Origin of the sequence: Brevibacterium siliguriense (assembly GCF_900105315.1) — a bacterium.
In the GTDB taxonomy this organism is placed as follows: domain Bacteria; phylum Actinomycetota; class Actinomycetes; order Actinomycetales; family Brevibacteriaceae; genus Brevibacterium; species Brevibacterium siliguriense.
This window is the reverse complement of the sequence record NZ_LT629766.1, coordinates 3,903,647-3,961,317: the sequence shown is the minus strand read 5'-3', so window position 1 is coordinate 3,961,317 and position 57,671 is coordinate 3,903,647. Positions and strand designations below refer to the sequence as shown.

The 57,671-nt window shown below is 63.5% G+C and carries 50 protein-coding genes and 1 pseudogene (2 of these 51 running past the window's edge); 39 read left to right on the top strand and 12 right to left on the bottom strand.

What is annotated here, in order from left to right:
- Nucleotides 1–779: the 5' portion of an AraC family transcriptional regulator gene (locus BLU88_RS17775; protein ID WP_092016863.1), read on the bottom strand. It extends 1 nt beyond the left edge of the window; 779 of the gene's 780 nt are visible here — the first part of the coding sequence; the start codon lies at nt 777–779; the stop codon is cut by the window's left edge — 2 of its three bases fall inside, at nt 1–2.
- A gap of 7 nt (nt 780–786) precedes the next feature.
- Between BLU88_RS17775 and BLU88_RS17770 the strand changes: the two genes are divergently transcribed.
- Nucleotides 787–1,335, top strand: a complete 549-nt coding sequence (locus BLU88_RS17770; RefSeq protein ID WP_231939494.1) for a DUF2000 family protein — start codon at nt 787–789, stop codon at nt 1,333–1,335.
- A 44-nt stretch (nt 1,336–1,379) separates the two neighbouring features.
- Here the strand turns inward: BLU88_RS17770 and BLU88_RS17765 are convergent, their stop codons facing one another.
- Nucleotides 1,380–1,730, bottom strand: a complete 351-nt coding sequence (locus BLU88_RS17765) for an ArsR/SmtB family transcription factor (RefSeq protein ID WP_407922838.1) — start codon at nt 1,728–1,730, stop codon at nt 1,380–1,382.
- A 120-nt stretch (nt 1,731–1,850) separates the two neighbouring features.
- Here BLU88_RS17765 and arsB point away from each other — a divergent pair, with 120 nt between their 5' ends.
- The 3 genes from arsB to BLU88_RS17750 are packed head-to-tail and all read left to right on the top strand — an operon-like array spanning nt 1,851 to nt 4,817.
- Nucleotides 1,851–2,948: an ACR3 family arsenite efflux transporter gene (gene arsB / locus BLU88_RS17760; RefSeq protein ID WP_092016859.1), complete on the top strand. Its 1,098-nt coding sequence runs from the start codon at nt 1,851–1,853 to the stop codon at nt 2,946–2,948.
- Nucleotides 2,945–3,427, top strand: a complete 483-nt coding sequence (locus tag BLU88_RS17755) for an arsenate reductase ArsC (RefSeq protein ID WP_092016857.1) — start codon at nt 2,945–2,947, stop codon at nt 3,425–3,427. The genes arsB and BLU88_RS17755 overlap by 4 nt, the downstream gene beginning before the upstream one ends.
- Complete coding sequence (locus BLU88_RS17750) at nt 3,420–4,817, top strand: NAD(P)-binding domain-containing protein (protein WP_092016855.1); 1,398 nt, start codon at nt 3,420–3,422, stop codon at nt 4,815–4,817. Before BLU88_RS17755 ends, BLU88_RS17750 begins: the two co-directional genes overlap by 8 nt.
- Before the next feature lie 74 nt (nt 4,818–4,891).
- Here BLU88_RS17750 and BLU88_RS17745 read toward each other — a convergent pair whose 3' ends face one another.
- Nucleotides 4,892–5,545 carry a histidine phosphatase family protein gene (locus BLU88_RS17745; RefSeq protein WP_092016853.1) on the bottom strand — a complete coding sequence of 218 codons (654 nt, stop codon included), beginning with the start codon at nt 5,543–5,545 and terminating at the stop codon, nt 4,892–4,894.
- A 230-nt stretch (nt 5,546–5,775) separates the two neighbouring features.
- On the opposite strand from BLU88_RS17745, the gene dctP reads away from it, so the two are divergent.
- The 4 genes from dctP to BLU88_RS17725 are packed head-to-tail and all read left to right on the top strand — an operon-like array spanning nt 5,776 to nt 9,033.
- Nucleotides 5,776–6,843 carry a TRAP transporter substrate-binding protein DctP gene (gene dctP, locus BLU88_RS17740; RefSeq protein ID WP_092016852.1) on the top strand — a complete coding sequence of 356 codons (1,068 nt, stop codon included), beginning with the start codon at nt 5,776–5,778 and terminating at the stop codon, nt 6,841–6,843.
- A gap of 39 nt (nt 6,844–6,882) precedes the next feature.
- Nucleotides 6,883–7,446, top strand: coding sequence for a TRAP transporter small permease (locus BLU88_RS17735; RefSeq protein ID WP_092016850.1), 564 nt, complete (start codon nt 6,883–6,885; stop codon nt 7,444–7,446).
- Complete coding sequence (locus tag BLU88_RS17730; protein WP_092016848.1) at nt 7,443–8,735, top strand: TRAP transporter large permease; 1,293 nt, start codon at nt 7,443–7,445, stop codon at nt 8,733–8,735. The genes BLU88_RS17735 and BLU88_RS17730 overlap by 4 nt, the downstream gene beginning before the upstream one ends.
- Before the next feature lie 40 nt (nt 8,736–8,775).
- Nucleotides 8,776–9,033 carry a hypothetical protein gene (locus BLU88_RS17725; RefSeq protein WP_092016846.1) on the top strand — a complete coding sequence of 86 codons (258 nt, stop codon included), beginning with the start codon at nt 8,776–8,778 and terminating at the stop codon, nt 9,031–9,033.
- A gap of 259 nt (nt 9,034–9,292) precedes the next feature.
- On the opposite strand, the gene BLU88_RS17720 is transcribed toward BLU88_RS17725, so the two are convergent.
- The 5 genes from BLU88_RS17720 to BLU88_RS17700 all read right to left on the bottom strand — a co-directional run bounded on the left by BLU88_RS17720 (nt 9,293) and on the right by BLU88_RS17700 (nt 14,634).
- Nucleotides 9,293–10,009: an SDR family NAD(P)-dependent oxidoreductase gene (locus tag BLU88_RS17720; protein WP_092016844.1), complete on the bottom strand. Its 717-nt coding sequence runs from the start codon at nt 10,007–10,009 to the stop codon at nt 9,293–9,295.
- A complete protein-coding gene (locus BLU88_RS17715; RefSeq protein ID WP_092016842.1) occupies nt 10,009–10,905 on the bottom strand; it encodes an alpha/beta fold hydrolase in 897 nt (298 codons plus the stop codon). The genes BLU88_RS17720 and BLU88_RS17715 overlap by 1 nt, the downstream gene beginning before the upstream one ends.
- Nucleotides 10,906–10,987: 82 nt before the next feature.
- Entirely contained in the window at nt 10,988–12,901 is a 1,914-nt protein-coding gene (locus tag BLU88_RS17710) for a flavin-containing monooxygenase (RefSeq protein ID WP_157689200.1), read from the bottom strand.
- A gap of 55 nt (nt 12,902–12,956) precedes the next feature.
- Nucleotides 12,957–13,781 (bottom strand): alpha/beta fold hydrolase, encoded by an 825-nt coding sequence (locus BLU88_RS17705; RefSeq protein ID WP_167356920.1) that lies wholly within the window; start codon nt 13,779–13,781, stop codon nt 12,957–12,959.
- Nucleotides 13,768–14,634 (bottom strand): ABC transporter ATP-binding protein, encoded by an 867-nt coding sequence (locus BLU88_RS17700; RefSeq protein WP_092016835.1) that lies wholly within the window; start codon nt 14,632–14,634, stop codon nt 13,768–13,770. The genes BLU88_RS17705 and BLU88_RS17700 overlap by 14 nt, the downstream gene beginning before the upstream one ends.
- Before the next feature lie 357 nt (nt 14,635–14,991).
- Between BLU88_RS17700 and BLU88_RS17695 the strand changes: the two genes are divergently transcribed.
- The 15 genes and pseudogenes from BLU88_RS17695 (at nt 14,992) to BLU88_RS17625 (ending at nt 32,027) form a co-directional block, all read left to right on the top strand.
- The gene (locus tag BLU88_RS17695) at nt 14,992–15,840 is read left to right on the top strand and encodes an SDR family NAD(P)-dependent oxidoreductase (protein WP_092016833.1); all 849 of its coding nucleotides are present in this window, start codon (nt 14,992–14,994) and stop codon (nt 15,838–15,840) included.
- Nucleotides 15,833–16,768, top strand: a complete 936-nt coding sequence (locus BLU88_RS17690) for an ABC transporter permease (RefSeq protein ID WP_157689196.1) — start codon at nt 15,833–15,835, stop codon at nt 16,766–16,768. The genes BLU88_RS17695 and BLU88_RS17690 overlap by 8 nt, the downstream gene beginning before the upstream one ends.
- A complete protein-coding gene (locus tag BLU88_RS17685; RefSeq protein ID WP_092016829.1) occupies nt 16,765–17,022 on the top strand; it encodes a hypothetical protein in 258 nt (85 codons plus the stop codon). The genes BLU88_RS17690 and BLU88_RS17685 overlap by 4 nt, the downstream gene beginning before the upstream one ends.
- Nucleotides 17,023–17,034: 12 nt before the next feature.
- Nucleotides 17,035–17,571: pseudogene (locus tag BLU88_RS17680) on the top strand (SDR family NAD(P)-dependent oxidoreductase); the annotation flags it as partial.
- Between the two features lie 117 nt (nt 17,572–17,688).
- Nucleotides 17,689–18,594, top strand: coding sequence for a LysR family transcriptional regulator (locus tag BLU88_RS17675; protein ID WP_092016825.1), 906 nt, complete (start codon nt 17,689–17,691; stop codon nt 18,592–18,594).
- A gap of 315 nt (nt 18,595–18,909) precedes the next feature.
- Entirely contained in the window at nt 18,910–21,165 is a 2,256-nt protein-coding gene (locus BLU88_RS17670) for an acetate--CoA ligase family protein (protein WP_092016823.1), read from the top strand.
- A gap of 108 nt (nt 21,166–21,273) precedes the next feature.
- A complete protein-coding gene (locus BLU88_RS17665) occupies nt 21,274–22,833 on the top strand; it encodes an acyl-CoA carboxylase subunit beta (protein WP_092016821.1) in 1,560 nt (519 codons plus the stop codon).
- A gap of 31 nt (nt 22,834–22,864) precedes the next feature.
- A complete protein-coding gene (locus BLU88_RS17660) occupies nt 22,865–24,265 on the top strand; it encodes an acetyl-CoA carboxylase biotin carboxylase subunit (protein ID WP_092016819.1) in 1,401 nt (466 codons plus the stop codon).
- A 1-nt stretch (nt 24,266) separates the two neighbouring features.
- A complete protein-coding gene (locus BLU88_RS17655; RefSeq protein WP_092016817.1) occupies nt 24,267–24,488 on the top strand; it encodes a biotin/lipoyl-binding carrier protein in 222 nt (73 codons plus the stop codon).
- 2 nt (nt 24,489–24,490) lie between these two features.
- On the top strand, nt 24,491–25,585 hold the full coding sequence (locus tag BLU88_RS17650; protein WP_092016815.1) for an NADPH:quinone oxidoreductase family protein: 1,095 nt from the start codon (nt 24,491–24,493) through the stop codon (nt 25,583–25,585).
- 40 nt (nt 25,586–25,625) lie between these two features.
- Nucleotides 25,626–26,738 carry an ABC transporter substrate-binding protein gene (locus BLU88_RS17645; RefSeq protein ID WP_157689194.1) on the top strand — a complete coding sequence of 371 codons (1,113 nt, stop codon included), beginning with the start codon at nt 25,626–25,628 and terminating at the stop codon, nt 26,736–26,738.
- Nucleotides 26,739–27,049: 311 nt separating this feature from the next.
- Nucleotides 27,050–28,114: a phosphotransferase family protein gene (locus BLU88_RS17640; protein ID WP_231939493.1), complete on the top strand. Its 1,065-nt coding sequence runs from the start codon at nt 27,050–27,052 to the stop codon at nt 28,112–28,114.
- Nucleotides 28,115–29,347, top strand: a complete 1,233-nt coding sequence (locus BLU88_RS17635; RefSeq protein ID WP_092016811.1) for an acyl-CoA dehydrogenase family protein — start codon at nt 28,115–28,117, stop codon at nt 29,345–29,347.
- A gap of 418 nt (nt 29,348–29,765) precedes the next feature.
- The gene (locus tag BLU88_RS17630) at nt 29,766–30,779 is read left to right on the top strand and encodes a PDR/VanB family oxidoreductase (protein WP_092016809.1); all 1,014 of its coding nucleotides are present in this window, start codon (nt 29,766–29,768) and stop codon (nt 30,777–30,779) included.
- A gap of 15 nt (nt 30,780–30,794) precedes the next feature.
- Entirely contained in the window at nt 30,795–32,027 is a 1,233-nt protein-coding gene (locus BLU88_RS17625; RefSeq protein ID WP_092016807.1) for a cytochrome P450, read from the top strand.
- Between the two features lie 195 nt (nt 32,028–32,222).
- Here BLU88_RS17625 and BLU88_RS17620 read toward each other — a convergent pair whose 3' ends face one another.
- Nucleotides 32,223–33,941 (bottom strand): PucR family transcriptional regulator, encoded by a 1,719-nt coding sequence (locus BLU88_RS17620; protein WP_092016805.1) that lies wholly within the window; start codon nt 33,939–33,941, stop codon nt 32,223–32,225.
- 249 nt (nt 33,942–34,190) lie between these two features.
- Between BLU88_RS17620 and BLU88_RS17615 the strand changes: the two genes are divergently transcribed.
- From BLU88_RS17615 to speB, 5 genes are all read left to right on the top strand, one after another.
- Complete coding sequence (locus tag BLU88_RS17615) at nt 34,191–34,394, top strand: archaellin/type IV pilin N-terminal domain-containing protein (protein WP_092016803.1); 204 nt, start codon at nt 34,191–34,193, stop codon at nt 34,392–34,394.
- Nucleotides 34,395–34,466: 72 nt separating this feature from the next.
- Nucleotides 34,467–35,903 carry a purine-cytosine permease family protein gene (locus tag BLU88_RS17610; RefSeq protein WP_092016801.1) on the top strand — a complete coding sequence of 479 codons (1,437 nt, stop codon included), beginning with the start codon at nt 34,467–34,469 and terminating at the stop codon, nt 35,901–35,903.
- A 107-nt stretch (nt 35,904–36,010) separates the two neighbouring features.
- Nucleotides 36,011–37,030, top strand: coding sequence for an alcohol dehydrogenase catalytic domain-containing protein (locus BLU88_RS17605; protein ID WP_092016799.1), 1,020 nt, complete (start codon nt 36,011–36,013; stop codon nt 37,028–37,030).
- Nucleotides 37,031–37,225: 195 nt separating this feature from the next.
- Nucleotides 37,226–38,770 carry an aldehyde dehydrogenase family protein gene (locus BLU88_RS17600; RefSeq protein WP_092016797.1) on the top strand — a complete coding sequence of 515 codons (1,545 nt, stop codon included), beginning with the start codon at nt 37,226–37,228 and terminating at the stop codon, nt 38,768–38,770.
- A 38-nt stretch (nt 38,771–38,808) separates the two neighbouring features.
- The gene (gene speB, locus BLU88_RS17595) at nt 38,809–39,756 is read left to right on the top strand and encodes an agmatinase (RefSeq protein WP_092016795.1); all 948 of its coding nucleotides are present in this window, start codon (nt 38,809–38,811) and stop codon (nt 39,754–39,756) included.
- A 254-nt stretch (nt 39,757–40,010) separates the two neighbouring features.
- Here the strand turns inward: speB and BLU88_RS17590 are convergent, their stop codons facing one another.
- Complete coding sequence (locus BLU88_RS17590) at nt 40,011–42,446, bottom strand: hypothetical protein (RefSeq protein ID WP_092016793.1); 2,436 nt, start codon at nt 42,444–42,446, stop codon at nt 40,011–40,013.
- Nucleotides 42,447–43,147: 701 nt separating this feature from the next.
- On the opposite strand from BLU88_RS17590, the gene BLU88_RS17585 reads away from it, so the two are divergent.
- Nucleotides 43,148–44,353, top strand: a complete 1,206-nt coding sequence (locus tag BLU88_RS17585; protein ID WP_092016791.1) for an NAD(P)-dependent malic enzyme — start codon at nt 43,148–43,150, stop codon at nt 44,351–44,353.
- 281 nt (nt 44,354–44,634) lie between these two features.
- Here the strand turns inward: BLU88_RS17585 and BLU88_RS17580 are convergent, their stop codons facing one another.
- Nucleotides 44,635–45,795, bottom strand: a complete 1,161-nt coding sequence (locus tag BLU88_RS17580) for an SPFH domain-containing protein (protein WP_231939492.1) — start codon at nt 45,793–45,795, stop codon at nt 44,635–44,637.
- Nucleotides 45,796–45,996: 201 nt separating this feature from the next.
- On the opposite strand from BLU88_RS17580, the gene BLU88_RS17575 reads away from it, so the two are divergent.
- From BLU88_RS17575 to BLU88_RS17555, 5 genes are all read left to right on the top strand, one after another.
- Nucleotides 45,997–46,695 carry a FadR/GntR family transcriptional regulator gene (locus tag BLU88_RS17575; protein ID WP_092017639.1) on the top strand — a complete coding sequence of 233 codons (699 nt, stop codon included), beginning with the start codon at nt 45,997–45,999 and terminating at the stop codon, nt 46,693–46,695.
- 55 nt (nt 46,696–46,750) lie between these two features.
- Nucleotides 46,751–47,533: a glucosamine-6-phosphate deaminase gene (nagB, locus tag BLU88_RS17570; RefSeq protein ID WP_092016789.1), complete on the top strand. Its 783-nt coding sequence runs from the start codon at nt 46,751–46,753 to the stop codon at nt 47,531–47,533.
- A 202-nt stretch (nt 47,534–47,735) separates the two neighbouring features.
- Nucleotides 47,736–48,656, top strand: a complete 921-nt coding sequence (locus BLU88_RS17565; protein ID WP_092016787.1) for an alpha/beta fold hydrolase — start codon at nt 47,736–47,738, stop codon at nt 48,654–48,656.
- A 103-nt stretch (nt 48,657–48,759) separates the two neighbouring features.
- A complete protein-coding gene (locus BLU88_RS17560; RefSeq protein ID WP_157689192.1) occupies nt 48,760–49,884 on the top strand; it encodes a M20/M25/M40 family metallo-hydrolase in 1,125 nt (374 codons plus the stop codon).
- Nucleotides 49,881–51,938, top strand: coding sequence for a prolyl oligopeptidase family serine peptidase (locus BLU88_RS17555; RefSeq protein ID WP_092016785.1), 2,058 nt, complete (start codon nt 49,881–49,883; stop codon nt 51,936–51,938). Before BLU88_RS17560 ends, BLU88_RS17555 begins: the two co-directional genes overlap by 4 nt.
- Here BLU88_RS17555 and BLU88_RS17550 read toward each other — a convergent pair.
- On the bottom strand, nt 51,862–52,641 hold the full coding sequence (locus tag BLU88_RS17550; RefSeq protein ID WP_092017637.1) for a TetR/AcrR family transcriptional regulator: 780 nt from the start codon (nt 52,639–52,641) through the stop codon (nt 51,862–51,864). The genes BLU88_RS17555 and BLU88_RS17550 overlap by 77 nt on opposite strands.
- 230 nt (nt 52,642–52,871) lie before the next feature.
- On the opposite strand from BLU88_RS17550, the gene BLU88_RS17545 reads away from it, so the two are divergent.
- The 5 genes in view from BLU88_RS17545 to BLU88_RS17525 are tightly spaced (at most 12 nt apart) and all read left to right on the top strand, a layout consistent with a single transcriptional unit that may run on beyond the window.
- Nucleotides 52,872–54,614 (top strand): ABC transporter family substrate-binding protein, encoded by a 1,743-nt coding sequence (locus tag BLU88_RS17545; protein WP_092016783.1) that lies wholly within the window; start codon nt 52,872–52,874, stop codon nt 54,612–54,614.
- Nucleotides 54,611–55,579, top strand: a complete 969-nt coding sequence (locus tag BLU88_RS17540; RefSeq protein WP_092016781.1) for an ABC transporter permease — start codon at nt 54,611–54,613, stop codon at nt 55,577–55,579. Before BLU88_RS17545 ends, BLU88_RS17540 begins: the two co-directional genes overlap by 4 nt.
- Nucleotides 55,576–56,472, top strand: a complete 897-nt coding sequence (locus BLU88_RS17535; protein WP_092016778.1) for an ABC transporter permease — start codon at nt 55,576–55,578, stop codon at nt 56,470–56,472. The genes BLU88_RS17540 and BLU88_RS17535 overlap by 4 nt, the downstream gene beginning before the upstream one ends.
- A 12-nt stretch (nt 56,473–56,484) precedes the next feature.
- A complete protein-coding gene (locus BLU88_RS17530) occupies nt 56,485–57,519 on the top strand; it encodes an ABC transporter ATP-binding protein (protein WP_092016776.1) in 1,035 nt (344 codons plus the stop codon).
- Nucleotides 57,519–57,671: the 5' end (the start) of an ABC transporter ATP-binding protein gene (locus tag BLU88_RS17525; protein WP_231939491.1), read on the top strand. Its footprint extends 819 nt past the window's final position; 153 of the gene's 972 nt are visible here — the first part of the coding sequence; the start codon lies at nt 57,519–57,521; the stop codon falls past the right edge of the window. The genes BLU88_RS17530 and BLU88_RS17525 overlap by 1 nt, the downstream gene beginning before the upstream one ends.

The window sequence follows — 57,671 nt, the reverse complement described above, 5'->3', positions numbered from 1 at the left end:
TACCGTCTGGAGAATATGGCGGGTGTCGTGCCCAAGGTCGACCGGAAATGGCGGGTGAGATGGGCCTGATCGTGAAACCCTGACTCTGCAGCCGCCTCGGCGGGAGAGCGACCGGTCAAGAGCAGCCTGCGGGCGCGGTCGACCCGGCGGCCGATGACATACCGGTGGGGTGCGATCCCGAACGTCGTGGTGAACACCCGCACCAGGTGGCTGCGGTGTGCACCGAGCTCGGCGGCCGCCTCGGCGATGGTGAAGGACTCGAGCAGACGATCATCGAGCATTTCGCGCAGACGTCGGGCAAGCGGCGCATCGGGCGCGGTCTCGGTGGCGGGGACGAGTCGGGAATTCGCGATCTCCCGCAGGGCCAGCACTCCGCATTCGGCAGCGAAGGCATCGGCAGGATCGGCGAGGGCGGCGTGGATGTCGGTAACGGTGCTCAGCGCATCGGCGCCGAGCAGGGTGGGCGAATCGGTCACAGCGTTGATGGTGGCAGGTGGCAGCCAGCCAGGATCGAGGTAGAGCACGCGTTTGCGAAAGCCCTGCTCAGGCAGCGCGGAACGGCCGTCGTGGGGCACCTGCGGCGGCAGCAGAGTCACGGCTGCGGGAGTGGCAAGGTGGTCGTGACGGTCGAGATCATAGGTCACGGCGCCGTCGTCGATGAGCAGCACCGTCCACGAATCGTGGGTGTGCGCGGGGTAGGCGTGATGGTCGAAACGCGCATGCAGAACTTCCTGCACCTGCGGGACTGCCGGGTGCCACGCGCGGATGACATCGACCATGCAACAAATGTACAAGACCGCGGTGTGGGGGATCGGTGACGCTGGATCCATGCACGAGAACACGAATTCCACAGATCAGACCGAAGGTCAGCCCACCCCCGCCGAGGCGACCGCCGAGAACCTAACCACCGACCCCACCGCTCCGGTCCGGTTCGACACCAAGGTCGTCGTCATCCTTCGCGACGACCTGCAGCCGTGGCAGGAACTCAACGTCACCGCCTTCCTCATGTCCGGAATCGCCACGAGCGATGAGGGCCTGGTCGGGGAGAACTACCGGGACGCCGACGGCAACGACTACCTGCCGATGCTGCGCCAGCCGGTCATGGTGATGACGGCGGATGCGGATAAGGTGCGGTCGATCCGGACGAAGGCGATGGGGCGCGGATTGGCGACGGCGATCTATACCGAGGAACTGTTCTCCACCGGTCACGACGCAGCCAACAGGGCTGCCGTCGCGGGTGTCCCGGCCGAGGAACTCAACCTCGTCGGGGTGGCGCTGCGCGGTGCGAAGAACGGTGTCGACCGGGTGGTGAAGGGCGCACGGATGCACGCGTGAAGTGCGGGTAGGTGGGGCGGGCTCCCTGCTTTGCCGTTGAGCCCTCACTCCGGGGAGAGAAATGCGGACAGTCGGTTCAATGTGTCCGCCTCGAGCGAGTAGTACGACCAGATTCCGCGCTTCTCACGGTGAAGGACCCCGGCATCGACGAGGATCTTCAGGTGGTGGGAGACGGTCGGCTGGCCGAGGCCGACGGGTTCTGTGAGATCGCAGACGCAGGCTTCCTGCTGCTCGTGCGCGGCGACGAGGGAGACCAGGCGTAACCGAGTCGGATCGGCCACTGCCTTGAAGATGCGCGCGAAATCCTGAGCGTCATCGAGGCTTAACGGCGAGACGGTCAGCGACGGGCGGCAGTCGTCCGTCTGTGTCGGAGAGGGCGCTGGATGTGTGGTCACTCTTCCATTATGCCCATACATTGACACCTGTCGATGTATTGTGATCCTATCGTATCGATGAACTTCAATGCGTCAGCAGCTGGCTGCGGCGTCTATACGATTCGGACCTCAAGGGGGACCATGCATTCCACGGCGCCTGCCGACGCCGATTCGCCGGTGGCGGCGAAGATGTCGACGCTGGACCGATTCCTGCCGCTGTGGATCATCGGTGCCATGGCCCTGGGCCTGGTGTTGGGCAGGCTTGTACCTGGCGTTGCCGAGACTCTGGACTCGGTCAAGGTCGCCGACGTATCCCTGCCGACCGCCATCGGCCTCCTGGTGATGATGTTTCCGGTGCTCGCCAAGGTCCGGTACAACGAGACCGGACACGTGCTGAGCGACAAGAAGCTCATGGTCACGGCTCTGGTCATCAACTGGCTGGCGGCTCCGGCGTTCATGTTCGCGCTCGCCTGGCTCTTCCTTCCCGACCTGCCCGAATACCGCACCGGATTGATCATCGTCGGTCTGGCCAGGTGCATCGCCATGGTTCTCATCTGGAATGACCTGGCGTGTGGCGACCGCGAGGCCGCCGTCGTACTCGTGGCCATCAACTCCGTGTTCCAGGTTCTCGCTTTCGGACTCCTCGGCTGGTTCTACCTCCAGTGGCTGCCGAGCCTGCTGGGGCTGCCGACGACCAGCAGCGAATTCTCCTTCTGGGCGATCACCCTCAGCGTCCTCGTCTTCCTCGGAATTCCGCTTCTCGCCGGGTTCCTCACACGCACGGTGGGGGAGAAGACGAAGGGACGTCAGTGGTACGAAGATCGATTCCTCCCCAGAGTCGGGCCGTGGGCGCTGTACGGGCTGCTCTTCACCATCGTCGTGCTCTTCGCCTTCCAGGGTGATGAGATCACCTCTGACCCGGGCAATGTCGCCCGCATCGCCGTGCCTCTGCTCGTCTACTTCGTCGTCGTCTTCGCTGTCGGGATGGTCGTCGGCAAGGCACTGAACCTCGGTTATGGGAAGACGACGACCTTGGCTTTCACCGCTGCCGGAAACAACTTCGAACTCGCTATCGCAGTGGCGATCGGGACGTATGGCGTCGCCTCGGGGCAGGCGCTCGCCGGAGTCGTCGGTCCGCTCATCGAGGTGCCCATCCTCGTTGCGCTGGTCTACGTCGCACTCTGGGCGCGACCCCGTTTCTTCCCGTCCGTTACTGACCAAGGGATGAGTCGAGCATGAGTCCCACGCCAACGCCTAAGCCGAGTGTCCTCTTCGTCTGTGTGCACAACGCCGGCAGATCCCAAATGGCGGCCGGATTCCTCCGCGAGTTGGCCGGCGAGCGCATCGAAGTCCGATCCGCTGGCAGCGCTCCGGCCGATGCGCTCAATCCGGTTGCCATCGATGCGATGAGCGAGGTCGGCATCGACATCTCCCGAAACAGCCCGACTCTCCTTGATGCAGACACGGTGCGCACCTCCGATGCCGTGGTCACCATGGGCTGCGGCGACACCTGCCCGATCTTTCCGGGCACACGGTACGAGGTCTGGGATTTGGATGATCCCGCAGGTCAGGGCCTGGAATCGGTGCGCCGCATTCGGGATGAGATCCGGACCAGGGTCGAAGCGCTGATCGCCGACCTCGCTTCCGACACGGGGACGAAACCGACACCTTCGAAGACCACGTCAAACCGCATCGCCGAGGCGGCTCCCAATGACTGATTTCGCGCTCGCAGATCTGCCGGTAGCCGTGATCGGTTCCGGACCTGTCGGCCTCGCAGCTGCTGCCCAGCTCGTTCGACGCGGGATCCGACCGCTCGTCCTCGAGGCTGGATCCACCGTTGCGGCGGCAGTGGCCGAGTGGGGACATATCGGGTTGTTCTCTCCATGGAAATACAACATCGACGAAGCGGCCCGCATCCTGCTGGCACCCACCGGTTGGCAGGAACCAATAGGAGAGTACCTGCCGACAGGTGACGAACTCATCCGGGACTACCTCAGTCCGCTGGCCGAGACCGCTGAACTCCGGGACGCCATCCGCACAGATACGCGGGTTGTGGCGGTGAGCCGAGTAGGGATGGATCGGACAGGCACCGCGCAACGCGAATCGACTCCTTTCCTTATTCGCACTCGGAGCTCAGCTGGAACATCGGCGGATTTCCAGGTCAGGGCGGTTATCGATGCTTCGGGGACATGGGAGAGCCCGAACCCGCTCGGGCAGTCCGGTCTCGCCGCGACCGGCGAAGTCGAGGCTCGTCGCAGCGGGTTCGTCACCTCGCCTCTGCCCGATGTGACTGGCCGCGACCGTGAGCAGTTCGCCGGGCGGCGGACCCTTGTCGTCGGTGGAGGCCATTCGGCGGCGAACACGCTCTTGGTTCTGGCCGAGCTGCGTGCGGATGTGCCGGGTACGCGAATCGGCTGGGTACTCAGGCGCGCAGATCCGACATCGGTCTACGGCGGAGAAGACCTGGACGGACTGCCGGCTCGCGGAGCCCTGGGGACACGACTTCGTCACCTTGTTGAGACCGGAGTCATCGACGTGCATGCCTCGACGACGATCACAGGCTTCGCCACCGACGGCCGTAGCACCGTAGCTGCGGAGAGTGGCGGCGAGTCGGTGACGCTCCATGCCGACAGGGTCGTCCCAGCCGCCGGCTTCCGGTCCGACCTGGGGTTCTTGCGTGAGATCCGACTCGACCTCGATCCGATTGTCGAAGCTCCGCGGCAGTTGGGTCCGCTCATCGATCCCGAATATCACAGCTGCGGAACGGTCCCGCCGCATGGTGCCCGGGCGCTGGAACATCCGGAGCCGAATTTCTACATCGTGGGCATGAAGTCCTATGGACGCGCCCCCACGTTCCTTATGTCCACCGGTTACGAGCAGGTCCGTTCAGTTGTCGCGGCGATCGTCGGGGACCAGGAGGCAGCCGACAGGATCGAACTTGTTCTGCCGGAGACCGGAGTGTGCTCAGCCGATACCGGAACCTCATGTGATGCGCCGGCCGAAGCACCAGAAGACGCAGCCGGATGCTGCGGACCTGCGGAACCGGTTGTGATCGGGATCCCCACAGGGACAGAACACGGACGATCGGGAGATAACGGGAACGGCTGACTCGCGGACTCGATTCAAGCCGCCTCGACCTTCGCCCATCAGCGGGCTGACTCGCCGGTTCGGCTTGCGCCGCCTCAGCGGTAGGTCGCGTCCTTCGGGTCCTGGTGACCGTGGTCGTTGAACGAGATGAGGCTGGTGCCGGACCGGCCGGTGATGATCTTCGTGATGCCGGTGTTGATGGTCACCCGGTTGAACGCCATCCACTGGTCGAAACCGCCGCCGATCAGGCGGGCGGCCGTCCAGGCGATGGCGCCGGCGCTCGACACGACGATCGTCGACTGACCTGATCCCATGGCCGCGACCGCATCTTCGAGGGCGCGATCGACTCGGGTGGTGAACTGAGTGAAGGTCTCTGTGTAGTCCTCGTCGTGTTCGCCGGAGGCCCAGCGCGCGGCCCCGCGTTCGAGTTCGCCCTGGAAGACCTTCGAGTCGTGCTGGGCGCGAGGGTCGAGGTCCGAGAGCACTCCAGTGAGTTCCCATGCGGCATATTCGTTCCAGCCTGCGTCGACGTGTGCCTCGATGCTTCGGCCCATGCCTTCTAGAAGGTCCTCGGCCGTCTGGCGCTGCCGCAGCATTTCGCCATGGACGAGTCGATCTGGTTCGATGCCCTGAGAAGCGAGGAAGCTACCGGTGATGCGGCTTTGCTCTTTGCCGAGGTCGGACAGCCTGTCGTAGTCATCCGTGCCGAACGACGCCTGCCCGTGCCGAACCAGATAGAGCACACTCATGTCTTCCTCTTTCTCGCTGTTTCACTCACAGCTCTGTTCGAGCGATCATTCGCTTTCCCTGATTGTATGGGCATTCTTCTAGGTCAGAGGCATATCGGACCGCTGTGAGGCTATCGCTCCTATAGCGACAGGAGTCTTGTCGACCGTTCCCGCAGATGTGAGCGTTGACACTTATCGAGCCACTTTCTGATGTGCATGGTCGCGCACCGGCGAACTGGCTGAAGTGTCGAATGTCGAAGGAGACTGAGGTGGAGAAGACCGTCGTCACGATGGCCGTTGCTTGCGCGTGCGTCCTTGCAGCGTCTGGGTGTGCAGCCTCTGAAGCCGACGTAGGCGTCCTCGAGCTCAAATACGCAGGAATCGCCAGCATCAAACACCCGGCGTCGGTCAAACAAGATCAGTACTTCATCCAGCAGGTCGAGAAGTTGAGTGACGGAAAGATCGACATCACTCTCTATCCGGATGGCCAGCTGGGCGGTCCTGAGTCGCTCGTGGACCTGTTGAAGTCAGGGGCCGCCGACATCACAAATCTGGCACCTTCGTATGCGCCGGACGAACTGCCTCTCAGCGCAGTCGCGGAGCTGCCGGACATGTTCGAGTCGTCCGTGGAGGGCAGCCGAGCCTTCGACTCGCTCATCACAGAAGGCGGATACCTCTACGAGGCCGAATGGAAGCCGCGCGGTCTTCACCCGCTCATGGGAGTGACCTCGGCACCGTACGAAGTGCTGACGACGAAGAAGCCGGTGAAGAGCCTCGACGATCTGCACGGACTCAAGCTCAAGACGGCTGGCGGCGCAGCCGACACCACTGCGAGGCTGACCGGATCTGTGCCTGTGCAGCTCACAGTCGCCGAGACCTATAATGCCCTGCAGCGTGGGACCGTTGACGGACGCTATGGGTCATTCGAGAACCAGCCATATATCGGCATCGAAGACATCCTCCAGTACGGCACACTAGGTGCCCATGTCGGCGGCTTCACCCAACCGATCGTCATGAGTCAGGACGGCTGGAGTGCGCTCAATCTCTCACAGCAGAAGACCATCAGCGAAGCCGCCGAGACCACACGTGACTACTACTCCAGTGAAGCAGACAAAGCCGATGCACAGACCCGCAGGATGCTGGTCAACGATCACAACTGGAAGCTCTACAAGATCAATGGCGAAGAGAGCAATGAATGGGCAAAAGCACTAGCCCGGTCCCGGGAGCAGTGGGCGGAGAGGATCGACCGCCGATTCGACGGACACCAAGCTGACAAGGCTATCCGCGAATTCGAGGCAGCAGTCGACAAACAGAACTGACCACTGAATTCTGCTCAGCACAGTCGAAAGGAAGAACGTATGAATGCGTCAAGTCGGGCTGACTCCGTCCTCAGAGCCGTGGAAAGGGTTGTGCTCTACGGGGCTGCGATCTCTTTCGCGGCCATGATGCTCATCACCGTGGTCGACATCGTCATGCGCTACTTCCTGAATTCTCCGCTCGGCTGGTCAAGCGAAATCATCATCTACTATCTGCTGCCGGCCGGGTTCTTCCTGGCGCTCAGTGACACTCTGCGGGCCAACGGCCACATCAAGCTGTCCCTGCTCGACTCCTACGTATCGGTAAAAGTCAGGTGGTGGATGAGCCTCGTCGGGCACTTGGTCTCATTCGCCTTCATCGCTGTCGTCCTTGCCACTGGATTCTCAAAGGCCGCCTACAAATGGCAGATGCAGGATGTGTATCCGGGATTCATGCTTTGGCCGGTCTGGATATCAGCCTTCCTTGTCCCGATCGGATTCGGACTGCTCGAACTGCGGCTGGTTCAGAGGATCTACATGCTCATCACCCGCCGTCGGCAGACGAACTACGCGATTGTCGACACAATCGAACGCACTTTCGCAGATGACGAGGTGGCGTCAGCATGACATTGACGGTCACCCTCATCTCGCTCTTCGCGCTCCTTGCAATTCGGGTTCCTGTAGCCCTCGCCACCAGCATCGCCGGGTTTATCGGGCTGGTTCTGTCCGCTGACCTGGCCACGGCGATGTCGGTCATCGGGACAGTGCCCATGGCACAGGCCGCGACCTACGACCTGCTCACTATTCCGATGTTCATCCTGATGGCAGAGCTTGTGGTGGTCAGTGGCTTCGCCGATGACCTCTTCGACGCTCTCCATCTGGTCTTCAGACGCGTGCGCGGAGGCCTGGGCATCGCCACCGTCGGCGCAGGAGCAGGCTTGGCCGCAATCAGTGGGTCGAGCGTCGGCTCGGCGGCGACTCTGGCGGGGACTGCGGTACCGCAGATGGTTCGGAAAGGCTACAGTCCACGGGTGGCAACCGGCCTAGTGGCTGTGGTCGGCACGTTGGCGATCATGATCCCGCCGAGCAACGGACTCATCATCTACGGACTCATCAGTCAGGCGCCGATTGCTGACCTGCTCATCGCCGGCATCGTACCGGGAATCATCACGTCGATCGTTCTCGTGATCACCTTGCAGCTGCTGCTCATCAAGTTTCCCGTGAATCCCATCGAAGAACGGAACGACGCTGCCGTGCAGAAATCGCGGTGGCGGCTGGCGGCAACCATGATCCCGCTGCTGTTCTTGTTTCTCATGGTCACCGGTCTCGTCTTCACCGGTGTCTCGACACCAGTCGAGGCCGCAGCCGTCGGTGCTTTCGGGGCATTGATCCTTGTCATCTGGAACAAGCGATTCAGCTTCAGGGTGCTGCGGGATGCGCTGTTCGGCACGGCACGAGTGACGGCAATGATCACATTCATCATCATCGGTGCGAAGATCTTCGGCCATTATTTCACCGTCAGCGGTGTCACCCAGTCGATCGTCACGGGTGTCGCCGATTCGATGATGCCCAATTTCGTCATCCTCGGCGTCATTCTCCTGGTCTATCTGATCCTCGGCCTCATCATGGATCAGACCGCGATCGTTGTGCTGACCGTGCCGATCACGCTGCCGATCGTCGAAGGGCTCGGCTATGATCCAATCTGGTTCGGCATCGTCGTGACTCTCGCCGCCGAGATCGGTCTCGTTTCGCCGCCCTTCGGCCTCAACGTCTTCGTCGTCGCCAAATATACGAAGCGCAGGCTCAAAGACGTTTTCATCGGGGTCGCGCCATTCACAATCGCAGTGTTGCTCGTTCTCATACTGCTGGCGGCGGTCCCTGCGATCACCCTCTGGCTGCCCGGTCTCATGAGCTGACCTGCCGAGCAATTGATCGGGCGACTGCCTCGGGGTAATCATGAGTCGCATCGATGACGATTGCTTGGTCGTGCAGCCAGGAGTCAGCAGCCTCGAAGTAGGGTTCTACATGTCGGCGGTGAAAGGTGGACGGCCCCATCTCGAGGTCGTTGTCGATTCGCTGCCGCAGCACGCCCTCATCGACGTGGAGAACGAAGTGGCGGACATCGAATACGACCCGGCCCTGGCAGACGCAGCGTGGCCAGGCGGGCCCGAGCAGACCGTGGCCCGCGTCAGATCCTGGGGCTGGCCCCGGTGAAGATCAGTTCGGGCTGCCACTGCGAACGGGGATGGAAACCGCAGAGGATGAACGCACACGTGGGAGCCGCCTCGGCGACGTATTGAGTGCTCACGACGAACGACCGATCGACGGCAACAACCCTGTGTGGACGGCCTCGGCGCTGTGCGTACGCTCCCTTTCGAAGGCGGCAGCTGTCATGCAAGCAGAAGGCCCGGTCATCGGTAGGAGCACCTATCGATAACCGGGCCTGTGCTTGAATGAGCGGGAGGAGGAAGCCTCAGCGGCGGATGGAACCGCCGTCGACGACGAGCGTCTGACCGGTGACGAAGCCGGCACCCTCGGAGAGGAAGAACTTCGTCGGGCCGACGAAGTCCTCGACAACGGCCGGGCGCTTGATCGCCCGCGTCGCGATGTTCTTCTCCTCACCGGCGGCCAGATCCGTGGCCAGGGCCGTGATGACCAGGCCGGGTGCGACCACGTTGACGGTGATGTTGCGCTCGCCGAGTTCGGCGGCGAGGCTGCGGGAGAAGCCGATGATGCCGGCCTTCGACGCCGCATATGCTGCCGCGCCCGCAGGCGCCTTGAACACGGTGCCCGAGGAGAAGAGCACGATGCGGCCGCCGTCCTGGACGAGCGGGGCGACGTCCTGGACGAAGTTCATCGTCCCGTGCAGATTGAGCAGCAGGGTCCGCTCCCAATCCTTCTTGTCCATGCTCATGAACGGGCCGAAACCGGCGACTCCGGCGCAGTGGACGAGAGAGTGGATGCTCTCCGAGCTGCGGGAGGCCAGCGATTCCTTCACCGCGTTCGCCGCCGTCTCGTCCGAGACATCACCGGCGACGTAGTTGACCCCGTCGAGCGGGTTCTTCGGCAGGGACCGCGACACCGAGGTGACCGTCCAGCCGTTCCTGAAATCTGCGGCGAGTGCCTCGCCGATTCCGGCGGAACCGCCGGTGAGGACGAGTTCGCGATCGGTCGCTTGAGTCTCTGCCATCAGTTCGCAGCTCCCTTCGCACGGCCCAGGAAGTCCGAGATGAGCTCCCACGTCTCACGGGGGTGCGTGATGTTCGGGCTGTGGCCGTGCTCGACCCGAGTCACCTCGGCGGTGGGGATCGACGCGGACAGCTTCTCTGGCCAGTCGGCCTCGAGCAGGGTATCGGCGGTGCCCTGGACGAGCAGCACGGGAACCATGGAATCGGCGAGGTTGCCCGGGTACGGGTCAGCCGGACGTTCTGCCTTGATGAGGTCGGGCACCTGCGTGTGCGGGGCCTTCATTGTGATGAAGTGGCCGGGCTGGGAGGCCCAGCTCAGGCGAGCCTCGAGGTGCTGAGCGCGGGTCTCGCTCTGATCGCCGAGGAGGTCGACGATTGTCGACAGCGACTCCGCGGTGCCGTCGAACGCCCCCATCTTGCCCATGTCCGGAGCCTTGAACGGTCCGCCCGTGCCGTTGATCGTCGTCACCGAGGCGATCCGTTCACGATTGGCCGGATCTGACAGGGCGCGCAGGCCGATCGATCCGCCGAAGGAGTTGCCGACGAAGTGGACGGGGCCGGTGATGCCGAGTGAATCGAGCAGGGAGAAGGTGTGACGGATGCGGAAGGCGAAAGGGGAGACGTCCACGCGCACGGACTTGGCCGAACCGCCGTAGCCGAGGAAGTCCGGGGCGATGACCCGGTACCCGGCGTCGGCGGCCAGAGGAAGGACATCGCCCCAGGTGACGTCGGCGCTGCCGCCCCAAGCTCCGTCGTGGAAGAAGACGACAGGAGTGCCGTCCTCCGGGCCGCCGGAAAGATATCGGGTCTCAAGGTCGGAGACGACTGTGGTCGTGTCAGTGATGGTGGGCAACTGGGTCTGCATGGGAACCTCCCGTGGTTCGTTGTGTTCGGTCATGGGGGCAGCGGTGAACCGCCGCGGTCAGTCTGGTGTGGACTCTGAGCTCCTCCGGCGGCGGATCCGCCGCCGGAGGCAGGACTCACTTGAAGTCGAAGTGCTCACGGCGCACATGGTGGGTGCCCTCGTAGTATTCGCGGGCAGGCAACGGCCACATGATCGTCGAACGGCCTTCGGCGTTCATGTACCAGCTATGGGTCTTCGACCAGCCCCACGTGCGCTTCGAGGACTCGGCGACGATCTTCTTGTCGTACTCCTCGAAGACCTCGGGCTTGAGGTTGAGTGACTTCTTCCCATCCTCGGCGAGCACCTTGACGGCGTCGGCGATGTAGTTGGCCTGGCACTCGAGGAAGAACACGAGGTTGCCGTGGATGACGGTATTCGTGTTCGGTCCGTACATGCAGAAGAAATTTGGGTACCCGGGCAGTGCGGTGCCCATGAAAGCGCTCGCGTCGATGCCCCACTCCTCGTGGAGGTCGCGGCCTTCCGTGCCGGTGATCGTCATCGGCATGAGGAAGTCTGCGGCCTTGAAGCCGGTGCCGAAGATGATGATGTCGGCCTTGACGTGTTCGTCGCCGAACCACACACCGGTCTCATCGACACGGGTCACGACGTGGGTGACGAGGCGGACGTTGTCGCGCTTGAGCGTCTTCACCCAGGTGCCGTCGTCGCAGATGATGCGCTTGGCGGCCGGGGGGTAGTTCGGGGTGATCTGCGCCAACAGCTCCTCATCTCCGTCGGCCTGATCGGCCAGGTAGGCGGTGAGATCCTTGCGCAGCTGCTCGTTCGCAGCGGACACGGACTTCTCCGTCGGACCGTACTCCGGGTCGACGGTGGCATTGGGCAGGTTGCCGACGACGCGGGGCAGGAAGATCGAGTACCGGTAGTACGCGCGGTACTGGTGCAGGTGATTGAGGAGCCAGCGTTCGCCGGGATCGATGTCCTGACGCAGCACCGGAGTGTTCTTCAGCCACGGTGCGCTGCGCTGGAAGATCGTCATCTCATCGGCGACGCGTGCGATCGGGGGAGCGAACTGCAGCGCCGAGGCGCCGGTGCCGATCACAGCCACGCGCTTGCCGGTGAAATCTACGTCATGATCCCACCGTGCCGAGTGCAGGGTGGTGCCCTTGAACGAATCGATGCCTTCGATGTTCGGATACGACGGCTTATTCAGCTGACCCACGGCGCTGACGAGGACGTTCGTATCGAAGATCTTCTCTTCGCCGTCGTCGGTCTTCGTCTCGACCGTCCACGTCTGCTCATCTTCGTTCCAGGTCGCCGCAGTGACCTCATGACCGAATTCGATGTGGTCCATGAGGCCGTTGTCGACGGCGAAGCGGTGGAGGTAGTCGTGGATGAGCGCCTGGCGGCCGAAGTGGGTGGGCCAGTCGCTCTGAACGAACGAGTAGGTGTAGATGTGGCTGCGCACATCGGTGCGGCAGTCGGGGTAGGTGTTCTCCCACCAGGTGCCGCCGACATCGTGGTTCTTCTCGATGATCGTGAACGGTAAACCGGCCTGCTTGAACCGCAGCCCGGCCAGGAGTCCGGAGAAGCCAGTGCCGATGACGACGGCGGACAGAGCGGAATCGGGAGCCACCTCGTCGAGCGTCCAGTCCGGGGTGCGGGGATCCTCGCCGTTGGGGACGAAGGAGACCTTCGACAGGGCGAGGGCATCCTCGACGGGGGCGCTCATCAGCCAGGTCGTGATCTGCTCGCGCAGCTCATCGCTGGGTTCGGAGTCCCAGTCCTGCTGGCGGTCGAGGTGCGGGGCGAGGGCCTCGAAGCACACGAGGCGCGCCTCGGCGTCGACCTCGGCGGGCAGCCCTGATTCGGGCAGGGTCGGCAGGGACGGGCGCCATTCGTCACGCAGCAGCGAGGTGTCACCGGTGACGTGGACAGTGAGCATGATGAGGGCCGGCACGGAGGCCGAATCGAGGTGTGTGCGCAGGTCCTCGGCGGCGACGTCGGCGGGTGCGGTTTCGAGCAGGTTCTTCATTGTCTTCTCCATGGTGCGTGGTGCCCGCGGGTGGATCGGGTGCGGGCACCGGACGTCAGTCGAGGGTGGTCAGGAACGGAAGGATCGCCTCGGTGACCACATGGGGGCGGTCGAAGGCGACGAGGTGGCCGCCGTCGACGAAGCGCAGCTGGGCTCCGTCGACGGATGCGGCCAGGGCTTCGACTCCGGCCCGCGGGGTGCTGCGGTCGTCGGTGCCGCCGAGGACGAGGGTCGGTGGGGGATCGGCCACGGCATAGTCGCCGACGGTGACCATCGATTCGAAGCAGGTGGCGAGGGTGTCGGCGCCGGCGTCGAGGTACTGCTGTCGGCCGCGGGCGACGAGCGGATTGTCCGGGTTCGTCGACTCATCGCCGAACCAGCGATTCATCGTCGTCTCCAGGGCCTCCTCCACCCCGCCGGGAGCCCGTGTCGCGCTCGCCCGGCCGAGGGTCGCCTCGGTGGACTTCTCATCGAAGGCACCGCGGGTGGCCATGAGGATCTGTGCGCTCACCCGACCGTTCGCAAGGGCGGTCACGGCCTGGGCGACCATGCCTCCGTAGGAGATGCCCATGGTCGGGCTCGTGTCGATGCCGAGGGCGTCCCAGAGTGCGATGACGTCCCCGGCGATGGCATGCAGGGTCGGGCCGTCGGCGCCGAAGTCCGATCCGCCGTGACCGCGGAAATCCGGAGTGAGCAGCGTGTACTCATCCCCGATCTCATCCGCCAACGGCCCGTACCAGGACCCGTCGAGGCCCAGCGAATGCAGACAGGTGATGATCTTCTCACCTTCGCCGAGACGGTGGTACGAGAGCGTGGTCCCGTCCTCGCGGGTGAGCGACTCGAGGGTGGCTGTGCCGGTGTTCATGTCAGTCAATGACATTCTCTTCTCGCATCCGATCCTCGGCCAGCTGCACCTCATGGCGCAGCCGGTCCGACATCTCTTCGTAGTACTGCTTGAACAGGGGCGACTCGCGGCGCATCTCCTGCCGGCGAGGACGCTCGAGCTCGATCGTCATCTCCGCGGCGATGCGGCCGGGACGGCTGGCCATGAGGATGACGCGGTCGCTCAAGAGGATCGCCTCTTCGAGGTCGTGGGTGACGAAGACGACGGTGGGGCGTTCGGCCTCCCACAGGCTGGTGAACTCCTCCTGCTGGATGGCGCGGGTCTGTGCGTCGAGGGCGGCGAAGGGCTCATCCATGAGCAGGACCTGCGGATTCTGCACGAGTGTGCGGGCGATGGCGACTCGCTGCCGCATGCCTTGGGAGAGGTGGTTGACATCGGAGTCGGCGAATTCGGACAGGCGCACCCGGCGCAGCCACTCGTCGGCGCGGTCCTTCCGCTCGGTCTTCGGCACACCGCGAACCTCGAGTCCGAGCTCGACATTGCTGCGGACCCGGCGCCACGGAAGCAGAGCGTCACGAGCGAAGAGGAACGCGGCATCGTTGCCACCGGGCTTCACGGGGGCGCCATCGATCTTCACGCTGCCGGCGCGCGGTTTGAGCAGGTTGCCGATCATGCCCAGCGCCGTGGTCTTGCCGCAGCCAGAGGGGCCGACGATCGAGACGAATTCGGAGGGCTTGATGTCGAGGTTGAAGTCGGTGAGCACGCGGACCGGAGTGTCACCGTGCAGGAACGAGTGGTTGACATCCTCGAAGGTGATCGAGACTCCGCGGGCATTGCCCTTGGAGGCATCGTCGCGATTCAAGGTGGCGGTCCCGGCTGATTCGGTCATGGTTCCTCGCTAACTGGGTTCTGGCTGTGACCGCTGCCGGTTCGACCGGGGAGCGCGCCCTGCTTCGGTGCGAGACGACTCTGTGCCACAACGTGGATTGAGGGGTGGCGCGGGGTGCGCGCCGGGTTCGGTGGTTCATCGACGTCGTTGTTCGTTGCAAGAATCGTTCGTCACCTCGTTGTTAGAGTCAAGGAAATGACCCTCTCACGGAGGCTATCGCTTCGATAGGCGATGAATGCTTGCCTCCGGACTCGGATCCGTTCAATGCTGTCACGAACGCCGAATGTGCGCTTACACACATGTCGCGTCTGAGACGGGCACGCAACGCAGCGTGCCGAACCGCATCGAGGAGCAAGCGTGAGAACACAGCAGAACACCGCCGACGGCGCCCAGGCCCGGGTCAAGGTCGGTCAGACGAAATTCGACTTCGCCGATCAGGTCGTCATCGTCACCGGAGCCTCTGGTGGCATCGGCGGCGCCATGACGGAGAAATTCGCCGAGGCGGGAGCCGACCTCGTCGTCCATGGCCGCAAGGCCGAGACCCTGGCCGAGAAGGTCGATGCCGTCCAACGACACGGCCGGTCCGCGGTCGTGGTCACCGGAAACATCAAGGAAGAGCAGACCGCACAGGATCTCGTCGCTGCGGCGATGGACAAGTTCGGCCGCATCGACGTCCTCATCAACAACGCCGGCGGAAACTTCGCCTGCCGCCTGGAGGACATGTCGCTCAACGCCTGGAACGCCACGATCGGCACGAACCTCACGGGCGCCTTCCAAGCCTCCCGCACGGTGCTGCCGGTCTTCGAAGCGCAGGGCGGGGGCACGATCCTCAACGTCGGCTCCGGCTCGGCCAACCACGCTCACCCCATGCGCGGCGCCTATGCCGCAGCCAAGGCCGGGCTGGCCTCGCTGACGAAGACGATGGCGTGGGAATGGGGAGATCGCGGAGTCCGCGTCAACTGCGTCGAACCCGGCGCCACCCTGACGAAGGCATCGCGGTTCAACAACGCCGAAGCCGAGCGCAAGTTCGGATACAACCTCGCACTCGGCCGGATCGGTCTGCCCGAAGAGGTCGCCGATGCCTGCCTGTACCTGTGTTCGGATGCCTCGAGCTTCATCACCGGAGCCGTCCTGTCCGTCACCGGTGGCCCGCACACCTCGTCGCCGTCCGATATCGGACTCATCCGCGGAGGCGACGATGACTGAGGCAGTGACCACAGACGAGAACAACAACGGTCAGGGCTCCGGCTCCAGCGGCGGCCACGACGGATACCGCAGCTGCCGGCAGGCCGGCGGCATCATCCACAACCCGGCCAAGCTGCCGGCCCGGCAGCCCTACGACGATTCCGGCATCCTCGTCGAACGTCGTCGTGATCGGCTGAACAACCGCATTGCAGTGTGGGGGCTGCGCGTCGGGGTCTTCGTCGTGTTCGTCGCCGCCTGGGATCTGCTGGTGCGCGGCGGGATCATGGATCCCACGCTCGTGTCGCGCCCGTCGGATGTCGGACTCGCCTTCGTCGCCCAGCTCGTCGATCCGACGTTCTGGGACGATGTGCTCGCAACCTTCGGCGGAGCGATGGCCGGTCTGGCCACCGGTGCCGTCGCCGGCATCATCCTGGCTGTCGTGTTCACCCGCATCCCGGTGCTCTACACGGCGATGCGTCCGTTCCTCACCCTGCTCAACAGCCTGCCCCGTCCGGCCCTGGCCCCGATCTTCATCCTGTGGTTCGGACTCGGCTTCACCCCGAAGGCGCTCGTCGCCTTCACCATGGTCTTCTTCCTCCTGCTGACGAGCACCATGGGTGCGCTGGAGAGCATCGAGCACGACATCTCGCAGCTGACGAAGTCGCTGGGCATGACGAAGATCCAGCGCTTCTTCAAGATCGAGATCCCGGCGGCTCTGCCGTCGATCATCGGCGGACTGCGCCTCGGTGCGGTCTACTCGATCCTCGGCGCGGTGGTCGCGGAGATGGTCGGATCCTATGTCGGCCTCGGCCAGCGGATCGTCATCGCCACGAACAACTTCCAGGTCGCCGAGACCTTCGCTATTCTCGTCGCCATGGGTCTGCTGGCGATGCTGCTCGATATCGCGATCTCCGGCCTGCACAAGGTCGTCAGCGATTGGACGCGGTGACCGAAACACCCCAGGCCGGCAGTCCGGCCGATCTGTTCCGACTCGATGGTCGCACCCATCTCGTGCTCGGTGCCGGAAGCGGCATCGGCGCCGAGGTGAGTGCGACCATCGTCGCGTTGGGCGGGCAGGTCCTGTGCCTGGATGCGAATGAGGAAGCCGTCACCGAGGTGGCCGGACGTCTGCGTATGCCCCACCTCGTCGCCGACGCCACCACCGAGGAAGGGATCGCAGCCGCCCAGGTAGCTGTCCGATAGGAGTTCGGGGAGCTCGACGGGGTCGTCGACATCATCGGTCGGATGCTGCCTGCGGAGATCTCCGACTACGGGCTGGAGCAGTGGGACGCGGACTTCGACATCAACCTCAGACACGTCATCCTCGCAGGCTCTCGACTGGCGCCGCAGCTGCCGGACGGCGCATCGATGGTCTTCGTCTCGAGCGTGGCCGGCAGCCACGGATCACTCGCCTCGCCGGGGTACGGGCCGACGAAGGCCGCACTGGAAGTCTGGGTCAAGCAGCTCGCGGCCCGATACGGTCGGCGGGGGATCAGGGTCAATGCGGTCGCGCCCGGGCTGTTCCTCTCGCCGCGGATGAGTGAACGTCTCGCCCGGGACCCGGCCGTCGCGAAGCTCGCAGAGCGGCCGCTGCTGGCACGCTTCGGTCGGCCGGAGGAAGTCGCCACCCCGATCGCATTCCTGCTCAGCCCGGCGGCCGGGTACATCACGGCGTCGACGATTCCGGTCGAGGGCGGCGGGCTGTCGCAGGACTCGACCGGCCTCGACTCGATGGTCCTGACCCGGGACTGAGCGGATCCCGGCTCGAGCACGCCACTGATCATTCGGTCATGAATTGCGTTCGGTCCTCCACCCGCGCTATAACCGACACGGACGAAGAGGTCGGTCGAGGACGATGGAGGACGAATTATGCGCTTCGAACAATTGAGGTACCTGGAAGCGGCACTGCGCACGGGATCCTTCCGCCAGGCCGCGAAGGAACTCGATATCTCCCAACCGACGATCACCAGCCAGGTGCAGCGGCTAGAAGAGGACCTCGGCGTCCTCCTCGTCACCCGCGGTGCCAAAGGGGTGAAGCCGACCTATGCGGCCGAGCGGATTCTGCCCCATGTCGAGGCCGCCGTACAGGCGGAGCGCATGCTGCGCGAAGAGGCCTCGGCCATCAGCGGACTGCAGCTCGGTGAGGTGCGTCTGGGCACGGTGCCCGCAGGCTCGCAGACCCTTCTGCCTCCGGTCGTGCACAAGCTGCTCACCGACTATCCGAGCCTGCGCTTCGAAGTGGACGAGGGCCCGTCGAAGATGGTGGTGCGAGGGGTGCTCAGCGGCAAGTTCGATGTCGGAATCGTCACCCGTCTGCCGGGCATCGAACTCGTCGCAGCCGAAAACGCGCTTCTCCACCACATCGACCTGCTGCCCGGCCGTCTCGTGCTCACGGTGCCGGAGGACCACCGTCTGGCCAGCGTCGACCGCTTCACCCCAGAGGACCTCGAGGGCGAACCGCTCATCTTCCCTGCCGATTCGAGCATTCTCAAGGTGGCCTTCGAGAAGCTGCTCGAAGGCATCGAGGCGCGCATCGTCTACTCGTCCCCGAATGCCGAATCCGTGCAGTCGATGGTCCGTGCCGGCGTCGGCATCTCAATGGCCAACACCCTCGTGGACTCAACCGCCAGCGGCAACGGGATCGCCCTCGTCCCGCTCAACTTCGATTGGGCACAGGCTCACACTTCGGTCATCGTCCGCAAGGACGAAGCTCGGTCCTCGGCCGTGCAGGCCTTCCTCAAGCTGCTCCGAGAATCCGCCGCCGCAGGCCGCTGACAATAAGCCGCAGGGTGGGAGACCAGGGCCAGCCCACACTCAGCCAAGAACACTCCGCTTAGCACTCAGCCGCGCCGGTTTTTCCGGCGCGGCCCTGTTGTGCTGTCCGTCAGCGTGACGTTCGTGCGCGCGGCCCATCGAACGCAGGCCACCCAACCAGCACAACCCGCCCAGTGATCATGGGGCCGATAGGGCTTGCGTATCACCGTGCCAGCGCGTTCTCTCTTCCCACAGGCGCTTCGGCTGGCGAGACTTGACTCACACACGCTTTCGCAGGTCATACCTGCACACCCGATCCACAGTGAGGTCATTCCCTTGTCAGTCGAAACGCCTCAGCGGAGCAGCGAAGCTTCGCTCAGCAACCTCGTCGCAGCCGCCCGGTCCCGCGATTCCGGGATGTTCACCGAGGCCGAGGGCAAAGCCCTCCTGGCCGCCCACGGCATCGACGTTCCCGCCGGAGTCCACCTCGAACTCGGCCAGACCTGCCCCGACCACCTGCGGGACCCGCTGGTGGTCAAAGCCGTCTCGCCCACCCTCGTGCACAAGTCAGATGCCGGAGGCGTCCGCGTCGGAGTCACCTCCGACGAGCTGCCCCGCATCGAAAATGAAATGCGCGTGTCCCTGGCCGAAGCCGGACACGAACTCACCGGCCTCCTCGTCGAGGAGCTGGCCCCCGCCGGACACGAAGTCATCGTCGGCGCCGTCCGCTCCCCGGGAATCGGCTGGAACGTCATGGTCGGACTCGGCGGCATCCTCGTCGAGGTCTTCGAAGACATCGCCTTCGGCACCGCACCGCTGAAGAAGCCGCAGATCGCCGATATGCTCGGTCAGCTCAAGGGCAAGAAGGTCCTTGAGGGCGCCCGCGGTGAGATCGCGGCGAACCTGCCCAAACTCATCGACCTCATCCATCGCCTCGCTGGACCCGAGGGCCTGCTGTCCGAGCTGCCCGAAGAGGTCATCGAGATCGACCTCAACCCGATCATCGTCTCCGAGACCCGCGCTGTCGCTGCCGACGCCCGATTCCTCGTCGGCGACGCCATCCCCGGTCCCCGCACCGAGGTGGCCGCCGCCTCCGACTTCGGCCCCCTGTTCAACCCCCGCCGCGTCGCGGTCCTCGGCGCCAGCGGCAAGAAGCCGAACATGGCCAACCGCTACATCCGCAACCTCCAGGACAACGGCTTCACCGGCACGATCATCCCGATCCACCCGGCCGCCGAAACCATCGAGGGCTCGCCCACGGTCGCGAACCTCGGCGCCGTCGACGAACCCGTCGACTACGCCTACATCGCCCTGCCCGGTTCCCGCGTCGCTGAGGCACTGGCCGCGGGAGCGGGCAAACTCCACTTCGCTCAGGTCGTGTCCTCCGGCTTCGGCGAAGTCGCCGAAGGCATCGAACTCGAAGCCGAACTCAAAGCCACGGTCAGGGCAGCGGGCATCCGCCTCATCGGGCCGAACTGCCTGGGCACGCACGTGTCCGCCGCACATCTGTCCTTCGTCCCCGAGGCCCCGCTGACTCCGGGCTCGACCGCAGTGATCTCCCAGTCCGGCGGGCTGAGCGTAGACATCCTGCGCGTCGGCGCCGCCAGCGGCATCGACTTCCACAGCGTCATCTCGATCGGCAACAGCGCCGATGTCTCCGCGGCCGAACTCGTCCGCGCCCACCTCGACAACGACGAAGTCGAGGTCATCGGCCTCTACCTCGAATCGCTCGTCATCGCCGCCGAAGTGCTGCGCACTCTCGAAGCGGCACCGACGCGCAAACCCGTCGTCCTGCTAGCCGGCGGACGCACCGCCGGCGGCTCGCGTGCCGCCAGCAGCCACACCGGAGCGCTGGCCGGAAACCACCGCCTGTGGCCGGCCTTCGCCCGCCAGGCCGGGATCACCCTCGTCGATTCCCTGAGCGATTTCGCTTCAGCCCTGCACGCCCTGTCGACGCTCGACCTGTCGAAGCCGATCACTGGCGACGATGTCGTCCTCTTCGGCAACGGCGGCGGCGCGAGCGTGCTCGCAGCCGATGCACTCGACCGTGAAGGCAAGGCCACCCCGACATTCCCGGACAGCATCGTCGACGCCCTCGAAGACCTCGATGTGCCCCCGGGCAACGGCTTCGCCAACCCCATCGACGTTCCCGCCGGAACTCTGGCCGTCAAGGGCGGAGACATCGCCGAAGACATCGTCGGCCTCGTCCTCGAGGGCACAGAGTTGGCCGGATCACCGGCGGCGACGATGATCACCCACCTCAACGTCGGGATCATCCAGCGCAACCTCGGTGAGAGCCTCGGTGACGTCACCGGACGGATCATCGAATCCGTTGCCAGGGCCTCGACCGCCTCGGCGACCCCGACTCAGCAGATGCTCGTCCTCAAGGGCGACGGCAGCGACGAGACCGCCGCGCTCATCGATGACTACACGAAGCGCGCCCGCGGACTCGGGATCCCCGTGTTCCCGGCTTTCGAGGACGCGGCCATCGCGGCCCGCGCCGTGGGCGAGCAGCACCGCGCAGTGACGGCCCACGCCGAGGCGGCCTCACACACCAAGGCGACTGCCCACACCAAGGCGACCGCGTCGTGACCGACCCCATCGAAACCATTGTGCGCACCGAGGCGGCCCCACCCGCCGCAGCGCACCCCCAAACCGCATCAGCGCTCAACGCAGACCGCTGCTGGAAAGGTGAATGACATGAAGAACCAGGACACCGCGGGCACCGAGACTTCGGTCCGCCTGCCCGAGGACCACCAGCGACGGCTGGAGAAGGCCCAGGCGATGGGCGGGCCGCGCAAGCTCGACGCCCGCCGAGAGCATGGCAAGCTCAACGTCCGCGAACGCATCGACCGCCTCATGGACGACGGCACCTTCCGCGAGTCCGGAGTGTTCGTCACCTCCGCAGTGCCTGCTGACAAGGACAAGACCCCGGCCGACGGCAAGATCACCGGCTCCGGCGAGATCAACGGCCGCCGCTCGATCGTCGTCGGCTACGACTTCACCGTCAAGGGCTCCTCGTCCTCGCCGATGAGCAACAAGAAGATGAGTCACTTCAAGGCGCTGTCGGCGGGTACCGGCACGCCGCTCGTCTACCTCAACGAATCCACCGGCATCCGAATGCCCGACGCCATGGGCGGCACCGGAATGGGCAACGCGAATTCGCGGACCCGCTTCCTGCGCAAGCGGGAGAGCCCCTGGGCCGCGGCCGCTTTCGGCTACTGCTTCGGCTCCGCCGCCTGGCACACGATGATCTCCGACTTCGCCGTGTTCACGAAGGGCAGCGTGCTCGCCGTGTCCAGCCCCGGACTCGTCTCCCGCGCCACCGGCCAGAACGTCGATGAGCAGGAGCTCGGCGGCTGGAAGGTCCATGCCGATGTCACCGGCTACGCCGACGCCGTGGCCAAGGACGACGAGGAGGCCGTCGACCTCATCCGCCGGTTCCTGTCCTACATGCCTAACCACAACGGTGAGCTGCCGCCGGTGGCCGAAGTGCCCGCCGGTTCCGGCGACCGTGGTGCGGAGATCAACGAGATCGTCCCCGAATCCCGCACCCAGACCTACGACGTGCGCAAGGTCATCGAGTGCATCGCGGACATCGACTCGGTGTTCCCGCTCAAGGCGCGCTACGGCAAATCGCTGGTGACCTGCCTGGCCCGCATCAACGGACAGTCCGTGGGCATCATCGCGAACAACCCGATGTTCAAGGGCGGTGCGCTCGACGCCGCTGCCTGTGACAAGGCGACCGCGCTGCTCGTCCTCTGCGACTCCTACAACATCCCGGTCGTCATGCTCGCCGACCAGCCCGGATTCCTCATCGGCCTCGAGGCCGAGCGGAGCAAGGTCGCCGGCAAGATCATCAACTGGATGAACGCACTCTCGCTCGTCACCGTGCCGAAGCTCGCAGTGACCATGCGCAAGAACTACGGCCAGGCGTTCATCAACATGGGCGGCGGCGGCACGGCCGATGCGACCGCCGGCTGGTGGACGACTGAGGTCAGCTTCATGGATCCCACTTCGGCGGTGTCCGTCGTCCACGGCGTCGACCCCGAGGCGGAGCCGGAGCTCTACGCGGAGAAGCTCGCCGAAATGTCCAAGGGCACCTCCGCCTACGACGTCGCCGGCGTCTACGGTTTCGAGCAGGTCATCGACCCCGCCGACACCCGCGAGTTCATCATCAACGCACTGGCCGATCAGTACAACGCCCGCACCAGCGGAATCGGCGAACACAACCTGAGCATGTGGCCCACCGGTTACTGATACCGAAGAGAACCGGAGAAAGGCTAAGACCATGAGTGAATTCCCTGACTGCCTGCTGGTGGCCAACCGCGGCGAGATCGCCCGCCGCATCATCCGCACCGCAAAGCGACTCGGTGTGCACACCATCGCCATCTACGACCCCGTCGACGTGAAGCTTCCCTTCGTGGCCGAGGCCGACGAAGCAGTGGCGCTTTCCGGTGAGACCCCCGTGAAGTCCTACCTCGACGGCGACGCGATCCTCAAGATCGCCGTGGAGCACGGTGCCTCCGCCGTCCATCCCGGCTACGGATTCCTGGCCGAGAGCGCGGACTTCGCCCGTTCCGTCACCGAGGCGGGTCTGAAGTGGGTGGGACCATCGGCCGAAGCCATCGTGAAGATGGGCGACAAGGTCGAATCCCGTCGTGCCGTCGCCGAGGCGGGCGTGCCCATCAGCGGTGACGCCGGCGCGGCCCAGAACTGCGCTGCCGAGGCCGTCGCCGAGGCGCACCGCATCGGCTACCCGGTCATGGTCAAGGCGTCCGCCGGCGGCGGAGGCATCGGCATGGCCGTGGCCCATGACGACGAAGAGCTGCGCACCGCGTTCGAGAACACGCGATCGATGGCCGCCCGCAGCTTCGGCAACGACCGAGTCTTCGTCGAATGCTTCATCGCTGCCGCCCGCCACGTCGAGGTGCAGATCCTCGGTTGTGAGGACGGTACCATCGTCGAACTCGGTGAGCGCGACTGCTCGACGCAGCGCCGCCACCAGAAGGTCATCGAGGAGTCGCCGGCACCGAACCTCAACCCCGAGACCCGCGACCGGCTCATCGAATCCGCGATCGCCGCGGCGAAGTCGGTCAACTACGTCAACGCCGGCACCGTCGAGTTCCTCGTCGACACGACCACCGGTGACTTCGTCTTCCTCGAGATGAACACCCGCATCCAAGTGGAGCACCCGATCACCGAGCTCACCCACGGAGTTGACATCGTCGAACAGCAGCTCGCGATCGCACAGACGGGCACGACGACGAAGGATTTCTCCTACCAGCAGAACGGTCACGCGATCGAGCTGCGCATCTGCGCCGAGGATCCGAAGCGCTTCTACCCGCGCCCCGGACCGATCCTGTCCTACACGGAACCCACCGGTGAGGGCATCCGCGTCGATTCCGGCTTCACCGCCGGCACCGAGGTGAGCCAGCACTTCGACTCACTCGTGGCGAAGGTCTGCGCCTTCGGTCCCGACCGCCCGACAGCACTGGCCCGTGCCCGTCAGGCGCTGGCGGATCTCGAGATCGAGGGACTGACGACGAACGCTCCGTTTATCGAGATCCTCCTCGAGACCGAGGAATTCGTCTCGGGACACTATGACACCGGCCTCGTCGAGGCCACCCAGGCAGAACAGAAGAGACTGGCGAAACTCGCCGCCAAGCAGGAAGCGAAGAGGAGTGCGTGACATGGCCGAGACAATCAATGCAGATATGGGTGCCAACGTCTGGAAGATCATGGCCGCCGAAGGCGACTCGATCGAAGAAGACGGCGTCGTCCTCATCCTCGAGGCGATGAAGATGGAGATCCCCGTCATGGCCGAAGACGACGGCGAGATCGTCAAGATCCACGTCAAGGAGGGGGACACGGTGACACCGGGTCAGCCTCTGTACGACATCGAAGCGGAGTGAGAATGACTCAGACAGCAGTCGATACGAACGCAGCAGCCGACGGGGCGACAGATCGGGCCACGGCCGATGCCGAGGCGGCGGCCGCCTCGGTGCCGGAGAACTTCTCCGCGTGGTCGGTGACCGAACTCGGCGAACCGAGCCAGGCGCTCGAGCTGCGGACCATCGCCACGCCCACCCCAGGTGAGGGCCAGGTGCTCGTGCGGATCCTCGCTTCGGCGGCGAACTTCCCCGATGTGCTCATGTGCCGCGGCGAATACCAGGTCAAGCCCGATCTGCCGTTCACGCCCGGCCGCGAGGTCTGCGCGGAGGTCATCGCCACCGGGCCGGGAGTCACTCGGGCGCAGGTCGGCGACCGCATCATCGGCCTGACGACTCTGCCGTACGGCGGGTTCTCCGAGGTCGCGCTCATGGACCAGGGCATCGTCCACCCGGCTCCGGCCTCGCTCGACAATGCGAAGGCCTCGTGCCTGTTCATCGGCTACCAGACCGGCTGGTTCGGTCTGCATCGTCTGGCCCGGATCCAGCCGGGGGAGACCCTCCTCGTCCACGCTGCGGCCGGCGGCGTCGGCAGTGCTGCCATCCAGTTGGGCAAAGCCGCGGGCGCTCGGGTCATCGGCGTCGTCGGCGGTTCGGCGAAGGCCGAATATGCCCGGCAGCTCGGTACCGATGTCGTCATCGACCGCAAGTCAGAGGACTTCGTCGAGGTCGTCAAGGCGGAGACCGACGGCCGCGGCGCCGATGTCATCTTCGACCCGGTCGGCGGTGACACCTACGCCCGGTCGACGAAGTGCATCAACTTCGAGGGCCGCATCATCGTCGTCGGCTTCGCCGGGGGAGAGATCCAGACCGCGAAGCTCAACCATGCGCTGGTGAAGAACTACTCGATCCTCGGCATCCATTGGGGTCTGTACAACACGCGGAACCCGCAGGCAGTCGACGACTGCCACGTCGAGCTGACGAAGCTCGCCGATCAGGGGCTCATCGAACCGTTCGTCAGCGAGCGGGTCGAACTGTCCGAGGTGCCGGCGGGACTGCAGCGCCTCGCCGACGGCGAGACCGTCGGCCGCGTCGTCATGGAACACGGCGCCGGAACCTGACCAACTCACCTCGCACATGAGACATGACAAAGGAGTCATCATGAATGCACCATTGCTCCGCCCCGGCTTGATCCGGCCGGGCGCGGGGAGCGGATCGTCGGTCTCCCGGCGTTCGCTCATTAAATACTACGGCGCCGGTGCGGCAGCACTCGGTGCCACTCCGCTGCTCGCCGGCTGCGGGGGCGATGCCGAGGCTTCGGCGTCCGGTGATTTCGGGGTCGCCGCGTTCCCCGGTGACGCCTACTTCCTCGACACCGTCAATCTGGCGGAGAAGCAGTACGCGAAGCATGGTCTCAACGTGCCCGAGCATCTCACCCCGCAGAGCGGTGTGCAGGGTCTGCAGCTGCTCGTGGCCGGTGCCATCGATGGGTTCGCCGTCGACACTCTGCTGCTGCTCGCGTCCCACGGCAATGCGGCCAAGGGCAAGCGGCCGATGCTCGTGGGCGTGCGCGATATGGAGACGACGTACGCGATCGTCGGCAATAAGAACGTCAAGTGGCCGGACAAGAACGCGAGCTTCGAAGAGAAGATGCATGCGCTCAAGGGCAAGAAGGTCGGCGTCACCGCCATCGGTGCCGGTTCTGACCTGCAGCTCAAACTCGCTCTCGAGACCGCCGGAATGGTCTATGACGACATCACTCCGTTGGCCGTGGGGTCGACGACGCAGATGATCCCGAATATGCGCAACGAACGCGTCGATGCAGTCGTGACCGTGCAGTGGACGTCGACGAGGCTGCTCGCCCAGGCGACCGGCGGCTCGGTCCTGCTCGACTTCGCCGAGGAGAGCGCGCCTGACATCATGCGCAACCAGGCCGTGGTGTGTGCCTCCGTGCGCGAGGACATGCTGGAGAAGGATCCCGAATCGGTCAAGGCTTGGCTGGCCACGCAGAACGACGCGCGCAAATGGATGCTCGAGAATCCGAAGGATGCAGCCGCCCTGCTCAACAAGACCGGCTTGGCCGGCAAGGGGCTGCCGATCGCCGAGGAGTACATGAAGCACTACGCGAATGTCGTTGATCCTGCGCTCGAGCCGATGTTCAAGGCACCGAAGGACATCGTCGAACGGATGATCGGGCTGGCCGAGCGCTTCGGCAACATCGAGAAGGGCAAGGTCACCTACGAGACCCTGGTGCCGGACTTCGCACGGGCATGAGCGGTGGCGGGTCGGAGCATGGGCCGAAGGGTTCCCCGGCCGAGGCACGTCGGAGCACGAGCCAAAGCGAGGCATCGCATGAGCCGAGGTACGTCAGTGCCGAAGCTCACCTGCAGCAGAACCGTGGTGCGCCGAGGTATGAGCCTAGGTGCGCTGGCATCCCACCCGGCCTGGCACCTCACCACCGACGCCCATCCCATGATCCAAGCGTGCAACTGATCGCACGAGCGCTGAATATGCGCTCAGCGCAGATCCGTAGAAAGCGCAACGTAAGAGCTGAGCAGCGCAGAACTGAGAAAGAGAGAGATCCCGTGAACGAGCAAGCACTGGCCGACACCGAGGCGGACACCCGCAGCGGAGTCGACCTGCCGCGTCTGACCTCGTGGCTCGAGTCCGCCAAACCCGGCCTCGTCAGCGGCGAACTGTCCGTGAGCCTCATCGAGGGCGGTAAGTCCAACCTCACGTATGTGCTGCGCGATGACGAGCACGAGTGGATCCTCCGCCGCCCGCCGCTGGGACAGGTCATGGCCACCGCACACGATATGAATCGCGAGTTCACGGTCGCCGGGGCACTGCGCGGGGCCGTTCCGGTTCCGGAAATGGTCGCCTACTGCGACAACCATGATGTGCTCGGTGCGGACTTCTACATCATGGAGCACATCGACGGAGTGCCCTACCGGTACCGCGACGATCTCGAACCGCTCGGCACCGAGCGCGTGCAGTCGATCGGTAAGCGACTGATCAGCACCCTCGTCGAACTCCACAGCGTCGACCCCGCCGCGGTGGTACTTGCGAACTTCGGCCGACCCGAAGGATTCCTCGCCCGCCAGGTCAGCCGGTGGAAGAAACAGCTCGACGCTTCGCACACCCGTGACCTTCCCGGTGCCGAGGAGCTCCACGCTGAACTTGCCGCCCGAGTGCCGGAGAAGTCGGCGGCCGGAATCGTTCACGGCGACTTCCGCCTCGACAACGTCCTCTTCGGGGCTGATGACAAGCCCGCCGCGATCATCGACTGGGAGCTCGCGACTCTGGGTGAGCCGCTCATGGACCTCGCCCTCATGCTCACGTATCAGAAACGTGCACGCCTCGTGGCCGATTGGCCGGAGAACGCCGATGCTCCTGCCGATGTCACACTTACTCCCGGGTACCCGAGCGAGGACGACATCATCGAGCAGTACGCCGCAGAGAGCGGACGCAGCTTGGAGGGCTTCGGCTTCCACCTCGCTCTCGCATGCTTCAAGCTCGCAGGCATCTCCGAGGGCGTGCGGTACAGACACCTCAACGGACAGACGTTGGGAGCAGGTTTCGAGAACGCCGGATACGCCGTTCCGCTGCTCATCGACATGGGACACCAAGCACTCAAGGAGCACAAGTAGATGGACTTCTCGATCGACGATCGCACTCTCGAGCTGAAGAAAGAGCTCGAATCATTCATGGAGGAGTTCGTCTTCCCTGCGGAGGACGAATTCGCCGCCGAGCTCGAAGCCTTGGACAATCCCTATCAGTGGACCGCGTCGAAGGTCATGCAGCGGCTGCGTGCCGAGGCGAAGAAGCGCGGCCTGTGGAATCTCTTCCTCCCCGGTGAGGAAGGGGCGGGCCTGACGAACGTGCAGTATGCGACGCTCGCTGAGGTGTCCGGCCGCAGTCGCACCCTGGCGCCGGCCGCAATGAACTGCGCCGCTCCGGACACGGGGAACATGGAACTGCTCGCACAGTTCGGCACCGAGGAGCAGAAGAAGCGCTGGCTCGAGCCGATGCTCAAGGGCACGATGCGGTCGGCCTTCGCGATGACCGAGCCGGCTGTCGCGTCCTCCGACGCGACGAATGTGGAGATGCGGATCGAACGCGATGGTGACGCCTATGTCATCAACGGACGCAAGTGGTTCATCACCGGTGCGCTCAACCCGGACGCCGAGCTGCTCATCGTCATGGGCAAGACGGACCCGAACGCAGAACGCCACAAGCAGCAGAGCCAGATCATCGTGCCGCGTGACACCCCGGGTGTCGACGTGTCGCGGTCGATGGAGGTCCTCGGCTACTCGGACAAGTTCAACGGAGGGCATGGCGACATCGCGTTCACCGATGTCAGGGTGCCGGCGAGCAACCTCATCGGCGGTGAGGGGGAGGGCTTCGCCATCGCGCAGGCGCGCCTCGGCCCCGGACGGATCCACCACTGCATGCGAGCCATCGGTATGGCCGAGCGGGCGATCTCGGCGATGTGCTCTAGGGCGGATTCGCGCACCGCATTCGGGAAGAAACTGTCGGATCAGGGCGTGATCCTTGACTGGATCGCAGAGTCGCGGGTGCGCATCGAGCAGCTGCGTGTGCTCGTGCTCAAGACTGCGTGGCTGATGGACACCGTCGGCAACAAAGGGGCGCATACGGAGATCCAGGCGATCAAGATCGCAACCCCGGCCGCCGTCGAATGGATCCTTGACAAGGCCATTCAGGTCCATGGTGCGGGTGGTCTGTCGCAGGACTTCGACCTTGCTTCTTCGTTCGCCTACGCCAGGACGCTGCGATTTGCCGACGGCCCCGACGAGGTGCACAAGAACTCTCTGGCTCGCCGTGAGCTCAAGCGTCAGCGAGCGGAATCCGGTTGCGACTAACTCTCAGGTCTGTGGTGCCCTAAGTCTCTAACCGAATTTAAGATCCCGCGGTTCGGACTTCTCACGAAGTTCGGACCGCGGGATCGTTGTGTCTGGGAACGTCCACGGATTCGGGTCTGAAAGCGGAGTCCGACCGTGTCTACGGAATACAGCCCTGCTCGCGGCCGCATCCACCGGGCAATACTCCTCCGGAATCGGGCCTCAGATTCACTGGAACCGTTCCTCAGTCCTACCTGAACCGCGCCGCAGTTCCACCGGCTCTGAACTTCTCCATTGGACCTGATCCACGGGGACGCCGGGGCCAGGTCGACGAAGAGGGCAGGGCTACTTCGGTGGCGGAGGCGTGGATCCCATCGCCTATCGCGTTGATAGGTGATCCGACATTGTTTCGCTGACGCGAGCCGGGAATGATGGGGGCATGGAAACGCTCGCTGTTGACAACAAAGATGTTGCGACGACTCAGAAGGCCGTTGCCGGCAAGCCCGGCATTCAGACGCTTCGCGTCGACCGCAAGGAGATCGTCGCCGATGGAATCGTGCGGCTGCGACTGGTGGAGCCCAATGGGGGACGGGTCCCGTTCTGGACTCCCGGCGCTCATATCGAGGTCGTCGTTCCCCAAGCAGACGGGGAGGCACTGTCGCGCCACTATTCGCTGTGCGGTGACCGCTGGGATCCGCACGTCTATGAGATCGCGATCCTGAACGACCCGAAATCGAAGGGCGGATCGAAATATGTCCACGAGGAGCTCGCCGTCGGTGACATGGTCACCGTCGGAACCCCACGCAACAACTTCCCGCTTTCGCAGGCCAAGCATTTCGAGTTCATCGCCGGCGGAATCGGCATCACTCCGTTCCTGAAGATGATCGAGGCCGCTGAGCAGCTCGGTGCCTCGTGGCACCTCAACTACGGTGGCCGGTCGACTGACTCGATGGCTTTCCTCGACACACTCGCCGATTACGGTGACAAGGTCACTCTCTGGCCGCAGGACGAGAAGGGCTTCATGGACCTGTCGTACCTGTCCGAGCCCGTCGAGGACGGCCGCGTGTACTGCTGCGGTCCCGAACCGCTGCTCAACGTGGTACAGAAGGCCGCTGAGAACTGGCCGTCATGGGCTGTGCGCTTCGAGCGTTTCGTGCCCGCTACACTGCCTGCGCCTGTGCGCACCGAACCCTTCATGCTCGACCTGGCCCGCAGCAAGAAGTGCGTCGAGGTCGGAACGGACCAGTCCGTGCTCGCCGCACTCACCGATGCCGGGGTTCCCGTGCTCTCCTCGTGCAACGAGGGCGTCTGCGGAACCTGTGAGGTCGCAGTGCTCAAGGGCAAGCCCGAACACCGAGATTCGCTGCTCAACGACGCGGAACGCGAGAGGAACGACCGGATGTTCGTCTGCGTCTCCCGCGCCGTCAGCGATCGCCTCGAACTCGATCTGTAAGAAGAGGAAGCAACCATGACCACCACCGCTGTTGATCCCGCGCAGGCCGGAGCCGGACGCGCGATTCCCGTCCTCGACGACGATCCGTTCTCGCGAGAGACACTGGAGAATCCGCTTCCGTTCCAGGAGAAGCTGCGCGAGGCCGGCCCGGTCGCGTATCTGTCGAAGTACAATGCCTACGCCATCGGACGGTTCGACAACCTGTCCGAGGCCGTATCGAACTGGCAGGGTTTCATGTCGGGGCGGGGCGTCGGACTGGAGAAGCCGTGGCACGCTCGCGGTCTGCTGCAGATGGATCCGCCCGAACACGATATGCCGCGCGAAGTTCTGCAGGAGATCCTCTCCGCACGAGTCCTGCGTTCAATGACCGACCAGTGCATGGAGCGGGCCGGAACTCTCATCGATGAACTGCTCGCCGGGAAAGACTCCGGCGACGTCGTCGACGTCGATGCTTTCGGGGACATCGGATCGGTCTTCCCCGTGAACTTCTTCCCTGATGCCTCGGGCATCAAAGAAGAGGGGCGGGAGAAGCTCGTCGAATACGCCGACTACATCTTCAACCAGGTGGGTCCGCGCAACGAACTCGCAGCCGAGAGCAAGTGCCCGGCTGCCGAGATGACCGCGTGGGCGAATGCGAAATGCCAGCGTGAGAACCTCAACGAGGAAGGCTTCGGTGCAGACATCTGGGCCGCCGCCGACCGTGGCGAGATCCTCCATGACTTCGCTCCGCTGCTCACTCGTTCGCTCGTCACCGCTGGTGTCGACACCACTGTGTACGGAATCTCGAGCCTGCTCTATGGTCTGGCGACGAGCCCCGGACAGTGGGAAGCACTGCGGAACAACCCGGGTCTCAAGCGGGTGGCCTTCGATGAGGCGCTGCGTTGGGAGTCGCCGGTGCAGCAGATGTTCCGTGAGACCTCGGAGGACACTGACGTCGAGGGCTTTATCATCCCGGCCGAATCGCGTGTGATGATGTGCTTCGGTGCAGCCAACCGGGATCCCCGTCGGTGGGACAACCCCGAGAAGTTCGACCTCTCGCGGGATCCGTCAGGTCACCTGGCGTTCGGTATGGGCATCCACCAGTGCGTGGGTCAGCATGCTGCTCGACTGCAGGCCACCTGCCTGCTCGAACAGCTTATTCCGAAGGTCGCGAAGATCGAAGTCGCCTGCGAGCACGGCGTCAGCCGCCACCACAACAACGCACTGCGCGGATGGGCTTCGATCCCGTTGCGCTTCACCCTCGCCTGAGGCCGGGTCAATGCGACTGTTTAGGGCGATCAAGTATGCCCCGCGGGTCGATCTTTGGAGTAGAACCGGGGATTTGATCGCGGGCAATAAGACCAGGGAATCGTTTCTGATGAGTGCCAACGATTCGTGAAGCGAGACCATGGAAACACCACCACGGCACCGAGGGCCATCTTCGGTGCGGTGGCTTTCGGATGTTCAGAAGCCATTGTCCGGTCGGCGTGCCAAGGCACCGAGGCGGTGCAGGGTAAGAGCGAGATGAAGGGACGTCCGCACCTCCGCATCGTCAAGGTGCAGCCCCCATTCGTCTTCGATTCGACGGATCCTGGCGTAGACACGGGGCCGGGACAGATGCACAGCTCGTGCGACCTCCGTGACGTTGCCGTTCGCCGAAATATAGGCGTGGATGAAGTCGAGATACTCGGGCTCATCGAGTGCAGGACCCAACTGATCACGGACGAACAAGGCGGCGTCCTCTGTGCCGACAAGCCCCTGAGCCAACCAGTGGAATCCGAGGTCAACCGGTAGGACGAGCTGTGCTCCCCGGTTCTCGAGCGCTGCTGCCGCCAGAGCCACACGGCGCGAGTCGTCGAGGCCGTTGGCAGCCGCGAAGCTGAGATTGCGTGCTGACCCTGCCGCGCCCATGGTCCACGCAGGAATGGGGGCCGACAGGTCATCCTGCCCCTGCAGGCTCAGCCACGTGGCGAATGCGAATTCGAAGGCGGTCAGACCCGATTCGGTTGTGATGTCGGGCGGCAGGCAGAGAACGAAGCCGAGATCCTGATCGGTGATGCGGCATAAGATCACCGGAAAGTTGAGGGCACGGGTGAAATGGATGAACTCGGCAGCGGCAGAGTCGAGCAGATGACTGAGCGGGGCTGCTGTGTCAATCGGATCGGAAGAGCTGCGAGGTGAGCCGGCAGGGGAGCGCGATGGACCTCCGACTGCGTGGTCGGATGAAGCTTCTGACCGTATCGTGGCGGCCGAACCCGTGTGGAAGTGGACGACTGTGGTTGCGAAGGCAGTCGCCTCTGTGATCCCGAGGACAGCGGCTCGCAATTGAGCGGTTTCTGCGTCGATGGGCGTCGTCGACCGCAGGTCGGACACAATCTCGGTGCGCGCCTTTCTGCGCATCTGTTCGAAATCCACGGCCCCCTCGGCGAGCTTTTGAGCTAGCAGCTCGGCGAATCGTTCGACGGCAATCGACAATCGCGGATCCTTGTGGAAGACCGGGGACATGATGGCTCCGACCTTTGTTCGGCCGTGCCAGACATCGACAGCGACCCAAGGGGAAGTGCGGAGCCCTTGCCGAAACTCGTGCGTTGACTGGGTGGGGAGGAAACGGTGGAGATCGCTGACACTCAAGCCCTGTTGCGCAACGACTTCATCGAGGGAGTTCACCAATACGAGGGGTTGGTCGAGCAGGTCGGCCATGGCGTGGAAGAGTTCCATCGGGCCCAGGCGGTCGGCCGAAGCCGAAGTCAGGAACTCGATGATGGCAGAAGAAGCTGACTGATCGCTGTCTGCAGATTTGATGAGCTGGTCGACGGAATCGGTGATGCTGACGAATCGAGCTCGATCGTCGAGGAGAACGACGGGAAACGTCGCATTCGCTGCAACCGCAGACAATTGGGATTTGAGCTCTGCGTCATCGGATAGGAAAGAGAAGATGACTCCGGCAGCCCCCGCGTCGGCGAAACGGGTGAGGAAGTCCGAAATCTGAGCGGTGTTGGGAGTCAACGTCAACCCGGAGCACAGAATCACCTCTCGACCCTCGAGCAAACCTGTGACCTCGGCGGATTCTGCAACATGGATGCGCCGCACCTGCGCATCGAGCAGGTCGGGACGACCGAGAACTCGAGGGTGGGACTGACTGACTACCGAGAATTCCAAGATCCGGCGCAACGTCATCACCATCGTCACATCACCACAGACTCTCTCCGCATCGCCGTTGACTCGCTGTGACCATGTTGCCGATCAGTCATCTGACCGTCGGACGATCACGGCTATTTACAAAGTGTAACGTCACTATTGTCAAATTGTTTACACGGTTGAAGTTGTTCAGCTCACATGAGCCGCAGATGATGGGTGGACATCTCATGGATGCGGTGTGGTCTGCGGGAGGCACCGCGGGATCCAGACATCGACGTCAAAGGAATTACGGACATGCTCAATTCACCTGAAAACGCAGCCGGCCTGCCGACAACCGACATGACCGAATCGGAATTCAACGCTGAACGCGATCGAGTCTGCGCCGAATTCGCCCAGAAGGACTCACAGCGCCAGCCCGGACAGCTCACCGGTATCGAGTACTCCATTGTGGGCGTCCTCTTGGTGGTGGCATTCGTGCTCGTATTGGTCTTCCAATGATCCTTCCGGTTTTCCGCTCAACTTTCCTTTGCGGCCCGAACCTTCGGCCGCCGGCAGCAGAAGAGTAATCACATGGACTACGCACTAGAAGCAGAACGGGGTCGCGCCCCTCTCTCGTCACGAAGCCGGCTTTGGGGCTTCTGGGAATACACCTGGGCCAACGCGGCCCTGGCCATCGCCACATGGGGCTTCCTCATCGGCGGATCGATGGCCCTGGTCGTCGATGTCAAACAGGGTCTGTTGGCCATCGTCCTCGGCAATGTTCTCGGCGTTCTGCTCGTCGGACTGGCAGTCTCGGTCTCTGCGGGCAAGTACGGTGTCGAGCAGTACACGTTTATGCGCAGCGTATTCGGCCACAACGGCAGCCGACTCATCTACTTCTTCGCTATGGTACTGCTGACCGTCGGGTGGCTGGTCGTCCTCGGCATCATGTTCGGCCGTTCCATCGACTCGGTCATCAGCGTTGTCGCAGAACGGGAAGTGAATCCTAACGGCTGGTACATCAGCCTGCTGACGATATTGGCCATTGCCCTGACCGCGTTCGTCGTAGCCAAGGGCCCGACCTCGATCAAGGTCTTCAATACGATCGTCGCCCCTGCTCTGATCCTCATCATGGGGCTGATGATCTGGCTCTTCCTCCACGACTCATCGGTTGCCGAGCTGCTCTCGATGCAGGCGCTCGACAGTCCATTTAGTTCCGACCGCGCGAACTTCATGGTCGCCGTGGAGATCAACATCGCCGCCGGCTTCTCGTGGTGGCCCTACATCGGAAATCTCTCGCGGATCACGAAGAATGAGCGAGTTGCCTTCTGGCCCAACCTCGTCGGGATCTGCGGAGCTGCCATCGCCGGCGAAATCGTCGGCATGCTCGGGGCAGTGAAGTACGGCAACGCTGACCCTACGCAGTGGATGGCCGAAACCGGAGGAATCTGGCTCAGCGCTGTGGTCCTCTTCTTCGTAGCGTTTGCGAATGTGACGAGCATGGCAAACATCCTCTACACGGCGGTGGTGGGCATGCGGCAGATGTTCCAGAAGCTGCTGGGCAGACTGTCCTGGGAATGGCTGGTCGTCGCCTTCTGCGCCATCCCGATCATCGTCCTCTTCCTTGTACCCGGCCTCTACGACGGCTTCATGATCTTCCTCGTCTGGACTGCAGCTCTGTACAGCGCGCTGACCGGCATCATGATCATCGACTACTACCTCCTGCGAAAGCGGATCGTGCGACTGAGGGAACTGTTCGTCGAAGGGAGGCAATCGGCCTATTACTTCATCGGCGGGTTCAATCCGGCGTCGATGTTCGCGATGGTGCTGGGAGTCATCCTCTTCGCAGTCACCTTCAACCCCTACACGTTCAGCCACTCCGGCTACTTCGTGTTCACGACTGCATCGCTGCTGACCGCGGCCGCCGCCGGAGCCATCTACTGGATCCTGTCCGAGATATTCTCCATCCGTCGTGGTCTCGGCGGGTATATGACCGTGAATCAGAAGACCCCCGAGGCGGCTCGCTGATGGTGAGACCGACCGGCAGCGAAAGTGTCGTGATGATCATCTGAGCGTCCCTGTCGCCTGACCCTCGAACTGTCCCAAGAACCCCAGAGTCGAAAGTGAAAGAACCAATGACTGAAACCATGCTGGCAGCACTGCTGACCGAGGACAACGCCCCGCTCGATCTCAAGAAGATCGATATCCCTCACCCCGGTAAGGGAGAAGTCCTCATCAAGATGGAGAGCTGCGGAGTCTGCCATACGGATATCCATTTCTGGAAGGGCGAAGACGAATTGCCCCGCCCCAAACCAGCGATCCTCGGTCACGAGGGGGTAGGGACGATCGTCGGCCTCGGCGAGGATGTCGTCGGCGGCACCGAAAAAGGTCAGCGAGTGGGAGTGGGCTTCGTGTTCTCTGCCTGCGGGACATGTCGGGAATGCCGCCGGGGACTCGAAACCTATTGCCAGAACAGTCGAGCCACCGGCGTGGATGTCGAGGGGTGCTTCGCCGAATACGTAGTGGCTCCCTCAGATTGGGTTACCGCGATCCCTGAGTCACTCACTTCCGAAGAAGCCTGCCCGCTTCTGTGCGCAGGAGTCACCGCCTACAGTGCAGTACGCAAGGCCGATATTGAGCCGGGCAGTGTCGTGGTTGTCTTCGGACTCGGCGGTCTGGGGCAGTACGCGGTGCAATATGCGAAGCTCTTCGGCGCAAAGGTCATCGGCATAGATCTCGACCCGAAGAAGCATGAGACGGCGATTTCTCTCGGCGCTCATGCTGCTTATGCGCCGGGTGAGGAAGCGACCGAAGCGATCCGCACGTTGGGCGGTGCGGACGCTCTGCTCAGCTTTGCCCCGGCACCTCAGGTGTTCCGAAACATGTTCGACCTGGCCGCACCGACGTCGAAGTACATCCAAGTAGCTTTGCCCGACAAGCCATTCAGCTTCAAGGCCGCTGAGATCATCGACCTCGGTATCACGATCATCGGCAGCGCCGATGGCACTCGCCTCGAACGCGACCAAGTCATGCAGCTGGCAGAGGAAGGCCTCGTGCGCTCGACGATCAAGACGACCGGATTCGACAGAATCAATGAAACCTTCCGCAGCCTCGACCAGGGTGAAGCCGAAGGCCGCTGGGTTGTGAACTTCTGAATGCAGCACCACCAAGCCTTCGTCACAGGCGCAAGGAACTGCTGCTGACTGAGGAAGCAGATAGTTCCGCTGGCGACGAGACGAAGTCCCCGTGCCCCAAAGAGCTGGAGTACCCGACAACCAGTAGGGACGCGCGCAAGATGAACTGCGCGAACACACTCCGTACCACGCAAGAACAATAGAAAGAGCTACACTATGATTGCCACGACTGACAGCCGCCAGGCTCCGCAGAGCTTCGAATCCGCCGATGCCTACTTCGATGCATTCGGACTCAATCAGGCGGCCAGAGACTTCATCAACCGTCCGCTCCGACTGCTCATCGACGGCCGGTGGACCGACGCTTCGGACGGTGGAACCGCGCCGATCGTCGAACCTTCTACTGCTCAGCAGATCGGCACGATCGCTATGGCCACCACCGAGGACCTCGAGCTCGCCGTCGACGCAGCCCGTCGCGCTTTCGACGGAGGAGAGTGGAGCCGGATCACTCCGCTGGAGCGTGAGTCGCTGCTGCGTCGCCTCGCCGATCTTATTGAAGACAATGCCGAAGAGTTCATTGCGCTGGAGACGCTCGACGTCGGAAAGCCATTAGCTGAGGCCGAACTCGACATCCAGGGCACGATCGATACCTACCGCTATTTCGCGGGCTGGGCCTCCAAGGTCTCGGGCCGCAGCGGTCAGGCTTCATCGTTGCCCGGCAACTATGTCACGTATACCCGCAAGGAGCCTGTCGGGGTCATCGGTGTCATCGTGCCGTGGAACTTCCCACTGCAGACGCTGGCATGGAAACTGGGTGCGGCTCTGGCTGTAGGTTGCACTACGGTCATCAAGCCTCCGGAGATCACCTCTCTGACCACGCTGCGCTTCGCCGAACTCGTCGCCGAGGCAGGGATTCCCGACGGTGTCGTCAACGTGCTCACCGGCAAAGGATCGAAGGTCGGCGCTGCGCTCGCCGCCCATCCTCGCATCGACAAGGTCACGTTCACCGGTTCGACGGCGACCGGAACCTCGGTTGGTCACGCGGCGTTGGACAACATGACCCGAATGACGCTGGAGCTCGGAGGGAAATCCGCCGTCCTTGTCTTCGACGACTGTGATATCGAGAAGACAGTTGAAGAGGTTGCGCTGGGCATCTTCTCGAACGCGGGCCAGATCTGTGACGCTGGTTCCCGGTTGTATGTCCAAGACAGCATCTACGACGAGTTCATGGCCAAGCTCGTCGAACACACTCGCACATGGGCCATGGGGCCTGGCCTCGACCCGGAGTCGGCCATCGGCCCCGTCGTGTCAGAGAGTCAGCTGAAGACAGTCACCGGATTCATCGCCAAGGGTGTTGAGGAAGGAGCCACTCTGCTGTGCGGCGGCAACACTGCAGAAGGCCCCGGGTTCTACGTGGAACCGACGATCTTCGGCGACTGCACAAATGACATGACGATCGTGCGTGATGAGATCTTCGGCCCAGTTCTGGTCGCTGGTCGTTTCAGTTCTCAGGACCAGGCCCTCGAACTGGCCAACGACAGCGAATACGGACTTGCAGCAACCATCTATTCAAACAACCTCAATGTGGTGCACGAGCTGTCTCAGGGACTGAAGGTTGGTTCAGTCTACGTGAATGCACAGAGTTCGATCGATCCGGCGATGCCCTTCGGCGGCTATAAGAAGTCCGGCTTCGGCCGTGATCTCGGCACCGAGCAGCTTGATTTCGTCACCGAGACGAAGACAGTTTGGATCACCCTGCCTTGAGCCCGGGCCTTCCGACTACACACTCGAAGGAGAACTTCATGACTATCAGCAACCCGATCGGTCCTGTTGACGCCACCAAGGTGCCGCGCTATGCCGGACTCGGCACTTTTGCCCGGCTGCCTCAAGCCGATAACGTCCCCGACTACGATGTGGCAATCGTAGGTGTTCCTTTCGACGGCGGAGTTTCGTTCCGCCCCGGGGCACGCTTCGCGCCTTCGTCTGTACGGGAGGCATCGCGATTGCTGCGACCCGGGTATCATGTCGAGCTCGGCACGACCCCGGTGGAGAAGGCGCAGTTCGTCGACGGCGGTGACCTCGCATGCACCCCGTATGACAACAACGTGGCGGTCAAACAGATCGAAGAACAGGCCGCTCAATTCGTTGCTGAGGGAAAGACGGTCATCGCGATCGGCGGTGACCACACGATTGCATTGCCGATGATCCGAGCCACCACAGCTGTCCACGGTCCAGTTGCACTCCTGCACTTCGATGCCCACCTCGACACCTGGGATACCTATTTTGAACAGGAAATTACCCACGGGACGATGTTCCGTCGGGCTTTCGAAGAGGGGCTGCTCGTCGAGGGCAGGTCGATGCACGTGGGCATTCGTGGGCCAGTCTATGACAAAGACGATTTCCTCCGCGACCACGAGTTCGGCTTCCAGATCATCCGTTGTTCAGACATCGATGAGATCGGAGCCGACGGTACAGCTGCCCGGATTAAAGAACGCATCGGTGATATGCCTGTGTACCTTTCGATCGACATCGACGTGCTTGACCCAGCTTTCGCGCCCGGCACTGGTACCCCGGAAATGGGTGGGATGCATTCGCGTGAGATTCTACGCATCATCCGAAGCCTGTCTGGACTCAACATCGTCGGCGCAGACGTCGTCGAGGTTGCTCCCGCTTACGATCACGCTGATATCACCTCTTTGGCCGCTGCCACACTTGTCTTCGAGATGATGGCTCTGTTGACGAGAGAGTGATTCAGTGAGCCGGTGACCTGAACCAGCGCCTCGAATCGCCGGCGGGCTTCAGGAACCGTCAGCGCACCGAGGAACATCCTCGGTGCGCTGGTCTATGCGTGAACGGCCCCAATTGAGGTGGGGGAGCGGTCGGCTGGTGCCTACAACCCGCGAAGACAAACGGCAGCTCTGTCGGTGGACCCTGCGCAAGTTTTGTGTAGTTTCAGTTGGTGAGGGATGGAGCAGGCAAGCGCGGTCAATCACTGCGAACCGGGTCAGAACGGCGGGGGATCGACCTCGAGGTCGTGGTCCCAGTTGACCTTTGTTGGTACGTAGCGGGAATCCCAAGGGTCAGTGGTTCCCGAGCTGTCCGGCGTGAACCGCGGTGAAACGTCAGCGAGTGCCTCGGCGACGGCAGCCTTTTCCCGGGCGGCGACCTTGGCCTCTTTGGACGCGGCTTCTTTCTTCTTCCGCGCCTCTTCTTTCCGTAAGCGTGCTCGTTCCGCATTGATCTGAGCCATCTGAATCCGGTAGGCCTTACGGCGGTCTCCGGTCAGCTGTTTTCTGGCCGCGGGGTCGACACCAGTCGGAAGGCAAGGCTGGTGGGCAGACTTCTCCCAATTGAGGCAACGCACCAGCCGCAGCCGCTTGATTTCAGCCTGCTGCTCCTGATACTCCTCCGACAGCCGCCGTTGTCGAGCTTCACGCTCCTCGCGGCGGCGCTCCTCTTCGTCGCGCTGACGAATCGTCGACTCACCTGGCATGAGCTCGAGCACCGCCGGTGCGGCGGGAACCATAGACCAAGGCAGTTTCCACCGCTTGAGACCCAGTCGTCCTAGGGAATCGAATTCAAGCGCTTGGGCAACATTGATCGGCTGGCCCGGTGCCGACACAGTGGTGGCAATCCCGTGCTTGAACTCATAATCGAGCTCACCGGATTTGGGCATAGTGACCCGAAGGCGGCCGGCGGTCTTCAACGCATGATGCTTCTTGCACAGAGGATGCAGGTTTCCGAACCGGGTGAGACCGCCCTTGAGCGGATCCAGGTGGAAGAACGGAACGACATGATCGATCTCCGACTTCTCGGCCCGACGCGAGCAGCCGGGAACGGTGCACACCGTCCACTGCTCGACCAAGGTCTTCCGAAGATCTCTGGGCACCTTGTACGTCGTTGCTTTGGCGTCGATCGGAGTCCCGGTAGCGGGGTCGGTGAGGATCCGTTGGATGCTCTTCGAGCGGCCGGCGATAGTTCGGGCCACCTCGGCGGGTACAGGCGAGCCGTCGGCAAAGGTGCCGGGCAGTTCCGAGCCTCCGGTGAGGGTGAGGAAGGGAACGGTCACCACGGTGGCGGCTTGATGCGACAGCCACCACGCGTTGGTAGGCATACGCAGCTTGACGAAATACTCAACGGGGCCATCAGCAGGCTCAGAGTCAGGGCGGAACGCCGAACCGACGGACTGGCCGGCAGCCGCACTCCCGTCGGATGACTCCCCAACGTGGCCAGCTGAGTCCGAGGCGACGTGTTTCGCAAAGTCGCCGACTGCGTCATCGGAGTCCATGTCCGGAATGAGCTCACCGTCGGCATCGAGCAGTGACGTGTCTTTGGCTATTTGGATTCCCGTGACAGGATCGACCGACACGACCTTGACCTTGAGCTCCGGCACAGGACGTACGAATAGATCGTACTCGAGCTGTGAGATCGAACGGTCATCGCTGATCTCAACGCCCACTGGCAGATTGAATGCCGACTTGTTCTTGCCGTGCACAGCAAGAGCCATGCCCTGGATCCGGTTGTAACAGGCGAAGATCTCAGCCGAAGGGCCGCTGACGGTCAGGCAGGCCGAGCCGTCCTTGTAGCCTTCGACATCGACGCGACGACGCTTGGCTGCGAGCTCGGTTCTGTCGACAGGTGGAATGAGCAGTGCGATCATCTTCGCCAGATCGCGGCGCAGGGTCTCGCAGGTGATATCGGCGCGTCTGGCGGCGAGGAAGATATCGAGTTTCGGAAGGAACTCAAACGGGACATCGGCACACTGGCGGGCAACCACGTCGACATGCGCCTGGGTGAAATCCCCGGCGCGGACACGGTCGGCGAAACGGGGAAGACCATAGAAGATCGTCATTGCGCCGGTCAGCTGACGATAGGTGCGCGCAGTATTGGTCCCCAACACCGTCGAGATCTCAACGAGATCCTCGGCATCGACATAGTCATAGACCCACTTCGAGAAGCAGATGCCTTCATCGAGCTCGGGGAATTCCGGCAGCGCCGTATTGTCGGGCACAGCCGCCTCCTTCAGCTGCTTGCGGGCGAAGTCGGCATCAAAGGGCACCACAGCTGCGGAGGTGGGACGGTCTGTGGAAGACGATGCGTTCACAGAGGCCGTCTCACGTATCTTCGCCGAGCCGAAGCCGGCTCTCTGCTCTGATTCTCTTGACTCTTTCTCGCGACGATCGAAGGTTGCGGCAATCGTCTCGCAGCGGAACGGTTCGGAGCCCTCGGGCATGGGGAGCTCGAAGCCGATGAAAACCTGTTCGAGTACGACCGAAGAAACCGACTCGAGGAGCGAGAAATGCGCGCGGTCAGAAGCGACAGCATTCTCGGCGAAGCGAGACATGCTGGATTCGAAGCGGATGGCGAATCGGGGCGACGGCTGTCCCATGCCCGTCTCTTCGGCATGGCCTGGGGTCGAGCGTGTGGTGGTGCCCTTCATTGCGTTTTCACCTGCCTCGGACTTCGTTGTCGGGGAAGTGGTGCTGATTTGAAAAGCTGCTAACTCTATAGTAGATGATCCAATGGCCATAGACAATAGGCAACAGCGAAAAGATTCGAATATAGTTCGATGTCAGATCATGATTGATTTCGTTCTCTCGTTATCATTGCATTCGGCACTGACATGAGAACGTTGGGCTCCATCGGTGCAGTTCAGATGAGGTTTCGGGACGTGTCGCCCCGGTGAAAGAGCATCGGGGTCTGCCGCCTCGGCGATAGATCGGGAGGTGCCACCTCGGCGAAGACGATGACGACGGCCCTCCCGCGGGGTCCAAAGGTTCGGAGAACAAGCCATCGAAAGTGAGGGCAACCTCGGTGAGGGGCGGATTCTCGGGTGAAACACGTCACGTCATCGGTTATGCTGATCGGGTTGCCGGATGCGACCCATGAGGTCGACACTCGCCCTTATGCGAGCCGTATCCGCACAGCACGCACCTGCGGCGCCCTTCACCTGGGGTCTGCACCACAGGGCGTGCAGGCGTCACCGCACCATCCTTCACTGGTGACCAGTTCTTCGTCAGGACCACCTCGGCGAACCCAAGCATGGCCGCCGAGGCCTCACTTCCGATGGCCCGGGTTCAGACGATCACTGTCGGCAACAGAGAATACGCCCTGTTGCCGCATCAACCACGAGGATCAACTATGACGACCACCGCTGAAAACTCGACCGCTTCGAGCCAGAACGCGCCGACTCCCATCACCGATGAGGAGATCTTCGCCGCCCACGAAGGAGGCAAGCTCTCGGCAGAGCTCACCTCACCGCTCCAGACCCAACGCGACCTCTCGATCGCGTATACCCCGGGCGTGGCCAAGGTGTGCACCGCGATCAAGGGGGAGCCGCAGCTGGCGCGCACGCACACGTGGACCGGTCGACTCGTCGCGGTCATCTCCGACGGATCGGCCGTGCTCGGCCTCGGTGACATCGGTCCGGCCGCCTCGTTGCCGGTGATGGAAGGCAAGTGCGCCCTGTTCAAGTCGTTCTCGGGACTCAACGCGATCCCGATCGTGCTTGACACCAATGACACCGACGAGATCGTCGAAACCATTGTCCGCTTGGCCCCGACCTTCGGCGCGATCAACCTCGAGGACATCTCCGCTCCGCGCTGCTTCGAGATCGAGGACCGGGTGAAGGAAGCCCTCGACATTCCCGTCATGCACGATGATCAACACGGAACGGCCGTCGTCGTACTCGCCGCGCTGACGAACGCTCTGCGCGTGGTGAAGAAGTCCTTCGAGTCCGTCCGTGTCGTCGTCTCCGGCGCGGGTGCCGCCGGTGTGGCCGTGGTGAAGATCCTCGCCGACGCCGGTGTCAACGACATCGTCGTCCTCGATTCCAAGGGAATCGTCGAGTCCGGCCGCTCCGACCTGACCGAGACCAAGCAGTTCCTCGCCGAGTCGACGAACCCGCGCGGAATCTCCGGTGGGATCGGCGAAGCCCTCGACGGCGCGGATGCCTTCATCGGCGTCTCCGGCGGCACCATCGACGAGGCGCACCTGGCCAACATGGCCGACGATGCGATCATCTTCGCCCTGTCGAACCCCAACCCCGAGGTGGCCCCCGATGTCGCTTCCAAGTACGCCACCGTGGTGGCCGCCGGGCGCAGCGACTTCCCGAACCAGATCAACAACGTCCTCGCATTCCCCGGAATCTTCCGTGGCGCGCTCGACGCCGATGCCGCCGAGATCACCGACGATATGAAGCTCGTCGCGGCTCGTGCGATCGCAGATCTCGTCGGCGATGACCTCGAGCCCGGCTATATCGTGCCCGGTGCGCTCGATTCTCGTGTGGCGCCGGCCGTCGCCGAGGCGGTCGAGAAGTCCGCGCTCGAGGCCATGGCCAAGCGCTGAGTCGAGCTAGTACGGCCCAATTCGAGTAGGGCTGGCGCTGAGTTGAGGAATAGCTGGCGCAGAGGTTGGGGTCAAAACCTCGCCGAGGCGGCCAGACAGTTCCAACGCAAAGGGCGGGCGAGGAAGTCGAAACTTCCTCGCCCGCCCTTATGTGTGCGTAGGGGGTGCGTGAACATCACTCACCGTTGGTGCCTCAACGCCGCGATCCGTGGGCATCACCCACCTTTAGTGGTTTTTCCTTCTGCAGTAGAGGGGTGAGGTGCTCGGTGGGTGATGCTGCATTACTGCTGAGGGTTCTGCGGCGGCTGGTGGCTGTTCTTCCACTGCTGAGCAGCTTCCCGCGCGGACTGCGCCGCAGATCGAACGGACTGCCCGAGGGACTGGCCTGAACTACCGGAACCGCCCGACCCGTCAGAGCCGCCGTGCCCATCTGAGCTCGGCGGGTTCGTCGGCTGCGGCGGAACGCTGGCCTGCTCCGAGCGGTTACTCGACGCGTACCGGCTCTCGGGTGCAGTGAAGGTCGCTCCGTCCTCGGCGGCGTTGGCGGCGAACAGGGCGTTGCGGATCTCCTGGCCCATCTCGCCCAGGCCTCCCGGGTTCGAGGGCATGAACAGCACGTTCGACCGCCCCTCCTGCGCGACGTTCTGCATGGTGTCGAAGTACTGGGTCATCATCAGCAGCTGCTCGGCAGTTTTGTCGATGCCCACCTCCTGCAGCTTCGCGTACTGCTCGGCGATACCGGTCGCAATCGCCTTGCGCTGAGCGGCGACACCCTCACCGTGCAGGCGCATCGCCTCGGACTCCGCCTGGGCCTGAGTGACGCGTTTGATCTTGTCCGCCTCGGCGAGGGACTGCGCGGCGACGCGGTCACGCTGTGCGGCATTGATCGAGTTCATCGAATCGCGCACCTTCGGGTCCGGGGTGATATCCGTGACCAGAGTGCTCACGATCTTGAACCCGTAGCGCTTCATCGACTCCGAGAGCCGGCGCTCCACGTTCTCCGCGATATCGTCCTTCGACTCGAACGCCGTGTCCAGGGTCAGACCGGACAGCGCCGAACGAACGGTATCGAAGACATAGGACCGGATCTGCTCCTCGGAGTTCGCCAGACGGTAGTAAGCGTCGGCGACATTGTCCTCTTCGACCACGTACTGAACGGCGACGGGAACCGTGACGAAGACATTGTCCTTCGTCTTCGACTCGATGTTGACCTCGAGCTGCTGAACTCGCAATGAGATCGGCCGACTCGTCGTCTCGATGAACGGCACCTTCGTATTCAGTCCCGGCTTCGCGACCTTCTTGAACTTGCCGAACCGTTCGACGATGACGTTCTCCTGCGTCTTCACCGTGAAGAACATGCTGGTACGCAGCTTGCCGAACAGCAGAACGGCGATGACGAGGATGACGATGATGATGGCGAATGTGGACACCAATCCAGTCATGAGTGCTCCAATGCGTCGTAGATGTCGGCCGCCGAGCGACCGTATGTGACTACCACCCTAGTGGCCGGAACGACTTCCGCATACGCCAAGGTCGGTTGATGGCACGGCCCACCTGTCTCCACATCGAAGAACGGCCGACTACACATCTGATGTCAGACGTATACTGGAAGCTCAGCGTGGAACGACCAGGAGAAGGTGATCATGGCGGAGACGACAGCCCCCGGCCGGAAAGTGACGACTTCCGACAGGATCAAGGATCTCATCCTCTCCGATGGCTTGCGTCCCGGGGACCTCCTGCCGACCGAAGGTGAACTGTGCAGCCGCCTCGGCGTCTCGCGGTCGAACGTCCGGGAAGCCATCCGCAAACTCTCCACCCTCGACATCGTCGATGTCCGCCACGGACACGGCACCTACGTCGGCGAGATGACCCTCGACGCCCTCGTCGAAGCCCTCGTGTTCCGCGGTGTGCTCAGCCCCGGTGACGACCTCGACGCGCTGCGTGATGTCGTCGAAGTGCGCAAGGCCCTCGATCGCGGAATGTCCGAGCAGATCGTCGACGCTCTCAAGGGCACGGAGAATTCCGAACTCACGGCCCTGGTCGAGGAGATGACTGCGCTCGCCGCCGCCGGCAAGACCTTCCCGCAGCAGGATCGCGCCTTTCACACGGGATTGCTCGCGAAGCTGGGCAACTCGCTCGTCGGCCAACTCGTCGCCGCCTTCTGGGACGTGCACACGGCCGTCCTGCCCAAACTCAACGTGGCCGTGGCGTCCGATCTGGAGCAGACCGCGGGGTCCCACGGACTCATGCTCGAAGCGGCGGAATCCGGCGATGCTGAGGCCTTCCGCGCCGCGATCACCGCCCACTATGAGCCGATCATGCGGGCCCTCGAGCAGAAATGATTGACTGCAGACAGACGCCCGCACAACTGACCGGGCCAGTGCCGAAGGAGAACTGATGGAAGTTGTCATCGCCGATGAATACACGCTGGCGGAACTCGCCGCCGACGCGATCGAGCGGCTGGTGCGCACGGAATCCGCGCCGGTCATCGGGCTGGCGACCGGTTCGAGCCCGCTGCGCATCTATGACGAGCTGACGACCCGTCACAAGAACGAAGGGCTGTCCTTCGCCCATGCGCAGGCGTTCATGCTCGACGAATACGTCGGAATCGCCGACGACCATCCGCAACGCTATCGCAACGTCATCGACACCGAGATCGCCTCCCGGGTCGACTTCGCCGAGGGGGCCGTCCACGGTCCCGACGGATCCGCCGAAGACCTGGCGGCCGCCTCGGCGGACTATGAACGCAATATCGCCGAGGCGGGCGGAATCGATCTGCAGATCCTCGGCATCGGCACCGACGGCCACGTCGCGTTCAACGAACCCGGATCATCCCTAGCCTCGCGGACCCGAGTGAAGTCCCTGACGCACCAGACGCGGATCGACAATGCGCGGTTCTTCGACGGCGACGTCGAGCAGGTGCCGAAGCTGTGCCTCACGCAGGGGCTGGGCACGATCATGGACGCTAAGCATCTCTTGCTCGTAGCGACCGGCGGCAATAAGGCCGAGGCCGTGCACCAGATGATCGAAGGGCCGATCTCGGCGATGTGGCCGGCGACCGTGCTGCAGATGCATCCGCACGTCACGGTCCTGCTCGATGATGCGTCGGCCTCCAGGCTGCAGCTCGGCGACTATTATCGCCACGCTTACGAGAACAAGCCGGAGTGGCAGAGCCTCTGAGCGTGTAACGCACTGCTTCTCGTCCTCGTTGATGAACCTGCGGGGAGTCATGTCTGTTGTCGCCGACCCCTGCATGGGTGAGGGGCCTTCTGCGAATCCAACTACCCACTTCTGACCGCCTTGGGATCTTGCTATTGCTGGCAATCACGATAGTCTAAGTAATTGACTAACAAGTTTTCGAAGACCAAAGGAGGTTTTCGCTGTGTTCGAAGGATTTGCATCGGTGGGCAGCGAGCGCGAGGGCGTCACCATTCGAGCCTGGAAAGGTGGAGCCGGCACTCCGGTCCTATTGCTGCACGGCTATCCGCAGACTCACCACATGTGGCATCGCGTCGCGCCGGCCCTCGCCGAACGGCACACCGTCATCGTTGCTGACCTGCGAGGCTACGGGGACTCAGGGAAGCCGGCACCTGTCGAAGATCGCTCGAACTACTCGAAGCGGGAGATGGCGGCTGACCAGCATCGGCTCATGGCGTCTCTCGGGTTCGACCGATATGCGGTGGTCGGTCACGACCGAGGTGCGAGAGTCGCCCACCGCCTGGGGCTCGATCAGCCGGAGGCGGTGAGTCGAATCGCCGTGCTCGACATCGTGCCGACACTGCACATGTTCGACAATGTCGACCGAGCCATGGCCAGTTCCTATTTCCACTGGTTCTTCCTCTCCCAGCGCGGAGGCATGCCCGAATCACTGCAGAGAGCCGACCCGCAGACCTGGCTTCGCAGCCGCTTCACTGGACGTCATGCCGGGGGAGAGGCCATCGCCGAGGCAGCCTACGCCGAATACGAACGGTGTTTCCTTCAGCCGGGTGCCATCGAAGGTTCGACGGCCGACTATCAGGCCGCGGCCAGCATCGACCTCGATCATGATCGGGCCGATCGGGACCGGGGCAGGACGTTGGACATGCCTCTTCTGGCCCTGTGGGGCTCGGCGGGCTACGTGGGTACGAATTTCGATGTGGTCGACGTCTGGCGTGAGTACGCAGACTCTGTCACCGGTGCCGCCATCGAGTCCGATCACTATCTTGCCGAGGAAGCCCCGGGCAAGGTTGCCGCCCGACTGCTCGACTTCCTCGCCGAGGAGGATCTCGAGAGCGTGGATGCCGATGATGGGGCCCTCGGATGAGCGCGTCTTCGCACATGGGCACACCCGCCGAGCTGCTCACGGACCGTCTGCGCCGCCTCGTCGAAATCGAATCGCCGACCGGTCATCGGGAGGGTATCCGTGCGTGCCTCGACCTCATCGACGGCTGGGCAACCGAGGCGCTGAGCGGGGGCGCGGGCCCTGCTCGTCGCGGAGAGATTCTGACGAACGGGGGATCCGACCATCTGTACTGGGAGGCCCCGAGCCCGGGGGCATCCTCATCCTCGGCCACGCAGATACCGTTTGGCCCGTCGGTACGCTCGCCGAGATCCCCTTTGCCGTCGCCGAAGATCGCGCCACCGGTCCCGGCGTCTTCGACATGAAATCCGGTATCGTGTCCGCGCTCGAAGCGCTCACGGCGCTGCAGGACACGGCGGACCTCTCTCTCCTCATCACCGGCGACGAAGAAACAGGTTCAGTGACCTCTCGGGGTCTCATCGAGGAAGCTGCTCGGGCTCATCGAGCGGTACTCATCCTCGAACCCAGCCTCGGCGGCGCGCTGAAGATCGCCCGCCGAGGGGTCGGCATCTACAGAGTCGAGATCACGGGAGTGGCTGCGCATGCCGGATTGGATCCGGCCAAAGGGATCAACGCCCTCCGGGAACTCGCCCACGTCATCCAGACCGTCTCGCGTGCAGCTTCGACCGAAGCTGATACTCATGTCACTCCGTCGGTGGCCAGCGGCGGAACTGCCGTCAACACTGTGCCGGCCGAGGCCTCACTAAAGGTTGATGTTCGAGCCTGGAGTCTCGCCGAACTCGAACGCGTCGATGCGGTGTTCGGCGCTCTGGCACCGCTCCACCCCGGCGCTGGAATCGCGGTGCACGGCGGAATCAACCGTCCACCCATGCCTGTCGAGTCCTCGGTCGTGCTCTGCCGCCTAGCCCAGCAGTCGGCCGAGCGTCTCGGCCAGCCCGAACTCGACGCGGTCGAGGTCGGAGGAGGATCCGACGGCAACTTCACTGCCGCGGCGGGCACGGCGACCTTGGACGGATTGGGGCCGATCGGCGACGGCGCACATGCACGACATGAATGGGTGCGGTTGAGCTCCATGGTCGAGCGAGCGGAGCTGACCGCCGAGCTCATCCGGAGCATCCGCAGCGTCGACGGCGACTCACTGACGATCGCATCGAATGAAAAGAGAGAGCGGGCCCCGCGGAGGAAAGAAACCGAGCGGGCAAACGGGGAGAATCAGGAGAGCATCTCATGACGACAGAACACAGCGGAACATCCGACACCGGTGTGCCGAACGCGGATCCGGGTCGGGCCCTCGGCTCGCCCGCGTGGAAAAAGCGATTCCACAGCGCCAGGCTGCACTGCGTGCGCCCGGCCGGAGCGGATCCGCGGACTGCGCTCGTCATCGACAACGGGCGGGTCTCCTCGTCAGGGCGGATCCTCAGCCAGATCGACGGAAACTGGGAGGTCTCCCAGACACTGCCGTTCCCTGTCGGCTTCGACGGAGCCATCAGCGCCGACGGCCGCTGGGTGGTCGGCCTCGACGATGACGGCGGCTCCGAGGTCGGCGGACTTGTCGCCTGTTCTGTCGACGGGCGGAACCGAGTCGAGCTGACACCGGGACGCGCGGCCTACGTGATCCGCGGAATCGACTTTTCGGTCGATGGAAGAACGCTCCTGGCCACGATCGTCGACGACGAGGGATTCCACCTCTTGTCCGTACCCGTTCCGGACTGGCAGTCAAACATTGCTCCTGCATTGACGAGCAGCGGTGCCACCGCCCAGGCGCCGGCGACCGAAACCGCGGATTCCGCGTCCGGGATCGCCGACCGTGCTGGTTGGGGAACGCCCCGAGTGGTCTGGTCGTCGACCGATGAGGCCTGGTACGGCCACATCTCCGCTGACGGCAGTCTGCTCAGCGTCGACAGCACCGACCACAACCCGGGGGTGCGACGCACCGCAGTGACCGTCATCGATGCCTCCACCGGCGCCGAGGTGGCCGTGTGCGATGATCTGCCCGCCGGTCCCGTGCGTGCCGTGCGATTCTCTCCGATTTCCGGAGACCAGAGGATTCTGCTCAGCACCGAGCGCAGCGGCTTTGCCCGACCGGCCATTTGGGATCCGACGACCGGTCAGCGATCGGACTTCGACGCTATGGAGCTCGACGGTGAACTGCAGCCGCTCGACTGGGATCCTCGGCGCGATCGCATTCTCGCTCTTCACATCGATGAGGGCATCCATCGGCTCATCCTCATCGACACCGTGGCGGGGGTCCTGGAAGTAGTCCGGGACGGCACCGGCAGCTACGCGGTCCCCGATGTCGCCGCCGAATTCGCCTATGAGGCGCAGTCCTACCTCGCCGACGGCGGGGTCATGTGCTTCGAGCAGTCCTGGGCGCGTCCGCCGAGGCTGCTGCGCATCGAATCGACGTCCGATGGTTCGGAGCCTGCCACGATCATTGCGGCACCGGATGTGCCGAAAGGGATCGAGTTCACCTCGGAGATGATCCCGGGAGCTGAGGGCACGCCGGTGCAGCTGTGGTGGGCTGTGCCCAGTGGAGAGGTACGCGGGACGATCCTGTCGGTGCACGGAGGACCAAATCTGGTCACCACCGATGCCTATTCGCCTGTGGCGCAGTCGTGGCTCGATGAGGGCTTCGCATACGCAGCGCTGAACTATCACGGTTCGGTGAGCTTCGGGCGCGCACTGCGGGAGGGATTCTGGACCGGGTACGGCGACCGCGAGATCGCTGATATCCGTGCGGCAATGGAGTGCCTCGCGGAGCATGGGATCGCCGACCCGTTGAGCAGCTACATCACCGGAGCCTCCTACGGAGGTCATCTCACCCTGCTGTCCCTGGGGCGCCTGCCGGATCTCTTCGCCGGCGGGTTCGCCATCGTCGCCATGGCGGATTGGGCGACGGCCTTCGCTGAGATGAATGCTGCCCTGCGGCCCGTCTGGGAGACGGTGCTGTCCCGGGGTGAGCTGAGCTTCGAGGAAGCCTGCCGCAAATTGTCCGCGACGAGCTATGTCGAGCAGGTCCGGGGATCAGCGGTGCTGTTCCAGGGTGCGCGTGATACTCGGACGCCTCCTGCCCAGGCTCGAAAGTACGTGGACGCACTCCGGGCCGCAGGCGGAGACGTACTCATCGAATGGTTCGACGCAGGTCACACACCGACCGGAACGACTCTCGAATCCGAATGGCTGACCACGGAGCTCGAGCTGATCGCGCTTACTGAGGCGGGTCAGCGGTGGTCCGGTTCGCCGCAGCCTCGCGACTCTCCGCAGCCAGGGCCTCCAGCCCCTTGATGAGGACTTCGAGTCCGGTGTCGAAGGTCTGAGTGTCCCCGATGCCGAGGAAGGGGCGTCCTGCTGCAGTTAGTGCCGGAAAGTCCTCCGGGTCGAGTCGCTCGAACTGCATCCGCCAAGCCAGCTCGTCTTCTGCCTGCATCTCCGCGGGCAGAGCATGCGAGGCAGCCTCGATGCTCGACAGAGCCCGCACGTAGTTGCCGAACACGCGCTGATAGCGCAGGGCGTCGTCGGGGCTGAACCCAGCGGCGAGAAGGGCCTGCAGCAGGAATTCCATGTTGGCGAACTCCCGCGGCAGCCGGGTGGTGCGGGCGGCCATCTGCTGGGCGAACTGCTGATAGCGCAGATAGTGGTCGTGGACGACACGTCCGGCGATCCTCAGATCCTCGCGCCAATCATCGGTGTGCACGAGCGATCCGAGATAGGACCGGTCGCGCAGCGAATCGAGGAGGGCGCGGACGAGTTCGTCCTTGTCCTTGAAGTGACGGTACATCGAGGTCGGATGCGCTTGGAGCTCGGCGCCCAGGGACTGGAAGGTCAGCTTCTCCAGGCCGTCCCGTGAGGCGATGGCTTCCGCGGCTTCGAGGATCACCTCACGATTGAGCGAATCGCGTTTGCGTCTCTGCTTGGGCGCCGGAGCCGCTGAGGCCTGCGGGGCTCCAAGCTCGTCTGCTGTGCTGCTCGTGGGATCCGAGGTCGTCACTGTGCTCCTGTCGTCATTGCCATCGCCGGTCCGTCCCTTCACCTTAATCAGTCGGACCTCTGTTGGGAAGTGAGTAAGTCCAGAAGATAGTCAAAGACATTGACTAAACGTATTGCTAACTCTGTCGATCGTCGCTAATCTGATGGCAGTGCCACTGGACGCTGACGTCCGGTACCCGTTCGAAGTGCCACTCGGCCCGGACCATCGAGCGGAGAACGAAGGGAACATCGATGCCGAGTTTCAGCACACAGATCAGACCTGACCACCACCGGGCAGTCGTACGCCGAATCGGGCGCAGGCGGAACCCACTGCGTTGGATCACCGCCTGTGTCTGCATTCTGGCCCTGGCCCTCAGCGGGTGTACCACTCCCAGAGGCGCCTCGGGGCCGGCCGCAGATACCGACAACCAGATCGTCATCGGGGCCGAACAGGAACCCGACTGCGCCGATTGGATCGCCACCTGCGCAGCCGCCATCTGGGGCAGCTACACCATGCGGCAGCCCACCCTTCCGCGAGCTTTCGTGACACGGGAGGTCAAGGGGCAATGGATGCTCACTCCGTCGAATCTGCTCGCCGGGGAGCCCGAGGTCACAGTCACAGATTCCGGCAAACAGGTGATCACCTACCGGATCGCTCCCGAGGCGCGGTGGTCGGACGGAACGCCGATCACCGGAAAGGACTTCGAGTACACCGGCCTGCAGATCCGAGATGGTGAAGACGTCTTCGACAAAAGCGGCTACTCGGAGATCGAATCGATCGACGCCGTCGATGAGAAGACCGCGGTTGTCACCCTCGGCAGCGAGTACGGCGCATGGAAGAAGCTCTTCAGCGGCGACTACTCGGTGCTGCCGGCCCACCTGCTCGAAGGCAAGGACCGGTCAGCGATGATGAAGGACGGCTACTCCTTCTCCGGAGGCCCGTGGAAGATCGAGTCATGGATCAAGGGAACCTCCGTGACACTGGTGCCCAACGACAACTATTGGGGAGTGAAGCCGGAACTCGATCGAGTTACGTTCCAGTTCATCACTGACACCGCCGCGGCCTTCCTCGCACTCAAGAGCGGGCAGGTCCAGGCCCTCTATCCGACCCCGCAGTTCGACGCCCTCAGCCAGATCGAGGCAGGCGTGCCCAACACCGACATCATCGTGGACACGGAATCGGGCAACCTCGAGGCGATGTGGCTCAACAACGACGCTTTTCCCTTCGACGATGTCGCCGTCAGACAGGCCTTCGCTCATGCGATCGACCGACCCGCCATCGTCGAACGACTCTATGGTCGGCTCGGCGTGGATGAGACTCAGGAAAGTCTGCTCACTCCCCTCAACGGCACCTTCGCCGCTGCCGACTTCGCGAGGTACACAAAGGATCCGGGCCGGGTCGAAGAGCTGATGACCGAGGCCGGGTGGGAGAGGAACTCGGAGGGGATCTGGGCCAAGGACGGAAAGACCGCAAGCTTCCGGATCACGTCTCAGGCCGGCAACCAGCGTCGCGAGCTGACCGAGCAGATTCTGCAGAAGCAGGCCGCCGAGGCTGGATTCGATATGACCATCGCCAATGTCGCACCTGCGGCCCTGTTCGTCGACGTGGCCCCCAAAGGCGAATACGAAGTCGGGCTGTGGACACTCATCGACACCGTCCCCGAACCCAGCCTCGACGGCATCCTCACCTCGGACTCCGTCCCGTCCGAGGACAACGGCTTCTCCGGAATCAACTTCACTCGCACCTCGGTCGACGGCCTCGACGGTCTGCTCGACACAGTCGCCCGAAGCACCGACCGTCAGGAGCGGATCTCCGCTTCGACGAAGGCGGAGAAGCTCATCGCCGAGGCGGTGCCTGCGATTCCCATCGACACGGTGCCCAACATCGTCATGACCACCGACCGTCTCCACGGGCCGATCAGGAACAACCCCTCCGAAGGGCCGTTCTGGAATCTCGAGCAGTGGAGCCTGGCCGGGCAGGAGGGCCGGTCATGATCACCTACGCCCTGCGCCGACTGATCTACTCGATCCCCGTCGTCATCATTGCCTCGTTCCTGCTCTTCTGGGCGGTGCGCCGGGCGTTCGACCCCTTGTCAGAACTCCGTCAATCCCAGGATCCTGAAGCACTGGCACGAGAGACGGAACGTCTCGGACTCGACCAGCCGATCCCCAAGCAGTACCTCGACTGGTTCACAGGATTCGTCACCGGCGACTGGGGAATCAGCTCCCGGACCGGACGCGAAGTCACCGACATGATCCTCGACGCGGCGGGGCCGACGATCCAGCTCATCGTGTGTGGCGTCGTCCTCGGCGCGCTGTTCGCCCTCATAGTCGGAGCCTATTCTGCGGTGAAGCAGTACAGCATCCCTGACTATGCGCTCACGACGGCGTCCTATATCGGCATCGCACTGCCGGCCTTCTGGTTCGGTCTCCTACTCATCCAGGTACTCGGTGTTCTGCCGGTCCAGATGTGGGACCTGAGCGAGCCGCCCCTGTTCTTCGTCGGTCTGCACTCGGTGGGTGAGGGAGGGTTCGGCCTCGACTATCTGCGGCATCTCGCGCTGCCCGTGGTGACGATGACGATCACCCTCGTCGCCGGATGGAGCCGATATGGTCGGGCCTCGATGCTGGAGGCGTTGAGCAGTGACTATGTGCGCACCGCGCGGGCCAAAGGGGTGCCCCGGGTGCAGGTGATCATCAGGCACGCCCTGCGCAACTCCCTGGCACCCTTCATCACCGTGGTCTTCCTCGACGCCGGACTGCTCTTCGGCGGGCTGGTCGTCACCGAACAGATCTTCTCCGTCCCCGGTATGGGCAAACTGTTGCTTGATTCCCTGCTCGCCGGTGACGCACAGCTGGTGCTGTCCTGGATGATGTTGGTGGCACTGACGATCGTCGTCTTCAACCTCATCGCCGATCTCTCCTATGCTCGACTCGATCCGAGAGTGAAACTGTCATGACTCAGAATCGCTTCAGCCAGAGGAGCTCCGGCGAGCGGGTTCGTACTGAACCCACGCAGCTGAGGCTCTTCGCCCGACGCTTCTTCCGCCACCGGTTGGCTCTGACCGGAATGGTCATCCTCGGTGTCCTCGTCATCGCCTGCTTCGGCGCACCGTGGCTGGCACCATACCCGGAGAACCAGCAGGATCTCATCACCGGCTCCTCAGGCATCAGCGCCGCACATTGGCTGGGCACCGACCAGTTGGGCCGTGATTTCCTCAGCCAGCTGCTCTACGCCGGACGGGTCTCGATGTCGGTCGGGCTCGGCGTGGGCGTTCTGGCCACCGCAGTCGGAATCCTCCTCGGCTCGATCGCCGGGTACGTCGGCGGCTGGATCGATGAACTCATCATGCGACTGGTCGACCTCTTCCTCATCGTTCCCCCGCTGGCCGTGCTTGCGCTCATCCTACAGGGCTTCGGCACGTCGACCTTCACGATCGTGCTCGCACTCTCGTCCCTGGCCTGGACCGTCATCGCCAGAGTCGCGCGCGGCCAGGTGCTGTCGCTGAAGGAGAAAGAGTTCGTCGAGGCTGCCATCGTCCTCGGAGCCTCACCCCTGCGGGTGATGCTGCGCCACCTCGTGCCGAATCTGGCAGGGGTCATCGCCGTCAACGTGTCCTTGGCCGTCGCCGCAGCGATCATCACGGAATCGACCCTGAGCTTCCTCGGCTTCGGCGTACAGCCGCCAGCCTCAAGCTGGGGGAATCTGCTCAGTCAGGCGGCCGGACTGCTTGGCACCCCGCAGGTGCATCTGCTGCTCTATCCCGGATTCCTCATCCTCCTCACGGTGCTCGCCGTCAACTTCATCGGCGATGGGCTGCGTGACGCCTTCGACCCTCAAACCCAACGCTGATCGGGACTCACCATGAATGACGAACTGCAGACGATGCTCGAGGTCCGCGACCTCACCGTCGTCTTCACCACGGACGGGCAGGAGGCCACCTCGGTGTCCGAACTGAACTTCACCCTCTCCGGGGGCGAGATCCTCGGAATCGTCGGAGAATCAGGCTCCGGCAAATCGATCACCTCGATGGCGGTGATGGGTCTGCTGCCGCGTGCGGCACAGGTGAGCGGATCGATCCGGTTCCGAGGCGAGGAGCTGCTTGGCCGCACGGAGGACGAACTGAGAGCCTTGCGCGGCAACCGCGTCGCCATGATCTTCCAGGATGCGCTCGCCGCGCTCAACCCCGTGCACACCGTCGGGGAGCAGCTCGCCGAGGCGGTGCGGGTCCACGCGCGGGAAGCGAGTCGAGCTCACCTGCGGGAGCGGGCGATCGAGCTCCTCGACACGGTCGGCATTCCCACTCCGGAACAGCGCGTGGACCAGTTCCCCCACGAATTCTCCGGAGGCATGCGGCAGCGGATCATGATCGCGATGAGTATCGCCAATGACCCGGATCTCATCATCGCCGACGAACCGACGACCGCCCTCGACGTCACAGTCCAGGCGCAGATCATCGACGTCCTCAGGCGAGTGCAGGAGCGAACCGGCTGTGCTCTCGTCTTCATCACCCACGACCTCGGTGTAGTGGCGGGAATCGCGGACCGGGTACTGGTCATGTACGCGGGCAGGAAGGTCGAAGAGGCGACGGTCGATGAACTGTTCTATACCACTGCCCACCCCTATACGATGGGCCTGCTTGATTCGATGCCGCGTCTCGATCAGCAGCGCGATTCTCCGCTCTATTCGATCCCCGGCACCCCGCCGGATCCGACGGCGATGCCGCCGGGATGCCGCTTCGCCCCGCGGTGCGAGTATGCGGTGGCAGGTCTCTGCGATGAGAGGGAGATCCCCTTCATCGAGGTGACCGATGGTCACGGCGCCGCGTGCGTGCGCATCGCCGAAGTCCGAGAACTGCGAGCTGCCGGATGCTCAACCGAAGAGAACAGGAGCCGATGATGTCCACCAGCCTCGAAGTCGACGAGGTCGTCAAGACGTTCCCTGTGAGATCCGGACTGTTCCGGCGGCGGACCGGAACCGTCCACGCCGTGTCCGGTGTCAGCCTCGACGTCCCCGCGGGGACGTCTCTGGGCATCGTCGGCGAGTCCGGC

Excerpts from the sequence above, each read along its gene's own strand:
- BLU88_RS17770 (WP_231939494.1), top strand. The coding sequence starts at position 787 with ATGTACAAGACCGCGGTGTGGGGGATCGGTGACGCTGGATCCATGCAC.
- arsB (WP_092016859.1), top strand. The coding sequence starts at position 1,851 with ATGCATTCCACGGCGCCTGCCGACGCCGATTCGCCGGTGGCGGCGAAG.
- BLU88_RS17755 (WP_092016857.1), top strand. The coding sequence starts at position 2,945 with ATGAGTCCCACGCCAACGCCTAAGCCGAGTGTCCTCTTCGTCTGTGTG.
- BLU88_RS17750 (WP_092016855.1), top strand. The coding sequence starts at position 3,420 with ATGACTGATTTCGCGCTCGCAGATCTGCCGGTAGCCGTGATCGGTTCC.
- BLU88_RS17745 (WP_092016853.1), bottom strand. The coding sequence starts at position 5,545 with ATGAGTGTGCTCTATCTGGTTCGGCACGGGCAGGCGTCGTTCGGCACG.
- dctP (WP_092016852.1), top strand. The coding sequence starts at position 5,776 with ATGTCGAAGGAGACTGAGGTGGAGAAGACCGTCGTCACGATGGCCGTT.
- BLU88_RS17735 (WP_092016850.1), top strand. The coding sequence starts at position 6,883 with ATGAATGCGTCAAGTCGGGCTGACTCCGTCCTCAGAGCCGTGGAAAGG.
- BLU88_RS17730 (WP_092016848.1), top strand. The coding sequence starts at position 7,443 with ATGACATTGACGGTCACCCTCATCTCGCTCTTCGCGCTCCTTGCAATT.
- BLU88_RS17725 (WP_092016846.1), top strand. The coding sequence starts at position 8,776 with ATGAGTCGCATCGATGACGATTGCTTGGTCGTGCAGCCAGGAGTCAGC.
- BLU88_RS17720 (WP_092016844.1), bottom strand. The coding sequence starts at position 10,009 with ATGGCAGAGACTCAAGCGACCGATCGCGAACTCGTCCTCACCGGCGGT.
- BLU88_RS17715 (WP_092016842.1), bottom strand. The coding sequence starts at position 10,905 with ATGACCGAACACAACGAACCACGGGAGGTTCCCATGCAGACCCAGTTG.
- BLU88_RS17710 (WP_157689200.1), bottom strand. The coding sequence starts at position 12,901 with ATGAAGAACCTGCTCGAAACCGCACCCGCCGACGTCGCCGCCGAGGAC.
- BLU88_RS17705 (WP_167356920.1), bottom strand. The coding sequence starts at position 13,781 with ATGTCATTGACTGACATGAACACCGGCACAGCCACCCTCGAGTCGCTC.
- BLU88_RS17700 (WP_092016835.1), bottom strand. The coding sequence starts at position 14,634 with ATGACCGAATCAGCCGGGACCGCCACCTTGAATCGCGACGATGCCTCC.
- BLU88_RS17690 (WP_157689196.1), top strand. The coding sequence starts at position 15,833 with ATGACTGAGGCAGTGACCACAGACGAGAACAACAACGGTCAGGGCTCC.
- BLU88_RS17675 (WP_092016825.1), top strand. The coding sequence starts at position 17,689 with ATGCGCTTCGAACAATTGAGGTACCTGGAAGCGGCACTGCGCACGGGA.
- BLU88_RS17665 (WP_092016821.1), top strand. The coding sequence starts at position 21,274 with ATGAAGAACCAGGACACCGCGGGCACCGAGACTTCGGTCCGCCTGCCC.
- BLU88_RS17660 (WP_092016819.1), top strand. The coding sequence starts at position 22,865 with ATGAGTGAATTCCCTGACTGCCTGCTGGTGGCCAACCGCGGCGAGATC.
- BLU88_RS17655 (WP_092016817.1), top strand. The coding sequence starts at position 24,267 with ATGGCCGAGACAATCAATGCAGATATGGGTGCCAACGTCTGGAAGATC.
- BLU88_RS17650 (WP_092016815.1), top strand. The coding sequence starts at position 24,491 with ATGACTCAGACAGCAGTCGATACGAACGCAGCAGCCGACGGGGCGACA.
- BLU88_RS17645 (WP_157689194.1), top strand. The coding sequence starts at position 25,626 with ATGAATGCACCATTGCTCCGCCCCGGCTTGATCCGGCCGGGCGCGGGG.
- BLU88_RS17635 (WP_092016811.1), top strand. The coding sequence starts at position 28,115 with ATGGACTTCTCGATCGACGATCGCACTCTCGAGCTGAAGAAAGAGCTC.
- BLU88_RS17630 (WP_092016809.1), top strand. The coding sequence starts at position 29,766 with ATGGAAACGCTCGCTGTTGACAACAAAGATGTTGCGACGACTCAGAAG.
- BLU88_RS17625 (WP_092016807.1), top strand. The coding sequence starts at position 30,795 with ATGACCACCACCGCTGTTGATCCCGCGCAGGCCGGAGCCGGACGCGCG.
- BLU88_RS17620 (WP_092016805.1), bottom strand. The coding sequence starts at position 33,941 with ATGGTGATGACGTTGCGCCGGATCTTGGAATTCTCGGTAGTCAGTCAG.
- BLU88_RS17615 (WP_092016803.1), top strand. The coding sequence starts at position 34,191 with ATGCTCAATTCACCTGAAAACGCAGCCGGCCTGCCGACAACCGACATG.
- BLU88_RS17610 (WP_092016801.1), top strand. The coding sequence starts at position 34,467 with ATGGACTACGCACTAGAAGCAGAACGGGGTCGCGCCCCTCTCTCGTCA.
- BLU88_RS17605 (WP_092016799.1), top strand. The coding sequence starts at position 36,011 with ATGACTGAAACCATGCTGGCAGCACTGCTGACCGAGGACAACGCCCCG.
- BLU88_RS17600 (WP_092016797.1), top strand. The coding sequence starts at position 37,226 with ATGATTGCCACGACTGACAGCCGCCAGGCTCCGCAGAGCTTCGAATCC.
- speB (WP_092016795.1), top strand. The coding sequence starts at position 38,809 with ATGACTATCAGCAACCCGATCGGTCCTGTTGACGCCACCAAGGTGCCG.
- BLU88_RS17590 (WP_092016793.1), bottom strand. The coding sequence starts at position 42,446 with ATGAAGGGCACCACCACACGCTCGACCCCAGGCCATGCCGAAGAGACG.
- BLU88_RS17585 (WP_092016791.1), top strand. The coding sequence starts at position 43,148 with ATGACGACCACCGCTGAAAACTCGACCGCTTCGAGCCAGAACGCGCCG.
- BLU88_RS17580 (WP_231939492.1), bottom strand. The coding sequence starts at position 45,795 with ATGACTGGATTGGTGTCCACATTCGCCATCATCATCGTCATCCTCGTC.
- BLU88_RS17575 (WP_092017639.1), top strand. The coding sequence starts at position 45,997 with ATGGCGGAGACGACAGCCCCCGGCCGGAAAGTGACGACTTCCGACAGG.
- nagB (WP_092016789.1), top strand. The coding sequence starts at position 46,751 with ATGGAAGTTGTCATCGCCGATGAATACACGCTGGCGGAACTCGCCGCC.
- BLU88_RS17555 (WP_092016785.1), top strand. The coding sequence starts at position 49,881 with ATGACGACAGAACACAGCGGAACATCCGACACCGGTGTGCCGAACGCG.
- BLU88_RS17545 (WP_092016783.1), top strand. The coding sequence starts at position 52,872 with ATGCCGAGTTTCAGCACACAGATCAGACCTGACCACCACCGGGCAGTC.
- BLU88_RS17540 (WP_092016781.1), top strand. The coding sequence starts at position 54,611 with ATGATCACCTACGCCCTGCGCCGACTGATCTACTCGATCCCCGTCGTC.
- BLU88_RS17535 (WP_092016778.1), top strand. The coding sequence starts at position 55,576 with ATGACTCAGAATCGCTTCAGCCAGAGGAGCTCCGGCGAGCGGGTTCGT.
- BLU88_RS17530 (WP_092016776.1), top strand. The coding sequence starts at position 56,485 with ATGAATGACGAACTGCAGACGATGCTCGAGGTCCGCGACCTCACCGTC.